Source organism: Lentibacillus sp. L22 (assembly GCF_040812445.1).
In the GTDB taxonomy this organism is placed as follows: domain Bacteria; phylum Bacillota; class Bacilli; order Bacillales; family Amphibacillaceae; genus Lentibacillus_C; species Lentibacillus_C daqui.
In genome coordinates, this window is sequence record NZ_JBFNXI010000002.1 from 1 (window position 1) to 57,671 (window position 57,671).

Here is a 57,671-nt window from a genome sequence, read left to right on the forward strand (position 1 = left end):
AAAGGAAGGCCGACTAAAAACGGGCTTGCGCTCAGGCGTCGGCATACCCCTTTTGCAGGGGCACGTCATTTTTACCGGACTTTTTGAACATCCTCTACAAGGGAGTATAGTAAAATGAGTATATTAGTTCCAGGTGGTGCCGGCTATATTGGTTCGCATGCAGTGTATCAGCTCATTGATCAAGGAAAACAGGTTGTCGTTGTTGACAGTTTGGAAACCGGACATAAGAAAGCGATCCATCCAAAGGCTACTTTTTATCAGGGAGATATCCGTGACATTAGTTTCTTACGTCAGGTATTTGACAACGAGTCGATTGATGCGGTGATCCATTTTGCGGCCAATTCACTAGTTGGAGAATCGATGGAGGATCCACTAAAATATTTTGATAATAATGTTTATGGTACACAGGTCTTATTACGGGTGATGGCTGAATACCATGTGAAGCATATTGTATTCTCTTCCACCGCAGCAACGTATGGCGAACCTGAAACAGTGCCAATTTCTGAAACAACGCCCACAAATCCTGAAAACGCCTATGGTGAAACTAAATTAACTATGGAAAAGATCATGAAATGGACCGAAAAAGCCCATGATATTCGCTATGTTTCATTGCGCTATTTTAATGTAGCCGGTGCCCGGAGCTCAGGTGAAATCGGCGAAGATCACCGTCCAGAGACACATCTGGTCCCCATTATTTTACAAGCCGCTCTCGGACAAAGGCAGTCCATCACTATTTTCGGAGATGACTATCATACTCCCGATGGAACTTGCATCCGTGACTATGTCCATGTCGAGGACCTGATTCAAGCTCACGTAAAGGCACTGGATTATTTACAAAATGGAGGTAAAAGTGACATTTTCAATCTTGGAAGCAGCCAGGGATTCTCCGTTAAGGAAATGATTCAAACCGCACGTACCGTTACTGACAAAGCTATTCCCGCCGAGATTGGCAAACGACGCCCTGGTGACCCAAGCACATTAATTGCAAGTTCTGACAAGGTTAAACGCACGCTCGGCTGGAATCCAACCAGGACATCGATTACCACGATTATGCAAGATGCATGGAACTGGCATAAGTCCCATCCACATGGCTATGGGGAGGAGTAACTTTTATGATTTATCAAGATTTGGAAGGACTTGTTCAAGCCGCAATCGATCGACAATTAATCGAACCTGCTGACCATATTTATTCTCGTAATCAGGTAATGCATTTACTAAAATTGGATGCATTTCCTGAACGGTTAGCAGAAATCACAACCGGTGAGATACCCGATTTATTGGGAAAATTGGTTGATTACGCCATTCACCAACAAATAATTCACGATATATTTGACGAAAAGGAAATGCTGGCAGCGGATATCATGAACTGTTTCGTTGCCCGTCCATCCGTTATCCGATCAATATTTCATAACAAGGTCCGGAATTCACCGGATGCAGCAACTGATTATTTTTACCAACTTAGCCAAAACAGTAATTACATTCAAATGAATCGGATTCGGAAAAATATCCACTTCAAGGCTGATACAAAATACGGCGAAATGGATATTACCATTAACCTGTCCAAACCGGAAAAAGATCCCGAACAAATCAAGCGTGAACGGGAATTAAAACAAACAGTTGCGTATCCAAAGTGTCCCTTATGTGTGGAAAATGAGGGATACGCCGGACGAACGGGACATCCAGCAAGGTCCAACCATCGGGTGATTCCGGTCGACCTGTTGGGGGAAAATTGGTATTTGCAGTATTCGCCATATGTCTATTACAACGAACATTGCATTGTTCTTGCTGAAAAACATCGCCCAATGAAAATTGATAAAAATGCGTTTCAACGGCTCATACAATTTACAACTAAGTTTCCGCACTATTTTCTTGGTTCTAACGCGGATTTACCAATCGTTGGTGGGTCAATTTTAAGCCATGACCATTATCAAGGTGGCCGGTATGAATTTGCGATGACCAAGGCTACAGAGGCATTTCGTTTCCAACTACAATCATTTGATCAAGTTACCGCCTCGGTGTTGAACTGGCCATTATCAGTCATTCGCCTGACAAGTGTCGATGCTGAACCGTTACTGGAAGCGGCTGATCATGTGTTGCAGACTTGGCGCACTTATACTGATTCGCGGGCAAATATTGAAGCTTATTCGGGTGACACACCGCATAATACCATCACACCAATTGCCCGCATGCGTGATGGAAAACATGAATTAGATTTAGTGTTACGGAATAACCGGATATCTGATGAACATCCATTGGGTATTTTTCACCCCCATGCCGACGTGCAACATATTAAAAAGGAAAACATCGGGCTGATTGAAGTGATGGGTCTGGCGGTTCTCCCTGCCCGGCTCAAGGATGAACTACGGGGCATTAGACAATATTTACTTGGCGGGGACATCATTCATGTTGCAGCATACCATCAGGATTGGGCCCAGAAATTGAAACACACTTATGGTACGATTAAGAGCTCTGTTCAAGCTGATACCATTTTACAAACCGAACTGGCCAAGAAATTTTCCCGAGTGCTGGAAGATGCCGGTGTCTTCAAAAACAAATCAGCATTCGAACGATTTATTAACACATTGAATAAAGAGGTGTAACGGGATGAATATTTCGCAACAGAACATATACAATAACTGGATGGAATACACCCTTGCCAATGATCATGGAATGTCGGTCAAAATCCTGAATTATGGCGGAATCATTACCGAAATGAAGGTTCCCGATAAGGATGATAAGCCGGAAAACGTGGTATTGGGCTACAAGGATGTTGCCAATTATAAAGATAACCCGAATTTTTTCGGAGCAATTATTGGCCGGGTAGCTGGCAGAATTGAACATGCGTCGTTTTCATTAGGCGGGCAGACTTATCAATTGGAAAAAAACGAGGCCCCTCATCATTTACATGGAGGATCCCATGGGTTTCATTCCGTTACCTGGGATGCCAAACCATTCCGGAATGATCAGGCTGTTGGGGTAAAACTTTCTTACACAAGTCCTGATAAAGATGGCGGGTATCCCGGTCGTGTGCTTGTTAACATGACCTATACGCTCTATGCCACGGAAAATAAACTTGAACTCGATTATCAGGGAACAACCGACCAAATAACACCATTGACGTTAACCAACCATTCCTATTTCAATTTATCCGGAGATTTACAGTCAACAGTGGATAACCATCATGTTACCTTTACTGCCCCACGCGTTCTGGAACTTGATGGCGCATTAATACCAACCGGGAAAACATTTACTGCAGCCGGAACCAATTTTGATTTTAGTGGTGGTCGAAAATTGTGCGATGGTTTTACGGATTCGATTGAGCAAAATCGGATTGCTGGTGGAGGGTATGATCATTATTTTATCTGGGATAATCAGCCCAAAAAAGTGGTTGTCCATGAACCAAATGCAGGGCGGTTCTTAACGATTGAAACCAGTCAGCCTGGTATGGTTATGTATACAGGCAATGGGTTGGGTGACGGGATTGCTTTAAAAGGTGGGTCATCACGGAAACATCTTGGGGTCTGTTTTGAAACCCAAGCATCCCCCGCGTCATTGCATCATCATGGTATTCCCGGAATAATGCTGAACCCCGGAGAAACCTACCACCAGCAAACGGCATATACATTTACGACGGAATGAGTTTAAACACTGATAAAGAAGTTTCGAACGCGTTTTTATGGGTGCTTGAAATGATTTGCCAATTACATACTTTTATGTTTCTGTATCGCTATGAAACTTAAATTTACGTTATTGACATTGATTTTTAGATTTTCCTTGTTAATGTGGCTTGTATTATCAAATTTTAATACATCTCTGAGGATTTTTGGCGAATTGTGTAACATACGCGACCATGATATATTATAGGCAGATTTAATTTTTGGAAGAAGGAGGTGTTAGGATGAGCGAGCAAATTCTTGAGCAATTGGCTTAAGAAATCAAAGATATTAAATCCAGTCTCGGTAATATGGCAACTAAGGAAGATCTGGCTTCTGTGGCTACCAAAGAGGATCTCAATAACATGGTTACTAAAGAGGATTTGGCTTCCATGGCTTCAAAATCCGATCTCAATCATATGGCTACCAAAGATGACCTGGCTTCCATGGCTTCAAAATCCGATCTCGATCATATGGCTACCAAAGATAACCTTGTTCCGATAAAAGATGATTTGGATGAGCTAAAAAGAACCGTTAATCGTAACTATGAGCAAATAGCCCTTAATTCAGAAACCCTTGATGCATTGGTCCAAAGCAATCATCGTCATGAAAAAATAATCGAAACACTTTCTTTGCGCTCCAACGAACATGAAAGTGATATCCGTATATTGAAACAACGTTAATCTCTTCAAATTCCTCTTAGATTTACATCCAGATCCAAAAAAGAGGTACAAATCCAACATGGGATTGTACCTCCTTTTTTCTAGCCTTTCTGACCGTTTTCAAATTCACTAATATGTTCATCAATTTTCTGTTTTTCTTCATGCCACCATAAGCCATCTTCTTCAGCATCCTGCAGTACTTCCTGAATCTCCTGTTTTTCCTCAACTGCCGGTGGGGAGCCGCGTAATGGTTTACCAGAGGTGTTTTGAAGGAAAAAGCTAACAACCACAATACCTACTAAAGAGGCAAATACAACGTAATAGGCCGGTGCCAAATTGCTCGCGGTAATATCAACAAGCCAGGCTATCAAGAGTGGTGCTGTACCACCAAACAGGGAGGTGGAAATATTGTACGTAATCGCCAGACCGCCATATCTTACATTCGTAAAAAACAATGAAGGTAATTGAGATGGCATGGTTCCTTGTAGAGCAGCAAGCAAAAAAGCCAAGACGAGTAATCCGGCAAATACCAGCCAATTATTACCGCTGTCAATTAACATAAAGGCAGGAATTGCAAGGATAATCACCCCGATTAAGCTCCCCTGAATAATCCGTTTATTCCCTATCCGGTCACCAAAGTGTCCCATCAGAATGACCAATGGAACCATAATAAACATAACGATCAATATCAACAACAACCCTTTTGTCTCACCATAACCGAGTACAGCTGTTAAATGGGAAGGCATATAGGTCAATACGGTATAGTCAATCACATTATAGAAAAACACGATAATTAGTCCGATCAACAATGGCCTGCGATGATGAATAAGAATATCTTTCATTGAAACATGATGTGCAGAATCTGCTTCTTCTGCCTTTTCCTTTTCTTGCTCCATCTTCTCAAAAGCTGGTGATTCTTCTAAATGGGTTCGCAAATATAACCCAATAAAACCAATTGGTGCAGCAATTAAGAATGGAATTCGCCATCCCCAGGCAAGCATTGTCTCTGACCCTAAGATAAAAGTTAATAGTGTCACAATACCTGAGCCGCCAATATAGCCGACAAGTGTGCCAACTTCCAATCCACTAGCCATGATGCCACGTTTTTTATCTGGAGCAGACTCAGCAATAAATGTCATGGCGCCGGAGTATTCGCCACCAGTTGAAAATCCCTGTACCAGCCGGGCGATCAAAAGCAAAATCGGTGCAGTAATACCAATCGATGCATAACTGGGTATAATACCAATGCCAAGTGTTGCAAGCGCCATCATGATCAGTGTGATAGCCAAAATCTTTTTTCTACCCAATCGATCCCCTAGCATTCCAAAAAACATGCCTCCAATCGGGCGAACAAGAAAGGCAACAGCAAACGTGGCAAAACTAAAAATCAACTGTGTTCCACTTGCAGCTTCTGAGAAAAACACCTTTCCAATGGTTGCTGCAAGATATGAGTAAATCCCAAAGTCAAACCATTCCATAGCATTGCCCATCGCGGTTGCTACCACCGCTTTTTTTGCGACATCTTTATCTACAACAGTAATGTCATCTCTATGCAGTTTGTGTTTCTTCTTTTTATTTTGTCGTTTGAATCGCCTCTTCTCCTCTTTTTCATGATCCATCAAACTCCTCCTCGGTTAAAAATGACTTTTGAATGATGATTACCCGAAAAGTCCAACTATTAAACAAAGGACAGTCTCCTGCCGTTTATATGTTAATTTGGCAGGGAACTGTCCCCATATGTTATAAAATTTTATTCAAAAATCCTTGTGTTCGTTCAGACTCGGGATTGGTAAATATCTTCTGCGGATCCCCTTCTTCCATAATGACCCCCTCGTCCATAAACAACACCCTGTCCCCTACCTCTCTGGCAAAGCCCATTTCATGTGTGACCACAACCATGGTCATTCCCTCAATAGCCAGTTGTTTCATGACTTCAAGCACCTCGCCAACCAATTCCGGATCGAGCGCGGATGTCGGTTCATCAAATAGCATGACTTTCGGCTCCATGGCAAGTGCCCGGGCAATCGCCACGCGCTGTTGCTGGCCGCCTGATAATTGGCTGGGATACATGTCTGCTTTATCACTTAGGCCAACTTTTCCCAATAAGTTAACAGCACGATCTCTTGTTTCTTGATTACTCAGTTTTAGAACTTTCCTGGGTGCCAGCATAATATTTTCCATAACTGAACGATGTGGGAATAAATTAAACTGTTGAAAAACCATACCTACCTCGGTACGCACTATATTAATATTTGTTTTGGGATCATTTAAATGATGACCATTGACGACAATATCACCACTGGTCATTTCCTCCAGCATATTCAAACAGCGTAAGAAGGTACTTTTGCCGGAACCACTTGGGCCAATGACACAAACAACTTCTTGTTCGGCAATTTGACAGTTAATTCCTTTTAATACTTCCAAATCCCCAAACTTTTTGTATAAATTTTTCACCTCAATCATTGAATATCCAACCTTCTTTCCACAAACCGTAAAATAAAGGATAGAATTAAAGTAATCACCAAATAAAACATGGCAACGGTTGTGTAAATTTCTACTGCATTAAAGTGATTGGCTGCAATCAATCGTCCCTGAAAAATCAGCTCTGGAACAAGAATAACGGATAAAAGTGAGGTATCTTTAATACTAATAATAAACTGATTGCCAAGTGGCGGAATCATCCGTTTAAATGCTTGAGTCCAGATCACATAACGCATCGTTTTTCCGTGATCCAAACCGAGTGAACGCCCTGCCTCCATCTGTCCTTTTTCAATCGACTGTACTGCACCGCGGACAATCTCAGCAATATAGGCACCCGAATTTAAGGCAATGACGATGACACCGGCTGTAACTGATTCGAATGTATGTCCAATAATTAATGGTAAGGCATAAAATATCCAGATAGCTTGTACAAGTACCGGCGTTCCACGGATGACCTCAATGTAGATACTCGCAATCCAATAAATTACTTTGTTCCTGGCAATGCGTCCGAGTCCGAAAATAGCTCCCAAAATAAAACCAATAAAAAGTCCCAGTACGGAAATGAGAAGCGTATAATATAAACCTTGTACAATTTGCGGGAGAAAATCAATAACACCTGCCCAATTAAATCGTCCTATCATCTTTTCACCTCTCTATGCCTTGGTACGTAAAGGGTATAACGAACAAGTTATACCCTTTCTATCAATTTGCTTTTATGACTCAGGTTTTTCACCAAACCACTTTTCATAAATTTCATCGTACGTCCCATTTTCTTTCAAAGTAGATAATGCCTCATTTACCGCTTTAACTAAATCATCCTGACCCTTGGCAAATGCAATTCCATAATTTTCTGCCTCATACAAATCACCGACCACTTTCAGGCTGCCATCACCTTTTGTATTAATGTAATACTGAACATTTGGTGCATCGTAGAGAATCGCATCCGCACTGCCGTTTTCTACTGCCAAATATGCTTGATCCAGCTGCTCATACTGGTTCGCCGTAGCCCCATCGATAGTTTCATCAATGTATGCCGAACTGGTTGACCCTAATCTTGTTGCAATTGTTTTTCCTTCCAAATCATCCATTTCCTTAATCTCATCATTATCAGCAGCAACCCCAATCCGTAAACCAGATTCATAGTATGGATCACTATAGTCAATTTTTTTGGCTCGTTCATCTGTAATACCAATCCCCGCCAATGCAATATCAAATTTTCCGGTTTGTAATCCAGGAATAATCCCATCAAAATTGGTCGTTTCCAAGTTGATTTTAAAACCGACTTCATCAGCAATCGCGTTAATCAGATCGATATCAAAGCCAACGTATTCACCATCCTCTTTAAATTCAAACGGTACAAACGAGGTGTCAGTGGCAACAGTATATTCATCCTTTAATTCACCTTCACCACTTGATTTAGATCCACAGGCAGCAAGTCCAATAACAATGAGAGATATCATTAAAATCATGCCTATCCATTTTTTTAAATCCTTTGGCATTACAAAAGTCCCCCTTAACTTGTATTAACTAATACGTATTCACTGTTTGTACGAAAGATTCGCTTTTAAAAAAATTACACTTTTTAATGTCATATCACTGTATAAACTGGACTGAAAGATACTGTCATGCATATAAATTCAACATGCATGGATTTATTTCAAATTACGTTTAAATAGAGGGGAATTTATCGCATTAAAAAACCGGGTCATTTCCCGGCGAATAAAATATATTGTTATTCTATTTTTGGATTTTAGTTAAACATACTTTATGGAATAAATCCTCAGCATCTCCTTTAAGTTCTTCTACAGTAACCAATGGTTCATAAACAATGATAAAACAAGTTGCAGGGCCTGCTGATTTATGTAAATCAACATTAGCTGAAAAATGATAGCTTTTCTCTGGAAACAGTTGGTTTAACTCGTGGATGATACCTTTTGATCCAACTGGCACTACCGCTAACACCGCTTTATGTTCACAATACCACCGAAACATATGTAATGGGGCGATTTTATTTTGTTCCGTGATAACTTCTTCGCCAACAAGTGGACTTCCGATAACTGCAACCCCAAGCTCCTGATCTTCTTCAGGAATCGCTTGCCCCGGCTGTCGCGGTTTCTTGCCTAAAACCGTTACACCTTGAGCTGATTGGTTAAGTGAAAAATTTGATTCCGTACTACCAGTAATCCGCAGTTTTTGTTCTGATTCCTTCATGCCACGCTGAATGCCTTTTACAAGTGACATCCATGCCGCATCACCATTGAAATTTTGCAGGATAACAGCGAAAGGAACTCCTCCGGAAGCGACACATTCCATAAAGGCAACTCGAAAGGCAAAGTAAGCAGCAAGATCATAGGAAACAGATACGACATCGTCTGGCTTTTCCCCGATAGCACCACTATTATCACAGGCAATCACGATGTCGATATGTTGATCAAATGGCTCGATTAATACATCTCTCTTCATAACGATCTCCTTTCTATTTCATTCGCCGAGCAATTCCATACCAGAGTAAATCAAATCTGGAACAATTGACAACCAGATCTTGAAAAAACCAGCCTGCCGCATCCCGGTATTCGCGCATTTCTCTCTCCAGTGGCACAATCCCTTTGGAAATATCTGAGCCAATCACGACAAGATGACGAATGAGTGATTGCTGTTCCCATTTCAGCCATTCCTCAATCATGTTGGTTCCTACTTCGCGGATGGCAGCAAAATCACTTGTTTTTAACAACTGCTGAACCCATAGCTCGACCCCGGAAAGAATAAGTATATCATCATTGACATCCATGACTTGAGGACATTTGTTGCCACGGTAAGCGGAAATCCAGCGAAATGATCGCTGTTTATCCAATTGGTAGTGCGTTTTCACCCACGCTGATTTTCCGTTATAGGAACCTCCTGTAATGACATGCATTTGTCACCCCTCCTAAAATCGTCTTTTGTCCAGATTAACCGATACCCCCCACCATAGGGAATCTTCCAGTTAAAAAATGACCGATTGCATATAGTAGATAATAATAGGCGAATAACCCCGCCATGTGTTACGATTACACTCTCTTTTGCATTCGTATCCATCATTTTGTCTTTGACTAATGCAAATCCTGCCACAACCCGTTTTTCAAAGACCGTAAATGTTTCTCCACCATCCGGATGACAATGAAACGGATCATCCAGCCATTGACGATAGGACGTAAGCTGCTTTAATTCCTCATAGGTTCTCCCCTCCCATAAGCCAAAATTCATTTCTCTGAAGGCTGTACGTTTTTGAATAGGAAGATTGGGAAATAGAATCGCCGCCGTTTCCAAACAACGCCGCAAATCACTCGAAAACAATTGATCAACTGTCTTCATGCATGGTTTGTTTCGTTTAAGGATTCCTTTTCCTTCTGTACTTAACGATACGTCCGTCCAGCCAATATACGCACCCCGCTGGTTTTCCTCGGTCATCCCATGGCGAAGTAATGAAATAGCCACACCATCATCCATAAATAGACTTCCACTCCTTCCACCGATGCACCGACAATATCACCGGTTATGCCACCAAACCACTTGACAGCTTTTTTCCGCAAGCCTAAAAATAAGATGAGCGTTCCTGCAAACATCAGCATCACAAGCAGTCCACCCTTGGACGAAAAAGCAAATAATACGATCAGAACCGGCACCAATATAATCCAATAATTCCATAGTGTTGTTGACGTACATGCTTGTTGAAACGTGTAACCAAGCCCGGATTGCTTTGCCACGGGAACGAGCCTTAGCATCATCCCCATTGCCATGCGGCTCAATACCGGAATAACTCCCACTAAAAGATAGGTTAACGGTGTATGTAATAAAATAATTTCATAGATAAACAAAAACCTGGCACCAAGCGGGACGATCACACTTAATACACCAAAGGCGCCAACTCGTGGATCCTTAAGTATTTCCAAACGCTTATGAACATCACGATAGGAAAAGTAGGCATCACAACTGTCCATCCAGCCATCCAGATGAATGCCACCAGTCAATACAATCGGCAGGAGCCAAAGACAAAAAGCAACAGCCAGTGGAGAAAATGGTGTGCCTTGCAGCAGCCCGTACAATACACCGGAATAAGCCAGCCCTAAAAACATACCAAACACTGGAAACATACGAACTGCACGATCCAGATTTTTTGGTGTCATTGGGATTTCTTTTGTAATTGGTAGTATACTAAAAAATTGGATAACAATAATAAGTCCAGATATGTATGCTTTCATCTTACATCTCGCCGCTTGATGATATCCAGGATCCGGTTTCCATCCAAATAGTTACCCAGTTTTGCTGCTAAATCCTCATAACGATCCCCTGTTTCAGGTACTCTGGTCACATCTGGCTGTATTTGTCCGGATAGTGCATCCTCAGCTGCAATCGCATGCTGCACACGGGGGATAACACCTAAAACCGGTAATCCGGTATACTTTTCGATCCATTGAATACCATCCATAAAAGTACCCGGTTCACCCGTAAATTTATTGATGATAATGCCTTGTACCCGTTCACGTTCTGGAGCAGTAAGGAGCGCCAATGTGCCAACAATACTGGCAAACACGCCTCCTCGTTCAATATCAGCAACAAGTATAACCGGGACATCAGCAAGCGTTGCGATCGACATGTTCACCAATTCCTTGTCACGCAAATTCATTTCAACCGGACTCCCTGCCCCTTCCATAATGATGACATCGTGCTTATCCAGCGCCATCAATGATTGTTTAATTGCTGCCATGCCCATTTCATAATAATCCCCTCTGTAGTTATGTCCACCTACCGTTCCCAGTGATTTTCCCAAAATGATTGTCTCCGCAGATTTTTCGGATGTCGGCTTTAGTACAATCGGATTCATCCATACAGTTGGTGCCTGTTTTGCTGCCTCGGCTTGAATCACTTGTGCACGGGAAATTTCCAAACCGTCTGCAAGCTTTTGTGTAAAGTTGGACATATTTTGTGATTTAAATGGAGCAACGGAATAGCCCAGGTTGGTAATGATACGACACAAGGCTGTAACAATGAGACTTTTCCCAACATTAGAAGCGGTCCCCTGAATCATGATGCCGTTCATTTGGTCCTCTCTCCCTTCATCATGATTGGTATACCTGATTCGATTACATATGCTTCATTGGCATTTTTCACCAGATATTGATGTAATTGCCCAAGTATTTTGCTATATACGTTGACCATGGCGTTATTGCTTAAAGGTTCATTTAATACCTCATTTGAGACAATGATCAGTGCCTGGGCTTTAAACTGGATCCGTAAAATATCAGTTAAAATATGTTTGCTTACAGCTTGCTGATAATCCGTACTTGCCCAATCATTTTCCGACAGATTGCTGGAGAATAATTCATTTGTCAACAAAATGGTGAGGCAATCCAACAATACAATATCCTGCTCACTTACACGATCCACAATAGAAGCAATATAAATAGGACACTCAATGGTTTTCCAGTTCTGTTTTTCCCGTTGCCGCTGATGGAGGGTAATCCGCTGTTGCATCTCCGTATCTTCAGGTTCCGAAGTAGCAAGATAACACAGATATCCGTCGGCGTCCTGCGCATAACGAACCGCATATTGCTCGGCAAATGTGCTTTTTCCGCTTCTGGCGCCACCCGTAATAAAAATCAGTCCGTGCTTTTCCATTTGATTAGCTCCTCCATCAACCGATCATTTTGCTCAGCCTGTTTAATCGAAAATCGTAACCAGCGGCCGTTTAACCCACGATAATTGGCCGTATGCCGGGGTACAAGACCACGTTCCAACAAAAAGCGAAACAAAGGTAATTGCTCATCCAATTGCGGATCACGCAACAAATAAAAATTGACGTCACTGTTGGACATTTGATAGCCATTCTTCCGTAATACTGAAAATAGGCGTCCACGTTCCTCGCCAATAAATTCCTGCGTCCGCTGTACATAATCGGTTGTCTGCAAACATTTTATTCCGGCCGCTATTGCAAGGGCATTAACATTCCAATGTACTTGATAACGACGAAAACGTTCAATCAAAGATGGTGCGGCCAGCATATAGCCCAATCGAAGTCCGGCAATCGCGTACATTTTTGTCAATGACCGGAGAATAATGACATTGGAAAAATCTCGAAGGAAACCGACAATTGTTTTGGGATCTAGGAGAAAATCATAAAACGCTTCATCAATTACCAGATAACAATCGTTTTTTTTGCATAACGTTGCTATTTTTAGAAGTTCTTCGATGGTATAACTGATACCCGTAGGATTATTGGGATGACAGAGAAACAATACATCATTTTCCTTGATCTGTTTATTCATTTCATCTAACGGCAATTTCCAATCATTTTCCCTCAAAGTAAAGTGGGAAATCTGACAGTTGTACGTTTGACACATACGTTCATATTCGGAAAATGATGGATCGATAATCAAAATTCGTTTCCTTTGAAAAAACTGCGCCAATAATGAAATAAGTTCCGCTCCACCGTTTCCCAATAAAATGGCTGATTCTGAAATTTGCGCTGTTTCGGCAATCTGCTTTTTCAATTGTCTTCCATCAGGATCCGGGTAATCAGTTATCTTATCAAACCAACCGTCCCAATGCTGTTTCAATGATTCAGGTGGACCAAACGGATTGAGGTTCACGCTAAAATCTACTACTGTATCAGGCATCGTTAAACACATATGTTCATACACGTAATATGGGTTCGATCCATGTAATGGCCAGGCCAATCGTAACGCCTCCAATCAATAAAATAAGAAGAAATAGGCTAGCCGTTCGCTGCATAATCGTAATTGTTTGTAAAATATGCGTCTGTTTTAATGGTTGACGAGCATTTCCCATTCGTTCGGCAATGGATAATTCCCCTTGATATGTATTTACCCCGCCAAGCTGAATGCCCAACAAGGAAGCGACCGCCGCCTCGCCCCACCCACTGTTCGGGCTTTTATGCTTATGGGCATCCCTTAATAACATAGTTAAAGCGGTTCGGCGTGTTTCATAGACAGGTTGTACCACCAGCAGCATTGTCAGGGCGGTTAAACGGGCGGGAATCCAATTAAGGATATCATCAAGCTTTGCCGATGCATACCCAAACTCCTGGTAGCGGTCATTTTGATAGCCCACCATTGAATCACACGTGTTGACAGCCCGATAAACCAGTGCGAACGGCGCACCGCCAAGCAAACCCCAGAATAAAGGCGCCGTAATTCCATCATTTGTATTTTCTGCTACCGTTTCAACCGCTCCGCGGATAATGTCTGTTTCTTGCAACTGATCCGTATCACGTCCCACGATACATGACAGCTTTTTTCTTGCCATCGGTATATCTTGTTGATTTAATGGCGAGTAAACTTCAAGTGCTGCCTTTCGTAAACTGTTGGCTGAAATTGTTGTCGCAATCAAACATCCTTCTGCTATCATTCCAAAAATCGGGTGTAGATAGTAACTAAGCAATACAAGGAACAAACTGCTAAACAATACAATACTCGCAACAATTCCAACCATGAACATACCGTTTATTTTACGACGGTTACCTCGATTCAAATGGTTATCCAGCCAAGTGATCAACTTGCCAAATCCCTTTACCGGATGTGGCCAGCCTTTTGGATCACCAATAAGCCAATCGATGATACTGGCAAGAACCATCGCCGATATATGATAAATCATGATTGGTTCCCCTTGGCATTAAGAAGTGCTTGCTTTGTACACATATAAACACCTTTGCCAATGAGGCTTCCCAGCGGTGTAATTGAACCGCCAAAAGACAATTCCGAACCAAGTTGGGTAGCTGCAATCAAGATACTATCGGTAGAGGTTCCTGTAGCCAGTGTCCCCGTCATCTCATCCAATACACCGTTATCATACAATGCCTTTACCTTTGCTTCTGTCGCAGTCATCATGGATTGGATAAATGCAGTGTCGGTTAGTGTTCCGTTTACAAACACCCACGTATTAATCGTACCAGGTGACAAGTTCTGACAAAAGCCGTGTTCCCCTCCATATGCCACATCAACTGCATTGCCGCTACCCGCAGTCACAACAATAAACACCGAACAATCAGGGGTTGACAAAAATTGATAAGCTACATCGGTTACGTTGACCGCCGTCATCATCCCCACCGTTTCATTCGGGTCGAAATCGTAAGACGTTAAATAATTCATCATTTCCTGCTGATAATCCAGTTCAGCATAATCTTTATCCACATGGCGATTCACAAATGTTCGATACCAGCCCATCCCTGAACCGGTTACACCAGATGACATCACTTTTAATGGAAGCGGCGCCTTAAGATAAATCATCTGATCGTTTACTTGCAACAGTTTTTCATTCACAACGGGTAGATTTTTTTCCGCAGGCAGTTTTTCCGGAACGATCATCATTTGTGGCTTAGGAATTCGTGGGTGTGGATGCTTTTCCACCTTTGTTTGATAAACTTCCTGAACCGTTTTAGTCTTTAATACCACATCGGGATGATCACAAATTTTCGTCTGCCCACGGTGCAGCAATAATAAACGATCACAATAGATACTGGCAAGATTTAAATCATGGAAGATGGAAATAACGGTTAATGTCTTGCTTGCAGTCCATTGTTTGAGTAAATCAAGTAATTCCTTTTGATAAGCTAAATCCAGATGATTGGTCGGCTCATCAAGTAACAGAATTTTTGGCTGCTGTGCAAGGGCCTGTGCCAAATAAGCACGCTGCCGTTCTCCGCCAGATAATTGATCCAGTAATGCATCCTGATACGTAATGACACCGGTCTTGTCCATCACATCCCGGACAACCTGTTCATCCGCTTCAGAAAATGATTGGAAGAGTCCTTTCTGATGGGCATACCGGCCAAGTGCAACCGTTTCTTTGACCGTGTAGTTGAATGTTTGCGACGTATGCTGTGGCAAGACAGCAACCCAACGAGCAAAATCCTTGGCCGAATAAGCAGTAACCGGCTTTTCATTCAGTGTAATTTCACCCTGATAAGCAGACAGAATGCCATTAATCATATTTAATAGTGTAGTTTTTCCACTCCCATTAGGCCCAATAATTCCAAAAAACTCTCCCTCTTCCACTTGAAAGGAAATATTGTGCAAGATGATCTTATTTGCATAACCGCCTGAGACATTTTGGACATTAATCATGTTATTGCTACTTCCTTTCTGTTTAACTAAAGGCAAGTTACCAGCCCTAGTTGATCTTTCCCGTTTTCCGGTAACTCTTCCCGCCTCATGTTGTTCTTCTTCGACCTTACTGCGGAGAATCCCGAAAAATTCAATTTCTCCTCCTGATCAGAATAACCGCAAATATAGGTGCTCCGATCAAAGCAGTAATAACACCAATCGGTAATTCAGACGGGGCAATTATCGTTCGGGACACCAGATCAGCTAAGATCAGGAAGCCCGCACCAGCTAAAATGGATAATGGAAGTAAATGCTTATGATCCGGTCCCCAAATAATACGAATAAAATGTGGAATGACAAGTCCGACAAATCCAATCGTCCCGGAAACCGCCACGGCTGCACCGGTTAGTATCGATCCTGCAATCAACACATTCATCTTTTTTCGTTCCACGTTAACACCTAAATGTTTCGCTTGTTGTTCACCGAATGACATGGCATTTAATTCGGTAGCATGCAGCATTAGAATACCAGCTCCCACAATAAAGAATGGCAGGATAATCCATACGTAATCCCATCCCCGCATGGACACACTTCCAAGTAACCAGCCGATGATCTGTCGTAACTCATCACCGGTTAATGCAATCATTAATGAGATAAGGGCACCAAGGAACGAACTAAAGATGACACCGGTCAAAATAATCGTTTCCACCCGCATACTACGGTCGACCCGTTTGGCAAAGAAGAGCACCAAAAAAATCGTCAAAAACGAGGCCACCACACTTAATACCGGCAATGTATACAGCCCTAAAAACGGTAATGATAAATGCAAAAAAATTGTCAACACTGCCCCAACACTAGCACCGGAGGAAACCCCCAGCGTATACGGGTCTGCCAATGGATTTCTTAATAATCCCTGAAAGGCTGCACCCGCAATCGCTAACGAGGCTCCGATAATTCCCGATAACATAACTCGTGGCAAGCGTACATTCATCACAATATTTTCATACATCGGATCCACCGAATCGGAGATAGATGTATGTGAGATAGCAGCAAAAATAGTCTTCAGAATAGTTGTAACAGGTACCTGAACTGTTCCAATTGAAATGCCCATTAACATGGAAACAACCAGTATCACAAACAGTATCCCGTACGCTGTAATCCGCTTAGTCATCGAATACATCTGGATAAATCACTTTTCCAAGTTCCTCAACACCATCAACCAATCGTGGACCTGGACGGTTAACCAGATCTTCGTCCACATCATAAATTTGTTCGTTTTTAACTGCTGATACATCCTCCCAGCCATCTCTTTGGGTTATTTCGGCAACGGGATCGTCCACATATGAACCGTATGTTGTAATAATCACATCCGGATTGCTTGCAATAGCCTGTTCCTCATTTATTTTTGGCCAGCCTTCCTGATCACCAGCAGCATTTTCCGCATGGATAATTGTTAATAGCTCGTCCATAAACGTATTTTTTCCAGCGGTATAAATATCAGGTGATGGGGAAATTTCCATGTAAACCTTTTTTTGGTCATCTTTATCAATGGCATTTGCCTTATCCTTAAGTGCAGTTAATTTTTCCTTCATATCATCAATAATCTGGTCAGCCTTATATAGTGTTCCTGTGGCTTGTCCAATCAAATGAATTGAATCGTAAACCTCATCAAAGTTATTTGCACTGGCAACAACCAATACCGGAATGCCCGCTTCTTCAATTTGTTTAAGTGCTTTCTCGTCATTGGTTTGATCTGCAAGCACCAATTGCGGATCAAGTGAAAGAATTTTTTCCACATTTAATTCCAGCCCACCGATTTTTTCCTTTTCGGATGCCTCTTTCGGAAAATCATCATGGTCAGATACACCAACAATTTGATCGCCAAGTCCCAGGTCAAAAGCAATTTCCGTATTACTTGGTAAAACCGAGACAATTCGTTCCGGTTTTTCATCAATGGTTAATTTATATCCATTCCCATCGGTCACTGTTACCGGAAAAGCCTGTTCCTCCGTCTGTTCTGTTTTAGTATTGTCTGCATTATCCTTTCCTTTTTCAGCGTTATCATCTGAATTTCCACAACCGGCTAAAATTCCTAAAAATAAGATAGCAGTGAATAAAACCAAATAAATCTTTTTCATGATCGTATTGTCCCCCCTAGTGTTTACAAAATAGCGCTACAAAGCAGTCTTCTCTCATAACCATGGATAAGCAATAAAAAAACACCTCCTATTAAAAAGGGGTGCTACTCATTAACAGTAGATGGATACTTATTTTTGACAAAGCAGTACCATCCAGCCAAGTTGCACACCTCCCTATCCGCGTAGGTTCATGGTGTTTCAGAATCAGGCAGTGTCCTGGCTCATGGTTACCGTTGCCCTTCCCTTCCCATACAAACCTATGTACAGTGGATTAAAAGGCAACAACCATTTACAGTGGCGGGACCGCGTCGGATTTACACCGAACTTCCATTTTAAGTCTATTATTCCGTGTTCAAAAAGAGGCACATCAGCCAGAATTCATTCGAACCTCTTGAACAGTTGCGCTAGACACCCGAGTCTGTTACACGAATATTTTATTTCCTCTTCCAGTATACAACATCCATGTCAAATCGAACAGGTAAATGATGAAAAATGACATACAATATAGATAAACAAAATACAAAATCATAATTAGCTACAGATTCTCACGGCAGATAGGAGAGTAAAAATAGGAGGAATCTATCGAGAGAAGAGCGGTCACGGGCGATGGGAAAGAAAAAGCGTGAGGAATCTACCGTGAACAGGGCGTCAATACCATCCAAAATAGAAAAATACAATCCGGATTGAATAAAGGACAGTCCCCTAAAATGGTAGAGGACTGTCCTTTTATTAACCTGCCCTTCGCTGCTGACCTATTTGTTTCGCCGAGGTGATGATTTGTCCTGCCTTTGAAACGATCAATCCCAAAATAACCGCACAGGCGATTGAGACAGCGATATAGGTGATGCCATTGGTAACCAGCGAATAAATAAATGGTGATTTCCCCGCCTCAATGGCATACTTCTTAAAGAAGATAACCCCAGCGACAAAATGCCAAAAATAACGTGTCGCCCCGCCAACAAATATGGCAATCGTCATCCATAACAAAGCATGTCCTTTGTGTCCCTTTTGTAGGTTCCCTTTGACTTGGTGATAAAACAGCCCTGCAAATCCAATACAAGCAAAAGCAATAAAATATTCAATAAATGCTTGGGTAGGGGTAAGTATCCATGCCTGACCAAGCGCAATTTGTAGAAGTCCCCAAAGAAAACCAGATAGGCTGGCCGCTACGAATCCCCAGCGAAAGGCAACGATAAATATTGGGATCATCGCAAAAGAAATGGAAATCGACGGTCCAAAACGCAATGATGGCAATAGATCCAGCACCATCGCAAATGCCGCAAGTATGGCCACTTCTATCAGTGTTTGCAAACTTAATTTTCGCATATAAAAATGCCTCCTTCAGAACGAACCAAAAGGGAGACATTGGTGAAATATACGGATTTTTATCGGGCAGCCATAAATCCAGCGAACCATCCGCATTTACTCACCACATCCCTACGCTAGTGCTAACTAACAGGTTCAAAGGGTCCGAACAATAACGTTCTCTCTCAGCTTTAAAGCTCCCCTTGTGGTTGCGTTATCATTTTATTTAATCTCATCATAGCACATGCCGGTCAATCATGCACTCTTTTTATTCATTAATTTCAATAATAGATTTTGGTGCTGACCTTTTATTTGTTGAGGATTCATGTACCCTCCACATGTCCCATTGCATTGCTTGCTGGTCTTTGTTATTGTTAATCCTATGTCAAAACTTTATCAGGGGGATTCATGAAGAAAGTTACAAGGGTTTTTTACATAACATTGGTAATAGTCGTCTTAGCCGTGATATTTGGTGTGGCATTTCCTTCACAATTTGAACGAATAACTGGCAACATAAAGGATTTTGTAGCTACTACATTCGGTTGGTATTACATGCTGTTGATGGCGGTCATGCTCATCGTTGCAATCATCATTGCCATTAGTCCATACGGCAAAATTCGCCTTGGCAAGGATCATGAACGACCCGATTTCTCAACACCAACATGGATTGCTATGTTGTTTTCAGCTGGTATGGGGATTGGTCTTGTTTTCTACGGGGCAGCGGAGCCATTATTTAACTATGCACTTGATGCTGCCACAGAGAAACCAGGTACTGATGCAGCATTTAAGGAAGGGCTTGCCTATAGCTATTTCCACTGGGGCGTACATATTTGGGCTATGTATGGTATTGTGGCACTGTCATTGGCTTTTTTTCAATTTCGTAAGGAAGAACCAGGATTGATTTCAGCAACATTAAAGCCGTTATTTGGAGAAAAAATGAACGGTCCGCTTGGTGTGCTGATCGATGTACTATCCGTATTTGCAACTGTATTCGGTGTAGCAACCTCGCTTGGTTTTGGGGCAGCGCAAATTAATGGAGGGCTTTCGCATTTATTTGGTATAAATGTTGGTTTTACCGCACAGTTTGTCATCATTGCTGTGGTAACGGTTCTCTTTATTGCTTCAGCGTGGTCAGGTTTGAGCAAAGGGATTAAATATTTATCCAATACCAATATGGTGCTTGCCGCTCTTTTACTTGTTATCGTCATCATCGTCGGCCCTACATTGCTCATACTGGATATGTTTACTGATACGTTTGGAAAGTATATGCAACATATTGTGGAAATGAGCTTTCGCACAGCTCCACTTACAGGGGACAATCGGGAATGGCATAATAACTGGACCATTTTCTTTTGGGCATGGTGGATTGCATGGGCGCCTTTTGTTGGAATGTTCATTGCCCGTGTCTCTCGTGGGCGCACCATTCGGCAATTTTTGTTAGGCGTCATGGTGATTCCAACATTATTTACTTCAATATGGTTTGCAGCATTTGGGACAACGGCAGGTGATGTACAAAATAGCGGAGTAGATTTGACCCAATACACGACAGAGCTTGTATTGTTTAATATGTTCGATCAATTACCATTATCATTCATCCTTTCCATTTTTGCTATTTTGCTAATTGGCTCGTTTTTTATTACTTCAGCAGACTCAGCAACGTTTGTTTTGGGGATGCAGTCAACACATGGTTCGTTAACCCCGCCGAATAATGTCAAGATTATCTGGGGAGTTTCCCAATCAGCTGTAGCATTGATTCTGCTCTATGTCGGTGGATTAACGGCAATTCAGAATACGATTATTATCGCGGCATTACCATTTTCCTTTGTAATGATTTTGATGTTATTTGCCTTGTTTAAGGCGTTGAATAAAGAAGTATCATGATTTTGCATACAAGCAATCGCCAGGACTGCCATTGCTAACGGGCAGTCCTGGTGATTTTAGTGGGATATTGTATTCATCTTATTTTTCATCGCCAGCAGTCTGTTGTGCATTAAATGTCCATTCCAGGTTTAAGGAGTCGCCTTGGAATTGGTTTTGATCTTTTCCGTCATCAATAAATTTAAACTTGACAACCAAATCATGTTCATCCCCTGCTTCCAATCCTTTCTTCCCTAGTAAAGGACTGAATACTTCATCATGTACTACTTCCGGATCCATATCTTTTAGTTCAGCTAATGTTGTTTCGTAAATAACCTCATTTAGTTGATCGGCATTATATAGGAATTCAACCTGAATATATTTACCGAAGTCATCCGTGTTATCCCCTTTATCATCAATCACACTGTAATCGGTCTCCAGTAAAACTTTATTCATATCCAGCGTTCCATTATTTTGTAATTCAAAGTCCCGGATCACGGAATCTCCTGGCTGTAATTCATCTACATCAATCACCGTTGTAGGTTGAACAGATAAGTCCAATTTCCCTGCAGCAAATGTATTATTGGTTGTCTCACTTGAACTAAAATATGCATATGTGCCTCCACCAATTAATGCGATCCCCAATGCTGCTGACATAACTCCCATACCCAATTGTTTTTTAATACCCATTGATTATTCCTCCTTTTATTTTTCCGCCCATAAGATTTTTACTTGGATTCTGTTTCTATTTCCTTTTTAGGCTGTTCAATCTGTCGAAGTGCTCGGTATATCGTAATTATCGAATAGATAACAAGGCAAACCCCCGGTAGCACCATCAGTAATGCCGCACCTTCCTTAGAATTGGTAAAGCTCATAACATATCCAAGATAAGGAATGGTAAAACCGCTGTACGTCCCGATAATATTTTCTTGTGCTACTGGTTCCAGGTCAGGTGCATCATTGGCATCACCTTTTGTAATATAGGTCTGATCTTTCTTCTGAACTTGCATAACGCGGTGGGTCACAATCATGCCATCATTTGTTTTAAATGTGATCACATCACCCTTATGAAATGGATGCTGACTATCCGTTTCCTTGACTGCAATAATCGAACCTGTCCGAATATCTGGTTCCATCGATCCGGACAAAACGGTTTTTACTTGGTAGCCAAACAGACTTGCTTCTCCGCCTGAAGCCTTCATTGAAATGACTGTTAGCAACATTATTAACAGCGCAGCAAATAATAGAAACGTTATCAGATGATTGATCACCTTAAAGATTCGTTTAACATTCATCATCCCACTCCTAATACACGAAATGGCTTATAGCGTGTTCCACTTTACCCATTTCGTGGAACACCATTTACCAATAGTTTCTATTGCCATTCTTTAATCAAATTATCTGCATGCTTCATTAACGTTTCAGCCGCATCATCAGTTAGTTGACTATTATTCTGATAAAATGCGAGCAATTGTTTAAACGTGTTCATATGATTGATTGCTTTATTCATTGCTCCACTATTCTCAAAATAACCGATCGTTGTTAACTGCATGTTTAGTAGTTTAGCAGTATCGTGACTTTTGATATCACCATTTTCCTCATATTGATCAACAAGATCTTTCATCACAGCAATAGTTGATTCGGTATCACCTGAATCATCCTTTTCTTTCTCGATCACGATGGTCTTTTTCGTCACATGCCCACCTAGATCAACGACCTTAAATTCAAATTCGTTCTTGCCGTCTTCCAAGTTTAACGCAATGTCTTTGATCGTCTTATCAAAACCATTCATGCCGTATGGTTCAGATAGATCATGCTTATACACTTCATTTCCATTCACATATAGCCGAATATCATCAAAATTATCAGTAACAGTTGCATCGACTTTTATTTTATCGGCATCTGTTTTTTGATCTGCTTTTACATCAAGCTTGGCTTTCTGAGTATCGACAAAATATCTCCGGCCAATTTCTGCTTCATTACCGGCATTGTCAACTGCCTTAATAGATTTGAAGAAATATCCGTCTTTATCATGTTTGACCGTTATCGAGAAATCATAGCGGTCTTTATCTTTGTTATACGTGAGTTTGGCCTTTTCGCCATCAACAGTCACTTCTTTAATGCCTGATTTATCAGTTACATATCCGGAAAATTCTACTTCACCGGTTGCTTCCACTCCAAGGAATTCTGGTGTTTTTAAATGTAAGTCCGGTATCGTTGTGTCAGTTGACTTAGCTACTTCTTTTGTGGTTTCATTTCCAGCATAATCAACTGCCTTAACAGTTAAAGATTGCTCCGAACCCAACTTTTTCGTTAGCTTATGCTTTGTTTCGCCGTTTACATACGGCTTGTCCAAAACAGATTCACCATCTACCAGCACATCCCAATAGGCAAGTCCACTTCCCCCTGCATTATCTTTTGCATCAACGGTTATCGTTTGGGTATCTTTATCAAAATCTGCCGTTAATTCAGGCGCAGTGGTGTCCAACACGACAGGAACTTCAAGGGATTGCCAATTTGCGTCATCATAATCAATGACCGATTCTACCTGCAAATAGTATTTTCCTTCAGGTGCCATTTTTCCATCGATTTTTCCGTCCCATTTTCTTGAGGAGAATAAGTCGTACATTGGCCCTTGCCCACCATCATAGTAGTTCTTGGCAACATCGGATTCCGTTCGAATGGTGCGGACTTTTTTCTTGTTTTCATCCAATACATTAAATTTAACTTCTTTAGCATTTCTTAAGAATGACAAGATCATGAGCGCGTCATCCTGAACCTTATCCCCATTCGGTGAAAATGCAATTTTGCCTGGATCCATCTCTCCGGTTTGTAAATTCTCTCCCAGAAAATCAAATGCTTCGTTTCCATCTTCATCTTTTCCGCTGGATGTGACAACACCGGTCATGCCGTAATACGTATCGTTATCCCACATTGGCTTGTCCATAATTGGTGCTTGATCCCAATCCCCTTTGAAACCGACATATGGAACGTTGATCTTCGGATTATTGTCAGATGGATCTGTTAGTGTCACAAATCCTTCCAGCCAGTAACCATTGGTAAAAACGCCCGATAATTCTTTGTCCACCGAACTGACATCGATGGAAACAGTCACCGTCTTTTCACCATTTGCCGGTACTTCCACCTGACTGGTGTCTTCTCCATTAACGGTTGCCACGTCATCCAGTTCCAATGCGCCAAATTCATTCGGTGCAACCAACGTATCGTCTCCATTGGCAACCGGCTGATCCGTTTGCGCATTGGCTTTCACATCATACGTAACCGCTTTATCGGTCATGTTTTCTGCCGTTAATTCGAACGTTACTTTGTTTTTCGTGATTTGTTTTAATGCCACTTTTGCTTCGCCGGTTTTTGCCTCGGTAACCATTATTGGTGTCGACATGGCGGCATGAAGCTGCATCAATCCAGCACCTTGGCGTCGTGGCGAGACAAAGGCTCCATCCAATTCAACCAATTTAGTCGTATTCATCATCAAGTTTTTAGCCATGGTAACCCGATCTTTATTATCCAACCCAAATTTATCGTCAATTCGCTGCAGGACAAGTGCTCCACCACCGCTCGCATGTGGTGCTGCCATCGATGTGCCACTCATCATTCCATATTGATTATCATTTAGCGTCGATAAGATTTGGCCACCCGGTGTCGTAATTTCCGGTTTAAAGTCCAAATCGGGGGTCAGTCCCCAAGATGAGAATGCGCTCATTTTTCCTGCATCCGGGTTGTCGATCTTTTCCTTCCCGCCACCAAATTCCAACGTCACCGACTTACCGTCCTTTAATGCAGCAGCAAGCTTGTCTCCATCATTTTTCAACATGAACAATTGCGGAATAGTAATGGCATTATCGGTTGCCATGTTAACGATGCCATCGGTGTTATTATAGATAATGACCCCTTCCGCTCCTGCTTCTTGAGCATTAAGCGCCTTATCCGTAAAGCCAATATCCCCACCACGTTGAACCAAGGCATATTTACCTTTGACATCCTTGTCGGCAAAATCCTCCGGTGTCCCAAGACCAGCCTCTATCAGTTCAAATGATGTTTTTTCGGGCGGGTCCGTATTACCAGCTGAAAGGTATGGTGCGCTGTCTGCTTTTCCGTCGATCGTATAATCGACTGCATCGACATCCATGTACGAATTTTCATAGGAAGCTACTTGTAATGAATCCTCAGCCACCCCTGGTGAACCACTTACCCCGTAATCCGGATTTGAGGCTAATGGGTAATAGAATCCTTCAGCGAACTTATTGGAATTACCTGCTGAAATAGAAACGAGCACACCGTTATTAGTTGCACGTTTTACTGCTTGTTGTTCCGGTGATTCCGAGTCGACATAACCCGCTGGAGAACCAAGGCTTAAGTTCAATGCATCAGCACCCAGTTTAATCGCATCATCCATAGCTTTTACGTAAACATCACCATACGTCGACTGCATTTCCGGATCATTTCCGAAAACCTTAAGCGCTAACAATTGGGATTCCGGGGCGATTCCTTTGATACCTCCGTCATCCTCATCGCCATTCGCGCCAACTGTTCCGGCAACGTGCATGCCATGCATGGAGGCGCCTGCAGCACTATCGAGAATTTCATCATTTTCATCCATATAGTTATAGCCGTATGGAACTTTTTCGGTATAGTACTTGCCTGGAAGTCCGTCATCTTTTACTGTTTGCTTGACCGATTTTTCCGTCAGAGCTGGATCCGTATCATCGGAAAGTATCATGTCGCGGTGGGATGGATCAATACCAGTATCAATAATGCCAACCGTCATCCCTTCCCCTTTATAACCATAATCACGCCAAGCTTTTTGTGCCTCAACTAATTCCTTACTGTACTTCATCTCTGGTTTTACTTCCGGCCGCTTATATTCCTTGACAATATGTACCGTGTCTACATTGGAAATCTTCTTAATTGCGTTGATATCCCCCTGTTTCACTTCAGCACTAAAGCCATTGACAACCGTTGTAAACTCCTGTAAAAAATCAGCGTCAATCTTTTTCGACTTCATTTTGTCTTTTATTGTATTTTGTTCTTGTTTTGCTGTTTCTTGCAATTGCTTTTTTTCAGTGGGTTGTAAACGCTTAAACATCGTACCTTTTTTCGTTGCCCTTTCAATCGGCGCATCCTGTTTCAATTCGACAATAACCCTGACCTTTTCAGCCGGGTCCGTCGTTTCCTTTAGCTTTTTCGCATCGGGATCGACCTTTTTTTCCGTATTCTGTTTTAATGTTTTTTCGCCTATTTCTGCAGCGTTTACATAGAAAAAGTTGCTGAATACTAACAATGCAGTTAATAAAACGACTGAAATTCTTTTGAACATCTGCCTCCCCCTTACTTTAAAATTTGCTTTACAAAAAGTTGTTAAATCCTCCCCTTTCTATTTCGTCATGCGACATAATTTTCTGTCATGTCTAATTTATCGGATTTTTAATGAATATACCAGTGACAATAGAATCAATTTCACAACAAAAACAGACTTTTTCTGGGTAAAAAGTCTGTTTTTGTAACAAATATTTATTTTCCTATTAAAGTTGTGTTAAAAAAATGAGATAAAACCCCACGTTTTGTAAATGTCGATTATAATACGTCCTCTTTTTCTTTTAATCTCTTGTTAATCCGATAAAAGTTGACAAGGAAAACAAAATAACAGAAAATAGGAATGAATTCAAGGTAATCGTTTGCAATTACAACAAGGGGGGATACAAGTGATGAATTACATGGCAGGCACTTGGCAGGAGCTTTGGAGGCAGCATAAGCGCACAAAGAAATTATTGAATATTTTTTCCTTGTATAAAAGTGTTACTAAAAAAGAGAAAGATGAAGATAGAAATACTAAAGTTGCTGCGGAGGAAGATACAACTCAGCCGCATTCCAGGAAGTCAGGTGAACAGCCGCCAAAGCCTTATTCGAGAGCACAAATGGTTGGGTTGATTTTAGGGCCGGCATTATTTATATTAACAATGCTATTTTTCCAGCCAGAAGGATTATCACCAGAAGGAAAGGCAGTGCTTGCTGCAACATTATGGACTGCAACATGGTGGATTACTGAAGCAATACCTATTCCGGCGACTTCACTGTTACCGCTGATATTAATCCCTGTAACAGGTGCAATGGATGGTGCTGATGTTGCTTCTGCATATGGAAATGATATTATCTTTTTATTTTTAGGTGGTTTTTTTATTGCAACAGCAATGGAAAAATGGGACTTGCATAAACGAATTGCCCTTTTTATTATTTCCGTAATTGGAACAAGCATCCAGCGCATTTTACTGGGGTTTATGGCAGCAACGGGTTTCATATCGATGTGGGTTTCCAATACTGCTGCTGTTATGATGATGGTTCCGATGGGACTGGCTATTATCGCTCAAGTAGCAAATGTATTAAAAGGGGATCCCGGGGAAAAAGAATTACCGAAATTTGAAAAATCGCTTATTTTTGGTATCGGTTATGCCGGAACAATTGGAGGTCTTGGAACATTAATTGGAACACCACCAAACATTATTCTGGCAGGTCAGCTTGATCAACTATTTGGTGTGAAGCTTTCATTTGGAACCTGGATGTTATTTGCCGTTCCGGTTGTTGTTTTTATGATTTTCTTTACATGGATTTACTTGAGCAAAATTGCTTTTAAAACAAGTATAAAGCATCTGCCTGGTGGTAAGGAATTAATTCAGAACGAAAGAGGTAAATTAGGTAAGATAAGCTATGAAGAGAAAATGGTTGGTGCTGTGTTTCTCTTTGCGGCATTTATGTGGATTTCCCGTGATTTCTTATGGACAGAAGGAGGAATTGTTGAAATACCAGGAATTTCCGATGGTATGATTGCTGTGCTTGCCGCCATACTGCTCTTTTCTATCCCGGCACGCGCGGAAAGTCGTATCTTGTCCTGGAAGGATTCCCGTGATATTCCTTGGGGCGTCCTGCTACTTTTTGGCAGCAGGCTTTACGCAGACTGGTCTATCTGATTGGCTGGGTAAACAACTAACGGTTTTGGATGGTTTACATTTACTTATAATTATTTCTGCCGCTACCTTACTGATTATGATGTTAACAGAGATTACTTCCAATACAGCAACAGCCACAATGATACTACCGGTAGTTGCAGCATTAGCAGTTGCTCTAAACATTCATCCATTTGCACTTATGATTCCGTGTGCAATGGCCTCTAACTGTGCATTTATGCTGCCTGTAGGAACACCACCGAATGCCATTATCTTCGGTACCGGTAAGCTGAAAATCATTGAAATGGTTAAATCGGGTTTCTGGGTTAACATCGTGGGAACCATCATTATTATTGCTGCTGTTTATTTCCTTGTCCCAATAGTCTGGGGAATTGATTTAACCTCCATACCAAGTGAATTTATGTCAGGGAATTAATTTGAAGGGGTAAGGTTTGGGGTAGAACCACTAAATCCTGCAACTATAAGGATAATTTATTAACGCTTGGTTGTAGAATAGTAGTCCTGCTTCTTACGTGAACTGAATAAAAAGTCGTCTTGATAGAATAGACGACTTTTTATGTCAGCTTTAAAACACTAAAATGTTTTCCATGGCTTATGATACTGCAGGAACGATTCAGTATTCAGTTGTACTCTTTAAAAGCTTGCTAACAAAATGAATCATTTTTATTCGGGTTTCTCATACCAAACAATGGACGGAGGAATAAGGCGACAAATGTTCCGAGTAATGCCATGATGGCCCAAATCCAACCGTGCAAACTGAAAGAAGCGATCCCGCTGAAATAAGCACCAATATTACAGCCAAATGCGAGGCGAGCACCATATCCCATCATTAAACCACCAATGAGTGAAGCTAGAGCCACACCGGGTTTGATTTTTTTTGGCTTAAATAATCCACCTGAGGACGAAGCAATAAATGCGCCAAGGATGATCCCGAAATTCATCACACTGGTCGAATCAGTGAAGACGGATGAGGTTAATGATGCACTACGATCACCACTCCAATACGTCCAACTGGATACATCAATACCAAAGGCACTAACAATTTTGGAACCCCATAAGGCAAATGCTGAAGTGATACCCCATGGACTTCCTCTAACAATAAGAACAAGTCCATTCAGCACTGCTAACACTACTGCTGCGGTAATTAACGGCCATGATCCGCGAAAAATCCGCTTCCAGCCGTGTTCAGTAGGTAACGTCTTTATCATAGGCGGCTTCTTTCGCTTGGCTATTTTTACGGTAACCCAATAAATGATGGCAAACAGGACGATCTGTACCGCCCAAGCACCGAAATAACCCAGATTAGTAGACTCAGCTAATGAAAATGGTTGAAAGCTGGGCATATCGTTCATCCAGAATCCCCAATGATAAGCACCCACCACAGATCCGGCAATAAATCCAATCAAGGTAATTACAGTTGGTGATTGACCGCTTCCCACATGGTAGAGTGTTCCAGAAGCACATCCACCACCCAATTGCATGCCAATTCCAAAGATAAATGATCCGACAATCAAACTAACCCCAACAGGAGAAACATTTCCGCTTGGACTTGATCCAGTCAATGTAAAGCCGGTTGCAAAAATAATTGCAAAGATGGTTGAGGCTACTGCAAGCATAATCATATGTGCCTGAATACCCTCAACATTTCCCACGGACATCAATCGACGAAATGCCGAAGTAAAACCAAAACGCGCATGAAATAATGTAAATCCGAGTGCTATTCCTAATATATATAAGACCCCTTGTGTCAGAGTAGTTTCAATCAATATATAGGCTCCGAGTAATATAATAACAAGCGAGCCAATAATAACGTGAGGCTTTTGCCAATGATTCAACGGAGGAGCGGGGTTTTTTGCAGTCTGTTTCATTGAGACCGGCTGTTGATTCAGCTTTTGTGCGGTTTCCATTCCAAAACTCCCTTTCCTTATCAATTTAGTATGATTAATATGTGTCATGATTATAACTGATTTATGTGTTTATGTAAAGATTCCAAAATGATATTTTACGAAATTGGGCTGTTGAATGATAAGACTTGGTTAGGACTTCCTTTGCTATAACCAAACAGGAATGATATCATTTTTCGTAACATTATCAGAGAAAGGATGCGTATCATGTCATTGGAAAGTGTAAAAGATCATTTTAAAAAATGGGATCGGGATAAGGATATTATGGAATTTGAATCATCAAGTGCGACAGTTGATCAGGCTGCAGAAACGATCGGGGTACGTCCAGCACAGATCGCCAAGACTTTATCCTTCAGAGGAAATGAAGACAGGGCAATATTAATCGTTACTGCTGGTGATGCCAAGATTGATAATAAAAAGTTTCGTCAAGTTTTTCAAATCAAGGCACGGATGCTTTCACCAGAAGATGTATTGGAACAAACAGGGCATGCGATTGGCGGTGTTTGTCCATTTGGATTAGTACAAGACCTTGATGTCTATTTGGATATCTCTTTGCAACGTTTTGACACCGTTTATCCGGCATGTGGCAGCTCTAATTCTGCAATTGAATTGACCTGTGAAGAATTAGCCGAATTCTCCTTCGCCAAGGAATGGGTCGATGTGTGTAAATGCTGGGAAGAGGAGTCAGTGAAAGAGGCTGCCAGTATGGGAAAATTAACCGATTAATACTGTTATCGAAGCATAGGTGAGGAGTAATTTTGGGCATATAAACACTCATAACTTCCATCATCCTGTCTTTTATCTAAAATAATTGTTACTGAAACACAACACAAAAACGAGCATTTATCCTAAATATCTCCAGGGTGAATATTATCTTTTTGGAAAACCTATACCATGAGAGGTGATATTCATGGCAAAAAAGGATTTGGAGCAGCTAAAAACACGAGTTATGAGGGCTAAAGGTTATAACGTAAACAGTGAGCATCCCGATGACGTCAAATATGAGATCGCCAAAGAAGAAGGAATCCCACTTAAGGAAGAAGGAAACGAGGAACTTACTTCTAAACAGGCAGGAAAGATCAGCGGTCCAATTGGTGGTAATATGGTAAAAGAAATGGTTAAAATGGCGCAGCAGCAAATGGAACGGAAAAACTGAACTAAAGCAAAAACATCCGCTGGTCTTAATTGGCCAGCGGAATAAACGATTACTGGTTCTCCTTCTTTACTTCTTCAGCATTCGTATCACTGTATGAACCTGTACCATATCCACCAGTTGTTTTAGAGGATGTTCAAAAAGTCCGGTAAAAATGACATGCCCCTGCAAAAGGGGTATGCCGACGTTGGGCGCAAAGCCCGTTTTTAGTCGGCCTTCCTTTGAAGAAGCTCGTTGGCTTGCTTTTCCGCTCCTCATGTACCTTTTATGTACACTCCGGTGCTCAAAGCTACGCCGCCTAGAACTTCTCGGTCCTTTTTATCCTCCTTTTTGAACACACACTTTTAGCAATGAATTCCTTAACTTCATTATAGGACATACCAGAATCCGCATTTTTCCTCTTTACGTCATCAATATCTGTCCCAGTTACCGTATATTTTTTACCATTATCGTCTACCATAAAAACACCCTTTCGTACACCATTATCCTTTCCAAAAGTTCAAAAGTTATTTATAACAAATCGCGTCCTACAAATTCGCATAATAAATGGATGTTTAGTTTTCAAACTAATTTTTGTGGAACAAAGCAACGAAATCACTTATTTTTCAAACAATTTTCTAATATCCATTACGAGGATGACAATGACAAATATTGTAGCAAGAATGAACAAAATTGTAGTTCCCCATTCATTGAATAATTGTATATTTTTATAGAGTACCAGAAAATATACAAATAACGATCCTGCTATCCTAATTAATAAGTTTACACGCTCTGATTTAAACATTGGTAGACACCTCATTATTACCATTTTCTATCTGCTACCTGCACAGAGAGCTACTATACCACGTTGATAAAAGACATTGGGGAGTCAATTATTCCATACTAGCTTTTTTAAGCATCATGTGAATCATCTCTTCCAAAATTACCGGTACCTCTTCAAAAGCATTTTTCATATGCAAACGCTCTGTCCGTTTATGTGCATCCTTTCCAAACGGTCCAATATTTAATACCGGTGCATCCAATTGTTTCATTTCAGTAAATGGAATCGTATAACTGTCATTCCATACAGGTGTATTTTTTTCAAACGCGGTCCATCCCTTTGTTGAATCGTTGTATGAAACGTAACTCAAATCACAAAGACCGTTGAAATAATGGATTCGTTCCATCGAAAGGTTAAACTTTTCTTTGGCGCGTTGTCTGACAAAATCCACACATTTTTCAACTAGTTCATCCCCACTGGAATTCACTGCTGGATAATATGGCGGGGCAAGTAAAATGACAATAGCTGGCGCCAATTCCTGACATTGAATCATCAATTTATCGGTAATCCGTAATGATTTTTCTCGCTCATCCCATTCATCATGAAATTGAACATCTGCTTTGACCGTATCCACAAATTCTGTTCCAAACTTTTTGGTTGCATATGCCAATAGTTTTTCATAACGAATTACCCTCACCTCTCCAATCGGATCTACCTGATTGGATCGGCAAATCGCTGCGTAGTCTTGATTTATTTTCGCAGCAGCATTATTCGCTACTTGTTCAAAACGATCAAAAACTTCGGACGCGCTTTGTTCCATTACAAAAACATTATATAAGGCGCATGATCGGTATGGGGTTTGTGTCGAGTATTCCATCCGCAAATCCCGCTGCTGAAGTGTCACCGGAAGCGGCGTTGTTTCTTCAAAGGAAGTTTCTTGAAATGCGCGATTCCACTCCATTTCCCGTGTCAAATAGGAAGCAATATACGGTGACGTTATCCCGCTTAACGGCTCTCCTGCATGCGTTTCTTTGCCATAGAAAAGCGCTGCTGGTAACACTTTTCCAATTGTTCCCGAATACAGATAATGCTGTTGATCATTTGGATCCTGCGTGAAAACCGGCTCACTATTTAAAAACAAGATATATTCGAGATCATGCCTCTTTTTCAACTCCAACAATTTAGGAACGGCGCACCGCATTCCAGACGAATTGACTTCTTCATCAGGTACGGTCAGAAGCAAAAGGTTAATTGGCCATTTTTCCAAACTTGCTTTCTCCAGCAAATGTATATGCGTAACCAATCCCATTTTCATATCCATCGTTCCCCGGCCAAATAAATAATCACCAGACTTTAAATCTGTTAGTACATCTTCAGGAAGTTCTGTTTCCCGCTCAACTAAAAAATCGGTCAGTTCTTCCGGTTGGGTTGCCAGCGCTTCAAAGTCCCCATATTCTTCGGTGCTTACTGTATCAAAATGACTAACCAAACAAATCGTATCCTTTGCATCAGGATGTTTGTAAAGCGCTGTCGAAAACGTTCGGCGCAAATCAGCATCATGAAGCGCAAGATAGTCTGGATGTTTTTGAAAATAGTCAAGCCCTTGCAGTTTGGTTTGCAGTTTCAGGGGAAAATGGCGTTCACCTTCTGACAGGGTAATGCTTTTCCAGCTGACAAGTTCAGTTAGCAAATCGCGTAATGACTCAGGTGTTGCCCATTTGGTTATTGTCATGATGTATCACCTCGAACAATTTTTTTATTTTATGTTTGCCGATGTTGTCTTCGAGTCTGCCTTGGTGTTTTCATTCTTGGCCAATTTAAATCGATAGAACAATAAGCAGGCAGCTAAGAACCCAACACCATATAAAACGCCAGCTCGTTGCGTTGGATCAAACAACAGAAATATAAGAACCACTAAACAAGCGCCTAAGCAAAATAATGGAATAAACGGATAGAAAGCAACCTTGTACCGCAGATCCTCAACCTTTCCACCGGCCTTGAGATATTTTTTACGAAACATCAATTGAGATAGCGCAATTCCCATCCATGATATCGTCACAGAAATACCGGCAATCGACATGAGTAGAACAAATACTGTATCGGCTGCCATGAAACTGGTTAATAATGAAAGAAACGAGAATGTTATCGTAAAAAACAATGCATTCAATGGAACTTTTCGTTTGGTTAACTTACCGAATATTTTTGGTGCCATCCCTTCATGTGACATGGACCAAAGCAAGCGTGTTGAAGCATACAAACACGAATTGCCAACCGATAGAATCGCTGTTAGAATAACAAAATTCATGATATGTGCCGCAAATGGAATTTTAGCAAGCTCCAGTAATGTAACGAACGGACTTTCCAGTAATCCCAACTCTGATGACGGAAAAATAGCTGACAATATTAAAATCGAACCTATATAAAAAACTACGATTCGAAAAATAATATTAAAAATGGCCTTAGGGATATTTTTTTCCGGATTTTCCGTTTCACCTGCTGCGATCCCGACCAATTCCGATCCCTGATAGGAAAAGATTACATTCATCATCGTGACAAATACAATTGAAATCCCTGCTGGAAATAGTGTAGATGGCGCCAGATTTTCAAAAAAAGGCGTTCCACGATCTGACAAAGGAATCAAACCAAAAATGGCTGCTATTCCAACAATGATTACAAAAATAACAGCGACCACTTTTATCCCGGCAAACCAATATTCAGCCTCAGCGAACCCTCGTGTCGTTAACGCATTTAATGTAAATAACAAAGCAATGAAAACCGCGCACCAAATCCATACGGGAATACCAGGAAACCAAAATTGCATCATAATCCCGGCCGCAGTGAATTCAACACCTGCCGTGGCTGCTGAACCAACGAAATACATCCAGCCAAGGGCAAACCCTGTGGAAGGTCCAATATATCTGGTAGCATATGCTTGAAAAGAACCGGTAACAGGCATATATACAGCGAGTTCACCAAGACATACCATGACCAAGTATAAAATTAACCCGCCAAATAAATATGCCAGAATTGCCCCACCCGCCCCTGCTTGATTAATCGTGTAACCAGCATTCAAAAATAAACCTGTACCGATTACCCCGCCAAGCGAAAGCATGAATAAATGCCGGCTTTTCATAGAACGTTTTAACTTATCGTTTGTTTGCTCTTCCCTCATAGCATCGTGCCCCTTTGTATAGTTGGTTTCAGTAACATCCACGGCAGCAAAATTTTCTTAATTACTACGAACAACTGGACATGTCAAACAGGTCGGTCCACCGGTTCCTTTATACGATATCTCCTGCCCTTTATATGCATAAACGGTGGCACCGACATCTTCCAGCTTTTGTTTGGTAGCATCATTTCCATCTACAATCAGACAAACTCTTGGCGCAAGCGCTAACACATTACACCCTAAAGTCTCGTATTCTTGTGCTGGAACCTCAATTAACTCGATCCCACGTGCAAGTAACCGTTGTCTAAAAAACACAGGCATCAATGGCGAATACACAACCGCCAAATCATGATCAACCATACTGATAATCGACATCAGATGCAAACACGCTTCTTCCCCTTGGTCATGCGGAAGAGGAACAACGATAAATTCATTGACCATATCAGCAGTCATTTCTCTTAATTGACGAATCGCCTCATCGTTTGTACGATACCCATGCCCCACCGCTAATGTGCGTTTATCCAGCCAAACAATATCCCCGCCATCAGCAACGGCATCACCAGTGAGTTCCCCGATGATTGGTATTTGTTGCTGCTGTAAAAATTCTTTATAGGCCTCCGCTTCTGGCTGTCTTCGTTCTTTTCCAGATTTTAAAATGATCGCACCATCCCTGGTGAATTTTACGGGATCATGAGCATAGATTGAATCAATGCCCGTTTGATTGTGTACAGGTAAATAATCGATTCGATCAACATGTTTTTCCAAAATAGCCCGGACTTCCTCGTATTCATTTAGTGCTTCCTGATAGTTGGGTTCTTCTATATAATTATATGTTTTCCATTGTTCATTCAAATGATCTTGACTTATGAAAGAATCCCTGGGATGTTTCATAACAACATGTTTTAACTGGTTTACCATCGAATTACAATAGGTTGTGGTTTTCAACTTATCCATGTAAGTACTCCTTTCGTTACTGTGTATATACTATTGGAGATCTGTAGTTGAACGATTTACCCTATTATCTTCTATGCTGGCAATCTATTAAAAACGTAAAGACAGACAGCTCAAACCACCATCATGTTTTTGAAATTCTGTCATCTCCACTTCAATTGTTTGGTACCCACGATCATTCATTTGCTTTTTTGTCTCGGGGTACCCTTTTGGAATAATGACATAATCATTCACCCGGATACAATTCGCTGAGTACTCATTCTCATCGGAGACAATAATCTTGTCATATTGGGTGAAATCCGGATGATCAATGAATTCCCCGGCTGCAACAATTAGATTATTTCCAAGATAAGCGACACCCGTTTTCAAATGGAAGAATTCTTTTAATGGCACAATAGTTGCTTTGTAACCCGTGGATTCCAAAATCTTCTTCAATTGCGTTGCGCCTGTTTCATTGGTACGAGCGGAGATACCAATATAAAAATGATCATCAATCTGTAGCACATCCCCGCCATCCAGCGTGCCTGGTGCTTTTATATAGCGAATGTCGGTGTAAAATTCCTTTAATACTGGTTCCATTTCTTGAATCTCCGCATTTCTCGATGGAGCGCCGGGATTGGTAATAACCGCGAAATCCGGTGTTAATACCGCTGTATCTTCCACAAAAGTTGAATCCGGAAAATCCTCGCTTGCTGGCAATTCCTTAACGGTAACTTTACATTGCTTTAATGCTTCGATATATGCTTCGTGTTGAACTAGCAATTTATCATAATTTGGTTCACCCAAATCACTTGTGGTTAATCCATTCACATAACTTTTTCCGGGTTTTTTAACAATTACATTTTTGAACATCTTTTATTCCCCCATTCACATTAAGGTAAAGTCAGAAACTGATTGAACGATTTATTTGAGGCTTCTTTTTCCGTTGATCGGAAATTTATTTTATTCATCGGAAAATTATAGTATGATTATACGAGGCAAAAAATAAATAGTCAATATATTTTCAAAAGTCACCCTTCCATAAATGTATACTTTCTAACAATATTTTTGTAATATTAACTAAAATATTTTGTAAAGGCAGGTACTATCATGCAAGCAATTGACCGGGCAATGAAGATTGTAAATGTTTTTATGTCGCACGACCCAACAAAACGTCTTTCTATCACTGAACTAGCAAAAGCATGTGAATTACCTATTAGTTCCATGCATCGGATACTAAAATCCATGATTGAACATGGAATGATCCAACAAAACCCTGACCAAAAATTATACGAACTTGGTCCAATTTGGCTGGAATACGGTTTAAAAGTGTACGATACCATGGATTATATCAGTGTGATCCGTCCCGAGTTGGAACATCTGATGCAAATACTGCAAGCCAGTGTTTATTTGACGAAACCACTTGGGAATGAATCGATTATCATGGAACGGATTGACTGTTCACAACAAGTCATTCGCGTACATGATCAGCTTGGTTTGAGAATTCCATTGAACATCGGAGCAGCAAACCTGACGATGCTTGCCCACATGCCGGAGGATGAAAAAATAGAACGAATCCATCAGCTTGTGCCAAAGGAAAATCAAACATCTATTTTGGAGCAACTGAAAAAAATAAAATCAGATGGGTATGCTGTATGCCATAATGAACGGATGAAGGGCATTACCAGTGTAGCAGCTCCGATACTGAACCGTTTTAAAGAGGTGGAAGCGGCAGTAAGTGTTAGGTTGGTCAGCTTTCAATTGGAAGAAGAACGTCTCAATTATGTGGTGGAAAATATTGTTCATACGGGAAATACAATTTCGCGGAAGCTTGGTTATCGAAAGTTAAAATGAACCATTCATGTACACAGGAGAGCCATAAATCTATTTTACCATTCTTTTCCTCCTCAATTTGTAACATTCAAATCACCTTTTTCGTTGGTATTGTTATTAAATAATGTCAACATCGGCCCTGACAAAATGACATTAAAAATGGATTGAAAAGGGATACTTGTCTGGGGTTACAATAAAGTTAGAAGAAGAATTAATATATACTTTTAAAAATAGAAGGAGGAGGAAATATGGCTAAAAAAGGCTTTAAGGCGAAGATTCAGCGCTTTGGCAGCTATTTGAGCGGTATGATCATGCCTAATATTGGTGCATTTATTGCCTGGGGTTTAATTACCGCTTTGTTTATTGGTGATGGCTGGATACCAAATGAATCGCTGGCAGCATTGGTCGACCCGATGAAATTTTATTTATTGCCATTATTAATTGGATATACTGGTGGACGAATGATTCATGATGTCCGTGGTGGTGTTATTGGTGCGATTGCCACGATGGGTGTCATTGTAGGTGCTGATATCCCAATGTTTCTTGGTGCCATGATTATGGGTCCGCTTGCCGGATATCTACTGAAGAAAATTGATGGATTGCTCCAGGATAAAATCAGGCAAGGCTTTGAGATGCTTTATAACAACTTCTCTGTCGGCATATTGGGTGCTATTTTAGCTTGTCTTTCGGTAAAAATCATCGGTCCGGTTGTCGGGGCATTAAATCACATATTGGCGGCTGGAGTAGAGGGAATCATCAATGCCGGGTTACTTCCACTGGCAAATATTATTATCGAACCGGCAAAGATTTTGTTCCTGAATAACGCTATTAACCACGGAATTTTAAGTCCAATCGGGATGGAGCAAGTAGGCGATGTCGGCAAATCGATTCTCTTCCTATTGGAGGCAAACCCTGGTCCTGGATTAGGGATCTTGTTAGCATTTGCCGTTTTTGGAAAAGGAATGTCAAAAAGCTCTGCACCTGGCGCGGCAATTATTCACTTTCTCGGTGGGATCCATGAAATTTACTTCCCATACGTTTTATCAAAACCAACTATGATTGTAGCGGCAATTGCTGGCGGTATTAGTGGCGTGTTCACCTTGTCACTCTTTCATGTAGGCCTTGTTGCACCTGCATCACCAGGAAGCATTATTTCCATTTTGGCACTGACACCACATGGGAATTACCTTGGTGTAATCGCTGGTGTTCTGATCGCAACCATTGTTTCATTCCTGGTTGCTACGCTAATTTTGAAAACAAGTAAATCGGAAGGAAAAGACTTGTCAGAAGCAACGGAACAAATGGAAGATATGAAAGGGAAAAAGAGCTCGGTTGCAAGTGCCATCAATCAAACGGAATCAGAAGCAGAAAGCACAGCAGTTGACGCAACGAAACAAGCAACGAATGTTAACACAATCATTTTTGCCTGTGATGCTGGTATGGGATCCAGCGCAATGGGTGCCTCTCTTTTGAAGAACAAATTCAAAAAAGCGGGCATTGAAGATATATTTGTTACCAATAAGGCAATCAATGAAATCCCGGGTGAGGCAGATATTGTGATCACACATAAAGATTTGACAGAAAGGGCAAAAGAAAAAATACCAACTGCCGAGCATATTTCAGTGGAAAATTTCTTAAATAGCCCGAAATACGATGAACTCGTAGATCGCTTAAAAAACAGCAATGAGGCAAAGGAGCCTTCCGAAGATACAGAATCAACCAACCAGCAAGATACGAATAAAAAATCAGTTGATGATGTTAACAAAGTTATTTTTGCCTGTGATGCTGGTATGGGATCGAGTGCCATGGGTGCTTCCCTATTGAAAAATAAGTTTAAAAAAGCGGGCATTGATGTGTTTGTTACGAACAAGGCAATTAATGAGATCCCGGATGATGCAGATATCGTGATCACTCATAAAGATCTGACAGAGCGGGCGAAGGAAAAACTGCCAACCGCCGAGCATATTTCTGTAGATAATTTCTTAAATAGCCCAAAATATGACGAGTTGGTTGAACGACTGAAATAAATATGGGATCAGTTCGTATTGTCTCTTAGTCAAAACGCTGATCCCGAGTTTTGCCGATGATACAATGACCCACCCACCGTGTCTTAAAAGGGGATGAACCCATGTATATTACCGGTCGTGCACGTAAGGTAATCGAACTTTTATTAAATAAGGAAGAAGGAATGACAGTCAAAGAAATCGCGGATCAGTTGGATGTGGCTCCACGTACGATTCACCGGGACCTGAAAAGTATCGAAAAAGTGTTATTTGGCCATCGATTGGAGCTTGTTAAAAAAGCTGGCATTGGACTTCGAATCATTGGAGACGAGGATGATAAGGAACAATTGGTGCAAACACTATCGCAAATGACCGCGACAGATTTTACACCTGAAGAACGCCGGACGATTATTCTGGCATCCTTGCTTGGTGCAAAGGAGCCAATCAAGTTAATCACGCTTGCTATTGATTTACATGTAACAGTCGCCACGATTAGCAATGATCTCGACCAGTTGGAGCAAATGCTAAAAGACTTCCATCTTGGTATCATCCGAAAACGTGGATATGGTGTGGAACTCAAGGGTAGTGAGGCAAACAAACGGGTATCCATCAGTAATCTAATTTCCAAGCATGTTGATCCATTTACATTCGTCAACCTAGTCAAGGAAAACATGCAAAAACAGGCAAAACCGGAGCTGAATACTATTTCCCATCGATTGTTGGGACTGGTGAATCCGGGAACTTTAAGCCTGATTGAACAGCGGGTCGAGAAGGCAAGAAAAGAATTGCCACATGAATTGGCAGACAGTGCCTACATTGGGTTGGTTGTTCATCTTGCTTTAGCCATGGAACGCTTGAAAAAAGGGGATAAAATCCAGTTTGACAAGGAATTCTTAAAACAAATGGAAGGAACAAAAGAATATCGGATTGCCAAAGATATGATTGAGGATTTGGCGATATCCCTTTCCATGGACATTCCCGACGATGAAATTGGATATATTACCATGCATTTAATGGGAGCAAAATTACGGGAAGATCAGCATTTTTTGCTGGAAGATACAAATATCGATATCGTGTACAACATCGAAAAATTAATCCAGTATGTTGGCAACAAGCTGGATGTGGATTTAACGGGAAATATTGCTTTGCGAAATGATTTGGCCGCTCATCTAAAACCAACTATCTATCGGTTAAAGCAAGGAATGAATATTACGAATCCCCTGTTGGACGAGATTAAACGGGATTATCTCGATTTATTTCAATTGATTCAGGAAGCGACCAATGAGGTTTTTCCGAAGATGGTCTTTCCAGATGATGAAATTGGATATCTGGTACTGCATTTTGCTGCTGCGCTAATGCATGAGGCAAAAGAGTTAAGTGCATTAGTGATTTGTTCGAGCGGGATTGGCACGGCAAAAATACTGGCTTCAAACCTGGCCCAGCAATTCCGGGAAATTAAACACGTAACAAATGTTTCTATGTTTGATTTACCAAGTATTGACCCGGATCAATACGATTTGATTGTTTCAACTATACCGTTGGAAGGATTTAAGCACGACTATATTCTAACATCGCCGATCTTGAGAAAATCAGAAGTGCATCGAATCCGAAGACGCATACGTGAGAAAAATCTTGTATCCAATGTAAGCAAGAAACCCACCAAATCGGAGGAAATGAAACATACTGATTTTCTTCTACGGTTGGAATCCATGAAGCTATACGCATCCGCTATCTTAGAGCTGCTCGCTTCATTTTATGTAAAGCAAATGACGGAAAAACAATCAATGAATGCTGTGTTAGAATGGATTTGTACTAATTTGGCGACTAAACAACTCATTCATGACAAGGATACGTTAATTTCGACATTGCTGGAACGGGAAAAGAAAGGTGGACTAGGGATTCCATCCACATCCATGGTTCTGCTTCATACCCGTTCGAACCAGGTTTTACGCCCAAGTTTTACAATCCATAGCCTGGACCAGCCAATTTCAGTTCAAGGTATGGATGGCAAGCAAATGGAGGCCAATACCTTGCTGCTAATGCTTGCCCGTGATGATTCACCAAAAGAAACACTGGATGTTTTCAGTTATTTAAGCAGTTTGCTCATACAAGGACCGGCAAATGCTCGTTTGTTTCAGTCGGGAAATGAAGCACGAATTAGAGCCTTCTTGGAAAAGCAAATGGAGTTATTTTTAAAGGAGAAAAATTTGCTTTAAACGTAGATTCCTTCCAGAACTGTATTATACATGCAAAAGGGATTTTCACTTTTAATACGTAAACAGAATATTGATAAGGAGCGTATGAACGATGGCAAAAGAAGTATTAAGTAAAGACAATATTGAATTAAATGTAAAACTGGCAGACAAAGAAGAAGCAATCCGTCACACAGGTGAAATACTTGTGAAAAACGGGTATGTTGAACCAACGTATATTGACAAGATGTTTGAACGCGAAGAAGTAACTTCCACATACATGGGAAATTATGTTGCCATTCCACATGGCACTGAGGATGCTAAAAGTGAAGTGAAAGAAACGGGGTTAACAATCGTAACGGTACCGGATGGTGTTGATTTTGGCAAAGGGAATATCGTAAAAGTATTAATCGGCATTGCCGGCAAAGGAGACGAACATTTGGAAATCCTGTCAAAAATTGCGATTGTTTGTTCCGAGGAAGAAAACATTCAAAAAATCCTGGACGCTCAATCCAAAGAAGAAATTTTAGATCTGTTTAATGAGGTGAACTAAATGTTAGCTGTACATTTCGGAGCCGGAAACATTGGGCGTGGCTTTATTGGCGCTCTTTTACACCAAGCAAATTACCATACTGCGTTTATTGATGTAAACAGTGAAATCATTGACGCGATTAATGAAAAACAACATTATCAAGTTACCCTCGCATCAGAGAACAAAGAAACGTTGACAGTAAAAGATGTTTCCGGAATCAACAGTGTAAAAGATCCAGAAAAAGTTGTGGCAGCAATTGAGAAAGCGGATATTGTAACAACCGCTGTAGGCCCATCGATTTTGCCAATTATCGCGGAATTAATCGCCAAAGGGTTGCAAAAGCGGTTGGAAACGAATCAAACCCCGTTAAATGTGATTGCATGCGAGAACATGGTTGGTGGCAGTTCCTTGCTTAAGGAAAAAGTGATGGCGTATGTACCAGAGGCGGAACATACAAAATTTGATTCCCTGTTTGGTTTTCCTAATGCTGCCGTAGATCGGATTGTACCAAACCAAGTAAACGAGGATTTATTAGCGGTATCGGTTGAGCCTTATTATGAGTGGGTGGTTGAGGAAACAGCAATCAAAGGTGAAAAACCGGAAATCGAGGGCATTACGTATGTTTCAGACTTAAAACCTTACATTGAACGGAAACTATTCACCGTAAATACCGGTCATGCGACAGCAGCGTATATCGGTCATCAGATGGGTTATGCAACGATCAATGAAGCAATGAAAGATCCGCAAGTAACAGAAATCATTGAGGGTGCACTGTCCGAATCGGGAGAAGCACTTGTTGCAGCCTATCACTTTGATAAAGATGAACATCAAGCATACATTGACAAAATCATTGGGCGATTCATGAACCCTTATATTTCAGATGAAGTAACCCGAGTAGCCCGAGGTCCTATCCGTAAATTGGGGCCAAACGATCGCTTGGTTCGCCCTGCTACCATGTACATGGAGGTCACGGATAAGCAGCCAAATTTCTTGGCAAAAACCATTGCCGCCGTCCTGAAATATAAAAATGACCAAGACGAAGAAGCTGTCAGGTTACAACAATTGATCAGTGAGAAAGGCTACGAACAAACATTGGAATCTGTTTGTGGATTGGAAGCTAACCATCCATTGATTTCTGCGATTTTGCAAGAGGTTTAAATTTTATGGTTGGGCAAGTATAGTTGCTGACCAGCAAGCGAATGAAAAACTCACGTGAAGCACGTGAGTTTTTTGTATTTCTATTGTTATATGCGGGGTCGGCAATAATGTTACAAGTAAAAATTCCCTTATATGTGAAAGATCACCGAAAAAAATACTACCAATTTGATAGGATTTTATGTCCACGAAGTCAACTTTTATGGGCTCACTCATCAATTCTGATCCAGCTCGATCAACTTTCATGGGCTCTCGATCAGCTTTTGCGAGTCCTCGATCAACTTTGCGCCCTGCTCGATCAACTTTTGTGAGTTCCCGATCAACTTTGTGCCCTGTTCGATCAACTTTTGTGAGTTCCCGATCAACTTTGTGCCCTGTTCGATCAACTTTTGTGAGTTCCCGATCAACTTTGCGCCCGAACCTTCACAAAATAAAGTAACGCGTTCTTTTCAATGATCCCGCACTTGAACCTCACTTCTTTTTCCGATACAAAACCATCCATTCTCCTGCTTTTTCAGCTATAGCCACCCCACTAAAGTCCTCTTCAAGCAATTTCTGCTGTCCGGCAATATCGCCCATTTCTATTTCGACTTCTTCATTAATATCCGAATTCTGACCCGCGACGGAAAGTTGTTTCATTAAAATATACCGCAGTTTACCGCCGTATTTTTCTTTGAGACCAACAATTTCCATTCCCAATGCAAGTTTATCCTTAATACTTGGGATATTATGTGGTGCAACTGTTGTACAGATATACTGAAATTTTTCCGTATCTACCCGTTCAAAACATAATTCACCCATCATTGTTTGCAGATGATTACCACGAAATGCCGGATCAACACATGATACCTCAGAATACATCACTTTAGGCAAATCCTCTTGTTTCAGTCCAATATCGATGCCAAGATGTTCCTCATCCAATTCCGGGATCAGCATGGCGCGGAAAGCGATTAACTTTTCCTCTACAAACACTCCAATCATAAAACCATTGCCGTTTAAAATGAACGTAAATTCTTCATCAGTCAAAAGTTGTAGAAATTTATTTTTAGCTTTATCTTGCAACCATTTAACCTGTGGCAGGTCCTCCATTGTTAAATATCGAATCGTATAGGCATACCCACCGCTTAGTGTACCATTTGCTATTTCTTTGTCTCTATATTCAGCTACCATTTCATCCATCACCCAATCTTCCTTCCATCGACACATATCTAAATTACAGCTTGTTCGTCATTTGAATTTTCATGCAAAACAAGCATTTTTTCCTTTTCTTCTTTGGAAATTTTAACAATCGAAAAACCAGTATAGGCAAGCACTAAGGCAACAAGTGGTACAGTATAATTCAGAATGGCGTATGGTGCATAAGCAAATGCGTGCACTCCCAAAGTTCCGTAAATAAAAACACCACACGTATTCCAAGGCACAAATACCGACGTTAATGTTCCACCATCTTCTAATGAACGTGACAAGTTTTTCGAATGTAATCCTTTTGCAGTATATGTTTTGGAGAACATTCGCGCTGGAACAATGATAGAAATATATTGTTCCGAGCACGTTGCATTGGTCAGAAAACAAGCACCGATCGTTGAAGCAATTAAAGAACCTGTTGATTTTACCAGTTTCATCAATTGATCCATAATCGATTTTAGCATACCGGAAAATTCAAGTATACCGCCAAATGTCATCGCGACAATGGTCATGGCTACCGTGTCCATCATAGAGAGAAGTCCCCCGCGATTAAATAATTCATTAACCAGCTCGTTTGACGATTCCAATACATATCCGCTTTGTAATGCGCCCAAAGCACTTGCGATCGATTCCCCTTGCACTACAATTTGTGATAAAAAGCCGAACACAATCCCGACAGCAAGGGCAGGAACAGCAGGCACCTTCATAGCTACTAATACAATAACCAACAGCGGAACAATCAACAGGTAAGGCGAAATCACAAAATTGTTCTGCAAATCAACAAGCGTTTGCTGAATGTCGGCGGAATTAATTTTATTCGCACCAAAGTTTTTTCCAAGAAAGCCGAAAGCGATCAGGGCAATAATCAAAGCGGGGATTGTCGTATAAAACATGTGCTTAATATGATCAAATAAGTTTGTATGCGTTAATCCAGATGCCAAGTTCGTCGTATCAGATAGTGGCGACATTTTATCACCAAAATAGGCTCCCGAGATAACTGCACCGGCAACCATTGCTGCAGGGATTCCCATACTGAGACCAATCCCCATCCCTGCCACTCCAATGGTCCCCATCGTCGCCCAAGAGCTACCAATGGCAAGTGAAACAATACCACAGATAACCACGATCGTAACTAGAAAGATAGATGGCGAGATAATTTCCAATCCATAATAAACCATTGTCGCAACAATACCGCCACCAATCCAGGCGCCAATGGTGATCCCTACTAGCATAATGATAATAACAGCCGGTAACGCTAGCTTGATTCCTTTGTACATCATTTCTTCTAGTTGTTTCCACTTATAACCAAACTTCCAAGCAACCAAGGCAGCAACAGCAGTACCGATGGCTAACGGTATATGTGGATCCTGTTCAAAGATGACAACACTTAAAATCATTGCGACAACCATAACTGTAAGCGGTATCAAAGACCACCAAAAATTTATTTGTTTTTGCACAACTTCATCCCCCACAACATGAATAATTATTGCAAATTTATTAAAGTTAATATTATGACAAGGTGTATGAATTGTCAATTATTAGTTTATCGCATTTTTGGTGATTTTTAGAAAAAACAGGTGAAATTTTCCCACCTGTTTAGTCCAAACAATTAAATTCCATACTTCCTCATCCGATATTGCAAACTCTGTCTACTGATGCCAAGTTTTTTTGCAGCTTGGGAAACGTTATCGTTATTTTCGGCCAAAGCCCGTTGGACGTATGCCTTTTCTACCTCATCCATTTTTTTACTTAATGGTTTTATCTCCTCACTGTTAGCCAAATCGCCTGTACCAATGACAATTGGTTTTGCTTGCTTTTCGTCACGAGGGTATCTTTTCCGAAAACTTACAGGCAGATTATGCACATTAATGACATCTTCGTCCATAATCAAATTCATCGTTCCTTCAATCGTATGTTCTAATTCCCGGACATTACCGGGCCAGTCATGTTGATAAAGCATAGTTTTGGCAGCGTTACTGACCTTTTTTATATTCATTTGAAACAACGCATTATACTTATTGATAAAATGGTCAATTAACAGCCAAATGTCGTCTTTTCGTTCGCGAAGCGGCGGAATCAATAGAGTGACGACACTCAATCGATAATACAAATCCCGACGTAAACGGTTCTGATTGACAGCATCAATCGGATCCTCATTCATTGTGGCAATAATCCGTACGTCAATTTTTTTATCATGCATATCACCGACACGCCGAATTGTTTTCTCCTGGATCACCCGTAATAACTTTGCCTGTAGTGCCGGGGCCAGTGAATTAATCTCATCCAAAAGCAGTGTTCCGCCATCCGCTTGTTCAAATAAGCCTGGCCTGTCGACTGCACCGGTAAAGGCACCCTTTTTGGTACCAAACAACAATCCTTCCATTAGACTATCAGGGATCGCAGCACAGTTTTGTGAAATAAACGGTCCGCTTGAACGATGACTGCCATTGTGGATGCTTTGGGCAAATAGTTCCTTTCCTGTTCCAGTGTCGCCAATAATTAACACCGATGACGATGTTCTCGTTGCCCGCTTTGCTTCTTCAATGATTGCCTGCATTGGTTCACTTTCTCCGATAATCTGGTCAAACGTAAATTTGCTATTTTGTTTACGGAGCACGTTTTCTTTGATCATTCTTTCCAGTTGTGTCACGTCTTTAGCGATTTCGACTGCTGCAATTATTTCACCATGTTGCTCGATCGGAAACGTATCATTAATGGTCGTGATTTCTTTTCCCTTATTATTGAAATATGTTTGTTTTACCTGCCTTGTAACTTTACCAGTCTTTAACGCATTTACGAGTGTACTCCGTTGTTTGTCGTGAAACTGAAAGACATCCAGCAGGTTTTTGTTTAATACATCATCACTTGCCATGGATTCAATTTCCATCATTTTTTTATTATAGACAATGGTTTTACCTTGTTGATTAATCACGTGAATACCAACATCTACTTCATTGATTAACCGCTCATACAATTTGTTCATGTCAATTGATTGCTTATCCCGCATGATTCGTCATCCCCAAACGTATTATCCTAATCTATAGTTTAATAAAATACAAGCAAAAGTGCAAAATGAAATGGCACCCGTATACAGTAACTGCAAAATATTATTGCACCCCCATTATTGCAGTGGGTGGAATAAAAGTCGGTAAGCAAACCAATGAACGTTGATATGATACTATTGATATGATACTAATTGGAAGGTAAAATGATATAAAAAACACTTCCGGAAAACTTGGCATGAGATTTGCATATATAATAGTGATTCCTTTTCGCTACAAATCGGAAACAAGATTTTCAAGGAGGAGAAATGATGACGCAAACAACTGCCAAATCAGCAGATATCATCAAACAAACTGAGCAATATGGTGCACACAACTACCATCCACTTCCCATCGTTATTTCGGAAGCTGAAGGTGTTTGGGTAAAAGACCCTGAGGGCAACAAGTATATGGATATGTTAAGTTGTTACTCCGCTGTAAACCAAGGTCATCGTCATCCGAAAATTATTCAAGCATTAAAAGACCAAGCAGATAAAGTGACGTTAACCTCCCGAGCATTCCATAATGAATTGCTTGGACCATGGACAAAACGGGTTGCGGAATTGACTGGAAAAGACAAGGTTTTACCAATGAATACAGGCGTGGAAGCAGTTGAAACAGCAATCAAAGCAGCTCGTCGCTGGGCATATGAGGTCAAGGGTGTAGAGGATAATAAAGCCGAAGTTATCGCGGCGAACGGGAATTTTCATGGTCGGACATTACATGCCATTTCTTTATCCAATGACCCAGATGCAACCAAAAACTATGGTCCATTTATCCCTGGAATAAACAAGGTAGCATATGGCAATGCTGATGCAATTCGGGAAGCAATTACGCCAAATACCGCTGCAGTTATTGTTGAACCAATTCAAGGAGAAGCCGGCATCATCATTCCGCCTGAAGGATTTTTAAAAGAAGTTCGTGACATCTGTACAGAAAACAATGTTCTATTCATTGCTGACGAGGTGCAAACCGGCTTTGCACGTACGGGGAAAATGTTTGCCTGTGATTGGGAAAATGTCGTTCCGGATATCTATGTGATGGGTAAAGCACTAGGTGGCGGTGTGATGCCAGTGTCTGCCATTGCAGCGAACAAAAATATTATGGATGTCTTCACACCCGGGTCTCATGGTTCAACATTCGGAGGAAATCCATTGGCTTGTGCCGTGTCGTTGGCAGCAATCGATGTGATTGAGGAAGAAAAACTTGCTGAAAAATCACTTGAACTGGGAGAATACTTTGCCAATGCATTAAAGGAAATTAATAATCCAGAACTACAAGAAGTTCGTGCTCGTGGTTTATTTATCGGAGTAGAATTTAACAAGCCGGTTCGTTCTTTCTGTGAAGCTTTAAAAGAAGTCGGTGTATTATGTAAGGAAACGCATGAAAATACCATCCGTTTTGCACCGCCACTTGTTATTAACCAGGAAGAGCTTGACTGGGCGATAGATAAAATCAAGCAAGTCTTATCCCGCTAAGAAAAGCAAAATCCTCCGCTTAATCGGTGGACGCTTAAGTAACAGATAATAGCAGCTACAAACCGGTCTGGTGGGTGTTCTATTAGACGAAGAAGAAGTATGGCAAAAAATAAAAAGTTAAAGGTCACAAATTGGAGGAAGGATAACTTGTATTAGTCCTTTGCTTCCTTTGTCAAGCTGTCCGGAAATGCTCCGGACAGCTTTTTATTTTTAATCCGGGAGTTTTCAAACATCCATGAAATGTAGAAGAATTAAATTATTTGTTAAAATATCAAGATATCGACAAAATTTTTGGGGATTTATTACATATTATGATAAGATTAATCAATAAATGTGGGAGACTACACCTTACACGGAAGAGAATTAGTAGTATTTTTTCTGGGGCAGCACAAAAATCTTCTGGGGCAGCACAAAAATCTATGGTTGAAATTAATGAATAAAAATGGTGATGATAAACTCGCTAGCGGAGGAAAACACGGAGACTCCTGTGGGAATGCGCAGTGTGAAGACCCCGCAGAAAAAGCGATCTTCTTTTTCGAGGAGGCTGAGGACAAGCCCACGGAAAGCGTAGTGTTTTTCCGTAGCGATCGCATAAATCAAAATTACATCCAATCTGTCAACCATAGATTTTGGTTAAGAGCCTTTTTTCTACTAGCAAAAATTGTTATTCATATTGCAAAGGGGATATTTTATGACTGGACATGATATACAACTACTTATTATCACAGTATGTGGCATACTGCTTCTTATAGCCCTAATTACCTCAAAACTGCAGATGCATCCACTCTTGGCACTATTGATTATATCTGTGGGAGTTGGACTGACATCAGGCCTGGGGATTGATAAAGTTGCTGAATCAATTGAGGAGGGGGCGGGCTCTACACTTGGCGAAACGGGGCTCACCATTGCGCTAGGTGCTATGCTTGGTAAACTATTGGCAGACTCTGGAGCAAGTGACCGAATTGCCTCTGTTATTCTAAATGGTTCGAATCCCCGAAGTCTTCCGTGGCTTATGACCTTGACTGCATTTATTATCGGTATTCCCATGTTTTTTGAGGTTGGACTAATTATGTTATTGCCGCTCATCTTTACTGTTGCCAGCAAACTGGAACAACAAGGCAGTGTGAAAGGATCAGCTTATGTTTCCATTGGAGTTCCAGTTATTGCTGCTCTGGCTACCATGCATGGGATGGTGCCGCCTCATCCAGGCCCGCTTATTGCTATCGGGGCTTTCAACGCTAACTTGGGTATGACAATGATTTATGGTTTTATTTGTGCCATTCCTGCCGTCATTCTTGCAGGGCCGGTATATGGTAAATTCATCACCCCAAGCATGACAGTAAAACCGAACAAAGACTTGCTTGATCAATACACGACGAACCAAGAAACCAATCAAACAAAAGCACCAATACCGATAACAACTGCTTTCGGCGCTATTGTAATTCCGGTTATCATGATGCTGTTACATGCAATTGCAGGGATTTTTCTTTCAGAGGATAATGCGTTTTATCGGGTCGCTGAATTCCTTGGCAGCCCTGTCATTGCCATGTTAATCGGTGTGCTGGCATTATGCTTGGATACGCTCGTGGTACAGATACAAAACAAATTCGCAATTCACTCGGATCAAGCCTTAAGCCAATTGCTGGAATTTTGTTGATTATCGCTGGCGGGGGTGCATTTGGACAGGTATTGGAGGATTCAGGTGTTGGCGAAGCGATCGTACATTTGGCTTCCGGTTTCTCCCTTTCAGCTATTGCATTGGGGTGGGTCGTTGCGGCGTTATTATCTGTGTCCACTGGATCCGCTACAGTGGGAATCGTTGGATCAACAAGCCTCTTAGCCCCACTAGTAGCTGCTGACCCAAGTATTAACACAGCACTATTGACAGTAGCAGTCGGATCCGGATCATTATTCTTTAACTATGCGAATCATGGTGGCTTTTGGCTGGTAAAAGAATCATTCGGTATGACGATGGGGGAAACGTTTAAAACAATCACTATCATACAATCCATCGTTGGCTTGGTTGGATTGGCTATGACACTTTTATTAAACATCATTGTGGGGTAACTGAATTTCAACCAACCTACTTTTAATCTTGGCCGAGGCTGCTGATTAGTATATAAAAATGAAGGCGCCAGGAATAGCGCCTTCATTTTTTAAGCCCACCACATATCAGCAGCAGATTCACGAATGTTCACCGCTTTTAAATTTTTCACAGCTTGACTGAATCCTTCATCAATCGACATGATTGGATCTTCGTGTTCGATACTAACCACATAATCATAGCCATACGTGCGGAGCGCACTAATGATATCAGACCACACCTTGGAGCTATGTCCATACCCAACCGAACGAAATGTCCAGGCCCGGCTTTGTACGGAAGCATATGGCTGCATATCTGTTAACCCATACATGTTAACATTATCTTGATCGATATACGTATCTTTAGCATGAAAATGATGAATCGCGTTCGCTTTCCCTAAAATTTTGACTGCTGCAACCGGATCAATACCCTGCCACCATAAATGGCTTGGATCAAGATTTGCACCGACTGCATCATTGGTGGCTTCCCTAAGCTTTAGCATCGTATACGGGGTATGTACCAGGAAACCGGCATGTAATTCGATCCCAATTTTAACCCCGTGATCCTCAGCAAATTTTCCAGCTTTTTTCCAATAAGGAATCAGCTTTTCTTCCCATTGCCAGTTTAAAACCTCGGAATATTCCGTTGGCCAAGGAGTTACCGGCCAATTTGGATATTTGGCATCCTCATCAGACCCTGGTGTACCGGAAAATGTATTAACAACTGGTACATTCATCAGTGAGGCCAGTTTAACCGTTTTTTCAAATGTTTCATGTGCTTTTTTTGCCTGTTCTTTATTTGGAGAAATCGGGTTATCATGACAACTGAATGCACTGATCGTTAATCCACGTTCATGGACTTTCTCCAGATATGTTTTCCGCTTATCTTCACTTTCCAGTAATTCGTCAAGCGGGCAAAAATCATTTCCTGGATTCCCACCGGTACCAATTTCCACCGCATCCAGTCCGGAATCTTTTACATGATCCAGCATTTCTTCAAATGTTTTCCCCGCAAATAGGACAGTAAATACGCCCAACCTCATGAAAATCACTCCTCTTAAAGATGATAAATTTTTTACAATCGGACACTGTGACCGCTTGCACTGCTCGCATAGATAGCCTCAATGATTCTACTAACTTCCATTGCTTGCTCTGGTTTGACGACTAATGATTCATAGCCCAGACAACTGTTCACAAAATTAGCCGCTTGCCGTTGTCCTGCCTCCCACTCGTCATGTGCCGCCTTTGCCTGTTCTGTCATAAACGTTCCATAACGGGGCTGGTATATTTCAAATGGATAAACATTCAATCCACCATCAGCACCAGAAATACTCAAATGTAGGGTATCCTCTTTAATATTGGCGGCCCAGGAACATTCGAACTGAAGGGATGACCCGTCATCAAAGGTAATATAGCTGGATACGTGATCATCGACATCGAATGTTTCGTGATCGAATGTCCCCCAATCATTGAGCTGATTTGGTGTTTTACTTAGCCGATTATAGGTTTTCCCCATGACTTCAACTGGTTGCGAATCACCAAGTAGCCACATGGACAGATCCAGTAGATGACAGCCATAATCTATTAAACTGCCGCCACCCTGTAATTCCTTATTCGTAAACACGCCCCATCCGGGTACTTTTCGTCGTCGTAATGCTTGAACTCTTGTCACAAGCGGATCACCGATAACTCCGGCATTGATTGCTGCCTGGGCTGTTCGTGCTGCCTGGGTATGGCGATAATGATAGGCAATCGATAATAGTTTCCCGGATTTCCTGGAAGCAGCTATCATGGCCTCGCATTCATCTACCGTCATTGCCATTGGCTTTTCACATAAAACATGTACCCATGCTTCAAGTGCCGCAACTGAAATTTCTGCGTGGAACTTATTCGGCGTGCAGATCGTTACTGCATCAACCATCTGAAACATGTCGTGATAATCTTCAACGACTTCGGGAATTTGGAATTTCTTCGCGGCTTCTTGTGCATTTACGGGATTAACATCCTGAACAGCAACAACATCAACGGTATCACTAAGACTTTGATATGCCGGGATATGCCGATTTTGCGCAATCCCGCCTGCTCCAATGATCCCCATTTTCAATTTCGTCATTTTTCCATCTCCAAACTACTGAACAATCTTTTCTGCTTAACGCTTTTTTGAAATTTCTTCTAATGGTTTGGCATTACCGTACTCATGTTTAGGCGTATTGCGATTAGCTGCCCATTTCACTGCATTTTGAATGACTTGCTGAATTTCTGGTTTGTGATATGTCGGGTAAGTTTCATGGCCCGGTCTGAAGTAAAATATTTTTCCATTGCCACGTTTAAATGTAGCCCCACTGCGAAATACCTCGCCACCTTCAAACCAACTGATAAACACCAACTCATCTGGTGCCGGAATATCAAAGTGTTCTCCATACATTTCCTCTTGTTCCAATTCCAAATAAGAACTTAGCCCTTCTGTAATAGGATGAGTCGGATCCACCACCCATAAGCGTTCCCTATCACCCGCTTCACGCCACTTCAAGTCACACGTTGTACCCATCAATTTCTTAAAAACCTTGGAAAAATGCCCAGAATGCAGGACAATTAGTCCCATTCCATCTAATACCCGCTGCTTTACCCGCTCCGCAATTTCTTCGCGTACTTCATCATGTGCTTTGTGTCCCCACCAGATAAGTACATCGGTTTCAGATAAGACTGCTTCTGTTAATCCATGCTCCGGTTCGTCCAGTGTTGCGGTTTTCACATGATGCCCTGCCTCTTCTAAAAAGTTCGCTATAACTTGATGGATGCCATCCGGATAAACATTTCTTACTGTTTCATTTTCTTTTTCATGTCGATATTCATTCCATACCGTTATGTTCATGGTTATTACTCCTCCACGTTCGTATTTCCGGTGTTCTATCTCATTTTGTCTGACATGGTCCTTTAATCGAAGTAAACCGCTTCACCTGTTTTGGCAGATTGGTAGATAGCCTCTAAGATTTGCGTAACCACTAGTGCTTCTTTTGGCTTAACTATAGGTTCCGTATCATTGATAATACTCTCAATCCACAAACGTGCCTCTAATTCTGCATCGCTCTCCGTATCACCTTCATAAAAAGCTACTCCACTGTTATCCAGTTCCACGTTGGTTGTATACAGCTTGCCAAATTCTTCTCCATTAATTCTTAGTCCGTCTTTCATATCAGCCCCACCTTCTGTACCAGAGAGCGAACATTTCGCTTCATCTACATCAAGCGAATTAAGCGCCCAACTTGCTTCTAGTACAATCGTAGCACCATTTTTCATCGTTATAAAACCAAAGGCTGAATCTTCCACTTTGAATTTTTCCGGATCCCATGGTCCCCATGCGTTGGCTGCATTCGCTCTTTTTCCTAATTTGTGAAAGGTTGATCCCATAACGGATTTCGGTTCATAATTGTTCATCATCCATAATGACAGGTCTAATGCATGTGTTCCAATATCAATTAACGGTCCGCCCCCTTGTTTTTCTTCATCCAAAAATACTCCCCATGTTGGTACGGCACGACGACGGATTGCATGCGCTTTTGCATAATATACTTCACCCAAATCACCACGCTTGCAGACATTGTGTAAATATTGACTGTCCTGACGAAAACGATTTTGATAACCGATCGTTAGTTTTTTGCCAGTTCTCTCCGCTGCCTCAAGCATTGCTTGCCCCTCTGCACTTGTTTTTGCCATCGGTTTTTCACACATGACATGCTTTCCTGCCTCCAACGCAGCAATAGAAATCTCCGCATGGGAATTATTCGGGGTACAAACATGAACCACATCAATACTTGCATCCGCCAATAACGCTTTATAATCAGTATATACGGCCGCATCCTTCACGCCATAGTCCTTTGCTGCGCGTTCGGCTTTTTCCACTTCTATATCGCAGAATGCAACGAGATTAACTTGCTGTAATCGTTTTAAACTTGGTAAATGTTTGCCGTTTGCAATCCCCCCACAACCAATGATTGCTACATTTACATTTGAACTCATATCTTCATCATCCTTCGTTAATTTTTATATAGGTTTAAATCTTAAGCTGCAACTTGCAGCATACCCACCTGTTTTCTTTATGCCAGTCTTTCCGTAAGTATTCCAAGTAACTATTCTTTAACTGAACCGGACGTTAAACCGGATACAATTCTTCGTTGGAAAACTAACACAAGAATTACAATTGGAATGGTCACAATAACGGTGGCGGCGGAAATATCGCCCCATGGGATCGAAAACTCGCTTGTATACATAGATATACCAACTGGTACGGTCCGCCAAGCATCGTTACTGTTAATCGTCAGGGCAAACAAATATTCATTCCAGGCAGCTACAAAAGCAAGAATAGCTGTTGTAAATACCCCGGGTGCCGCTAATGGAAAAATAACCTTTCTAAACGTTTGAAATGGACTGGCACCATCCAACTTTGCTGATTCCTCCAACTCATACGGGATTTTTTGAAAAAATGTAGATAGCACCCAAATGGATAATGGTAAACTAATGGTAATATATGGAATAACTAATCCCATATAACTGTTTCGTAAACCAAGTCCTGTCACAAGGTTAAACATAGGTGACAAAATTGCTACTTGTGGAAACATTGAAGCTGCAAGAACAATTCCCAGTATGAGACCTTTTCCTTTAATAGGCAACCTTGTTAGTGCATATGCCGTAAATGACGCAAACACAACGGATAGCAACGTTGTAATGATAGAAACAACAAAACTATTCATCATATAGCGCATTAACGGCCGATGCGTTAAAGCCGCCACATATGAATCCAGTGATGGGTGTTTCGTAAACCAATTAAATGAAGAGAAGATTTCTCCGACCGGTTTTAAAGATGTTAAGAACACCCAAATAAACGGAAACATCACCAAGAATACAAAGATAACTAAAAAAACATAAAAGCCAATCCCTGCTCGTTTATTCATTTTCGGCATCCTCCTTATTTTGTTCGTCCTGCAAAAAGATCTGAGCCAATTAATTTTACGTAAATAAAACTAATTATCGCCACACATAAAAAGACAATAACTGATAGCGTGGAACCTTCTCCAAAGTTTTGTTGCGCAAACAATGTTTTATATGCGTATACAGATATTGATTCGGTCGAGTTTGCCGGCCCACCACCAGTTAAAACATAAATAAGGTCAAATACGCGAAAAGCATCCAAGGTTCTGAATAACAAAGCTACTAGAATAGAAGATTTCAGTAATGGCAACGTTATTTTGAAAAACTGCTGAAACTTATTAGCGCCATCCACATTTGATGCCTCATACAGGGATCCCGGTATTGTCTGTAATCCAGCCAGAATTAGCAAGGCCATATATGGAGTCGTTTTCCAGACATCAGCTAAAATAACAGAAAATAAACCGCCGCTTCCCGATGATAAAAGCCATGAAGAACTTGGAATAATGTGTAACACTTCCAAATAATGAGCAACAATCCCTGACTGCCCATCATATAAAAATCCCCACATCATGGCTGCAACTGCAGTAGGCACTGCCCATGGGATCAATACAGAGGCCCTGATAAATCCTCTGCCTTTAAAAGTACGATTAATCAAAAGAGCAATTAACATACCAAAAACTAGTTCAAAGAATACAGAAATGATGGTAATGAATGTTGTATTTCCCAATGACTGCCACATCCGCTTATCTTTAAAGTACTTTTGATAATTGTCAAAGCCAATAAAATTCGGCTTTAGTATGGATTCACTGGAAGAACCAAGTAAATCCGCTGTTTGCTGAAAACTAGTTTTTATTGTCTCCTTATCGCTTGAATTGGCTATTTCCGCCAAATCATGTTGATAATCAATCAAAGCTTTTCGGTACGTTGACGCAAAATCCTTATCCAACTTCTGATATTTTAGTTTAGATTCTCTAACAGGCTTGTACTGTTTTAAAAGTTGATCGACTTGGTCAACCTTATCCTTGATCTGTTTATCACTAATTAATTCCTTATGATATTTCTCTATACCGTTTTGAATTGACTCAAGGGTTTGTTTATTCCGCTTTCCTTCTGGAGTATCCGCTAAATCATCCAGTTGAACTTGCAGAAGATAA

Annotated in this window: 47 protein-coding genes, 2 pseudogenes and 2 riboswitches (1 of these 51 running past the window's edge); of the genes and pseudogenes, 16 read left to right on the forward strand and 33 right to left on the reverse strand. The window is 41.1% G+C overall.

Features of this window, described 5'->3' with window-relative positions:
* Positions 1-114 precede the first annotated feature (114 nt).
* The 4 genes from galE (at position 115) to ABRT01_RS01015 (ending at position 4,336) form a co-directional block, all read left to right on the forward strand.
* Positions 115-1,107 (forward strand): UDP-glucose 4-epimerase GalE, encoded by a 993-nt coding sequence (gene galE / locus ABRT01_RS01000; RefSeq protein WP_269411669.1) that lies wholly within the window; start codon positions 115-117, stop codon positions 1,105-1,107.
* A 5-nt stretch (positions 1,108-1,112) separates the two neighbouring features.
* Positions 1,113-2,600: a UDP-glucose--hexose-1-phosphate uridylyltransferase gene (galT, locus tag ABRT01_RS01005; protein WP_269411668.1), complete on the forward strand. Its 1,488-nt coding sequence runs from the start codon at positions 1,113-1,115 to the stop codon at positions 2,598-2,600.
* 4 nt (positions 2,601-2,604) lie between these two features.
* Positions 2,605-3,639, forward strand: coding sequence for an aldose epimerase family protein (locus ABRT01_RS01010; protein WP_269411667.1), 1,035 nt, complete (start codon positions 2,605-2,607; stop codon positions 3,637-3,639).
* A 352-nt stretch (positions 3,640-3,991) separates the two neighbouring features.
* Positions 3,992-4,336 carry a hypothetical protein gene (locus tag ABRT01_RS01015; RefSeq protein WP_367746096.1) on the forward strand — a complete coding sequence of 115 codons (345 nt, stop codon included), beginning with the start codon at positions 3,992-3,994 and terminating at the stop codon, positions 4,334-4,336.
* 80 nt (positions 4,337-4,416) lie between these two features.
* Here ABRT01_RS01015 and ABRT01_RS01020 read toward each other — a convergent pair whose 3' ends face one another.
* The 16 genes from ABRT01_RS01020 to thiT all read right to left on the reverse strand — a co-directional run bounded on the left by ABRT01_RS01020 (position 4,417) and on the right by thiT (position 19,358).
* Entirely contained in the window at positions 4,417-5,934 is a 1,518-nt protein-coding gene (locus ABRT01_RS01020) for an MFS transporter (protein WP_269411665.1), read from the reverse strand.
* 121 nt (positions 5,935-6,055) lie between these two features.
* A complete protein-coding gene (locus tag ABRT01_RS01025) occupies positions 6,056-6,778 on the reverse strand; it encodes an amino acid ABC transporter ATP-binding protein (RefSeq protein ID WP_367746098.1) in 723 nt (240 codons plus the stop codon).
* Positions 6,775-7,437: an amino acid ABC transporter permease gene (locus ABRT01_RS01030; RefSeq protein ID WP_367746099.1), complete on the reverse strand. Its 663-nt coding sequence runs from the start codon at positions 7,435-7,437 to the stop codon at positions 6,775-6,777. Before ABRT01_RS01030 ends, ABRT01_RS01025 begins: the two co-directional genes overlap by 4 nt.
* A 72-nt stretch (positions 7,438-7,509) precedes the next feature.
* A complete protein-coding gene (locus tag ABRT01_RS01035; RefSeq protein ID WP_269411662.1) occupies positions 7,510-8,295 on the reverse strand; it encodes a transporter substrate-binding domain-containing protein in 786 nt (261 codons plus the stop codon).
* Between the two features lie 238 nt (positions 8,296-8,533).
* Positions 8,534-9,259: an ATP-binding protein gene (locus ABRT01_RS01040; protein WP_269411661.1), complete on the reverse strand. Its 726-nt coding sequence runs from the start codon at positions 9,257-9,259 to the stop codon at positions 8,534-8,536.
* A gap of 13 nt (positions 9,260-9,272) precedes the next feature.
* Positions 9,273-9,710 carry a bifunctional adenosylcobinamide kinase/adenosylcobinamide-phosphate guanylyltransferase gene (locus ABRT01_RS01045; protein WP_269411660.1) on the reverse strand — a complete coding sequence of 146 codons (438 nt, stop codon included), beginning with the start codon at positions 9,708-9,710 and terminating at the stop codon, positions 9,273-9,275.
* The gene (locus tag ABRT01_RS01050) at positions 9,662-10,282 is read right to left on the reverse strand and encodes a histidine phosphatase family protein (protein ID WP_269411659.1); all 621 of its coding nucleotides are present in this window, start codon (positions 10,280-10,282) and stop codon (positions 9,662-9,664) included. The genes ABRT01_RS01045 and ABRT01_RS01050 overlap by 49 nt, the downstream gene beginning before the upstream one ends.
* Positions 10,240-11,034, reverse strand: coding sequence for an adenosylcobinamide-GDP ribazoletransferase (locus ABRT01_RS01055; RefSeq protein ID WP_269411658.1), 795 nt, complete (start codon positions 11,032-11,034; stop codon positions 10,240-10,242). Before ABRT01_RS01055 ends, ABRT01_RS01050 begins: the two co-directional genes overlap by 43 nt.
* On the reverse strand, positions 11,031-11,873 hold the full coding sequence (locus ABRT01_RS01060) for a cobyric acid synthase (RefSeq protein WP_269411657.1): 843 nt from the start codon (positions 11,871-11,873) through the stop codon (positions 11,031-11,033). Before ABRT01_RS01060 ends, ABRT01_RS01055 begins: the two co-directional genes overlap by 4 nt.
* Positions 11,870-12,451, reverse strand: a complete 582-nt coding sequence (locus ABRT01_RS01065) for a bifunctional adenosylcobinamide kinase/adenosylcobinamide-phosphate guanylyltransferase (protein WP_367746100.1) — start codon at positions 12,449-12,451, stop codon at positions 11,870-11,872. Before ABRT01_RS01065 ends, ABRT01_RS01060 begins: the two co-directional genes overlap by 4 nt.
* Positions 12,433-13,509, reverse strand: a complete 1,077-nt coding sequence (gene cobD, locus ABRT01_RS01070) for a threonine-phosphate decarboxylase CobD (RefSeq protein ID WP_269411655.1) — start codon at positions 13,507-13,509, stop codon at positions 12,433-12,435. The genes ABRT01_RS01065 and cobD overlap by 19 nt, the downstream gene beginning before the upstream one ends.
* Complete coding sequence (gene cbiB / locus ABRT01_RS01075) at positions 13,466-14,446, reverse strand: adenosylcobinamide-phosphate synthase CbiB (RefSeq protein ID WP_367746101.1); 981 nt, start codon at positions 14,444-14,446, stop codon at positions 13,466-13,468. Before cbiB ends, cobD begins: the two co-directional genes overlap by 44 nt.
* Positions 14,443-15,915, reverse strand: a complete 1,473-nt coding sequence (locus tag ABRT01_RS01080; RefSeq protein ID WP_367746102.1) for an adenosylcobinamide amidohydrolase — start codon at positions 15,913-15,915, stop codon at positions 14,443-14,445. The genes cbiB and ABRT01_RS01080 overlap by 4 nt, the downstream gene beginning before the upstream one ends.
* Before the next feature lie 130 nt (positions 15,916-16,045).
* Positions 16,046-17,074, reverse strand: a complete 1,029-nt coding sequence (locus ABRT01_RS01085) for a FecCD family ABC transporter permease (RefSeq protein WP_367746104.1) — start codon at positions 17,072-17,074, stop codon at positions 16,046-16,048.
* Positions 17,058-18,032, reverse strand: coding sequence for an ABC transporter substrate-binding protein (locus ABRT01_RS01090; RefSeq protein WP_269411652.1), 975 nt, complete (start codon positions 18,030-18,032; stop codon positions 17,058-17,060). Before ABRT01_RS01090 ends, ABRT01_RS01085 begins: the two co-directional genes overlap by 17 nt.
* A 190-nt stretch (positions 18,033-18,222) precedes the next feature.
* A riboswitch (cobalamin riboswitch) is annotated at positions 18,223-18,417 on the reverse strand.
* A 344-nt stretch (positions 18,418-18,761) separates the two neighbouring features.
* The gene (thiT, locus tag ABRT01_RS01095) at positions 18,762-19,358 is read right to left on the reverse strand and encodes an energy-coupled thiamine transporter ThiT (RefSeq protein ID WP_269411651.1); all 597 of its coding nucleotides are present in this window, start codon (positions 19,356-19,358) and stop codon (positions 18,762-18,764) included.
* 91 nt (positions 19,359-19,449) lie between these two features.
* Positions 19,450-19,551: riboswitch (TPP riboswitch) on the reverse strand.
* Between the two features lie 194 nt (positions 19,552-19,745).
* Here thiT and ABRT01_RS01100 point away from each other — a divergent pair.
* Entirely contained in the window at positions 19,746-21,218 is a 1,473-nt protein-coding gene (locus tag ABRT01_RS01100; RefSeq protein WP_269411650.1) for a BCCT family transporter, read from the forward strand.
* 78 nt (positions 21,219-21,296) lie between these two features.
* Here the strand turns inward: ABRT01_RS01100 and ABRT01_RS01105 are convergent, their stop codons facing one another.
* The 3 genes from ABRT01_RS01105 to ABRT01_RS01115 form a co-directional block, all read right to left on the reverse strand.
* A complete protein-coding gene (locus tag ABRT01_RS01105) occupies positions 21,297-21,884 on the reverse strand; it encodes a CalY family protein (RefSeq protein WP_269411649.1) in 588 nt (195 codons plus the stop codon).
* Positions 21,885-21,922: 38 nt separating this feature from the next.
* The gene (gene sipW / locus ABRT01_RS01110; protein WP_269412482.1) at positions 21,923-22,489 is read right to left on the reverse strand and encodes a signal peptidase I SipW; all 567 of its coding nucleotides are present in this window, start codon (positions 22,487-22,489) and stop codon (positions 21,923-21,925) included.
* Positions 22,490-22,569: 80 nt separating this feature from the next.
* The gene (locus ABRT01_RS01115; RefSeq protein WP_367746105.1) at positions 22,570-26,532 is read right to left on the reverse strand and encodes a S8 family serine peptidase; all 3,963 of its coding nucleotides are present in this window, start codon (positions 26,530-26,532) and stop codon (positions 22,570-22,572) included.
* A gap of 640 nt (positions 26,533-27,172) precedes the next feature.
* Between ABRT01_RS01115 and ABRT01_RS01120 the strand changes: the two are divergent.
* A pseudogene (locus ABRT01_RS01120) lies at positions 27,173-28,589 on the forward strand (SLC13 family permease).
* 229 nt (positions 28,590-28,818) lie between these two features.
* Here ABRT01_RS01120 and ABRT01_RS01125 read toward each other — a convergent pair.
* Positions 28,819-30,081 carry a YeeE/YedE family protein gene (locus ABRT01_RS01125; protein WP_439649435.1) on the reverse strand — a complete coding sequence of 421 codons (1,263 nt, stop codon included), beginning with the start codon at positions 30,079-30,081 and terminating at the stop codon, positions 28,819-28,821.
* A 204-nt stretch (positions 30,082-30,285) separates the two neighbouring features.
* On the opposite strand from ABRT01_RS01125, the gene ABRT01_RS01130 reads away from it, so the two are divergent.
* Entirely contained in the window at positions 30,286-30,804 is a 519-nt protein-coding gene (locus tag ABRT01_RS01130; protein ID WP_269411647.1) for a YbaK/EbsC family protein, read from the forward strand.
* 184 nt (positions 30,805-30,988) lie between these two features.
* Entirely contained in the window at positions 30,989-31,234 is a 246-nt protein-coding gene (locus ABRT01_RS01135) for an alpha/beta-type small acid-soluble spore protein (protein ID WP_367746107.1), read from the forward strand.
* Positions 31,235-32,103: 869 nt separating this feature from the next.
* Here ABRT01_RS01135 and ABRT01_RS01140 read toward each other — a convergent pair.
* The 4 genes from ABRT01_RS01140 to ABRT01_RS01155 form a co-directional block, all read right to left on the reverse strand.
* On the reverse strand, positions 32,104-33,723 hold the full coding sequence (locus tag ABRT01_RS01140; RefSeq protein WP_367746109.1) for a M20/M25/M40 family metallo-hydrolase: 1,620 nt from the start codon (positions 33,721-33,723) through the stop codon (positions 32,104-32,106).
* Positions 33,724-33,747: 24 nt separating this feature from the next.
* Entirely contained in the window at positions 33,748-35,163 is a 1,416-nt protein-coding gene (locus tag ABRT01_RS01145; RefSeq protein ID WP_269411643.1) for an amino acid permease, read from the reverse strand.
* 57 nt (positions 35,164-35,220) lie between these two features.
* Complete coding sequence (locus ABRT01_RS01150) at positions 35,221-36,114, reverse strand: dimethylarginine dimethylaminohydrolase family protein (protein ID WP_367746112.1); 894 nt, start codon at positions 36,112-36,114, stop codon at positions 35,221-35,223.
* Between the two features lie 87 nt (positions 36,115-36,201).
* Positions 36,202-36,963 (reverse strand): dimethylarginine dimethylaminohydrolase family protein, encoded by a 762-nt coding sequence (locus ABRT01_RS01155; protein ID WP_367746113.1) that lies wholly within the window; start codon positions 36,961-36,963, stop codon positions 36,202-36,204.
* Positions 36,964-37,200: 237 nt separating this feature from the next.
* On the opposite strand from ABRT01_RS01155, the gene ABRT01_RS01160 reads away from it, so the two are divergent.
* From ABRT01_RS01160 to ABRT01_RS01180, 5 genes are all read left to right on the forward strand, one after another.
* Positions 37,201-37,944 carry an IclR family transcriptional regulator gene (locus ABRT01_RS01160; protein WP_367746114.1) on the forward strand — a complete coding sequence of 248 codons (744 nt, stop codon included), beginning with the start codon at positions 37,201-37,203 and terminating at the stop codon, positions 37,942-37,944.
* Between the two features lie 227 nt (positions 37,945-38,171).
* The gene (locus tag ABRT01_RS01165; protein ID WP_367746115.1) at positions 38,172-39,950 is read left to right on the forward strand and encodes a PTS mannitol transporter subunit IIBC; all 1,779 of its coding nucleotides are present in this window, start codon (positions 38,172-38,174) and stop codon (positions 39,948-39,950) included.
* A 101-nt stretch (positions 39,951-40,051) separates the two neighbouring features.
* The gene (locus tag ABRT01_RS01170; RefSeq protein WP_367746117.1) at positions 40,052-42,142 is read left to right on the forward strand and encodes a BglG family transcription antiterminator; all 2,091 of its coding nucleotides are present in this window, start codon (positions 40,052-40,054) and stop codon (positions 42,140-42,142) included.
* 91 nt (positions 42,143-42,233) lie between these two features.
* Entirely contained in the window at positions 42,234-42,671 is a 438-nt protein-coding gene (locus ABRT01_RS01175; protein ID WP_269411637.1) for a PTS mannitol transporter subunit IIA, read from the forward strand.
* Positions 42,672-43,808 (forward strand): mannitol-1-phosphate 5-dehydrogenase, encoded by a 1,137-nt coding sequence (locus tag ABRT01_RS01180; RefSeq protein WP_367746118.1) that lies wholly within the window; start codon positions 42,672-42,674, stop codon positions 43,806-43,808.
* Between the two features lie 468 nt (positions 43,809-44,276).
* Here ABRT01_RS01180 and ABRT01_RS01185 read toward each other — a convergent pair whose 3' ends face one another.
* From ABRT01_RS01185 to ABRT01_RS01195, 3 genes are all read right to left on the reverse strand, one after another.
* Positions 44,277-44,984 (reverse strand): N-acetyltransferase, encoded by a 708-nt coding sequence (locus ABRT01_RS01185; RefSeq protein ID WP_367746121.1) that lies wholly within the window; start codon positions 44,982-44,984, stop codon positions 44,277-44,279.
* A 29-nt stretch (positions 44,985-45,013) separates the two neighbouring features.
* On the reverse strand, positions 45,014-46,447 hold the full coding sequence (nhaC, locus tag ABRT01_RS01190) for a Na+/H+ antiporter NhaC (protein WP_269411634.1): 1,434 nt from the start codon (positions 46,445-46,447) through the stop codon (positions 45,014-45,016).
* Positions 46,448-46,599: 152 nt separating this feature from the next.
* On the reverse strand, positions 46,600-47,997 hold the full coding sequence (locus ABRT01_RS01195) for a sigma-54 interaction domain-containing protein (protein ID WP_269411633.1): 1,398 nt from the start codon (positions 47,995-47,997) through the stop codon (positions 46,600-46,602).
* Positions 47,998-48,303: 306 nt separating this feature from the next.
* Between ABRT01_RS01195 and ABRT01_RS01200 the strand changes: the two genes are divergently transcribed.
* The 3 genes and pseudogenes from ABRT01_RS01200 (at position 48,304) to ABRT01_RS01210 (ending at position 51,576) form a co-directional block, all read left to right on the forward strand.
* Positions 48,304-49,509, forward strand: a complete 1,206-nt coding sequence (locus ABRT01_RS01200; RefSeq protein WP_367746123.1) for an ornithine--oxo-acid transaminase — start codon at positions 48,304-48,306, stop codon at positions 49,507-49,509.
* 432 nt (positions 49,510-49,941) lie between these two features.
* On the forward strand, positions 49,942-50,214 hold the full coding sequence (locus ABRT01_RS01205) for a hypothetical protein (protein WP_367746125.1): 273 nt from the start codon (positions 49,942-49,944) through the stop codon (positions 50,212-50,214).
* Positions 50,215-50,284: 70 nt separating this feature from the next.
* Positions 50,285-51,576: pseudogene (locus ABRT01_RS01210) on the forward strand (GntT/GntP/DsdX family permease).
* 89 nt (positions 51,577-51,665) lie between these two features.
* Here the strand turns inward: ABRT01_RS01210 and ABRT01_RS01215 are convergent.
* The 6 genes from ABRT01_RS01215 to ABRT01_RS01240 form a co-directional block, all read right to left on the reverse strand.
* Positions 51,666-52,634, reverse strand: a complete 969-nt coding sequence (locus ABRT01_RS01215) for a sugar phosphate isomerase/epimerase family protein (RefSeq protein ID WP_269411630.1) — start codon at positions 52,632-52,634, stop codon at positions 51,666-51,668.
* 32 nt (positions 52,635-52,666) lie between these two features.
* Positions 52,667-53,704: a Gfo/Idh/MocA family protein gene (locus tag ABRT01_RS01220; protein WP_367746126.1), complete on the reverse strand. Its 1,038-nt coding sequence runs from the start codon at positions 53,702-53,704 to the stop codon at positions 52,667-52,669.
* A gap of 36 nt (positions 53,705-53,740) precedes the next feature.
* Positions 53,741-54,463, reverse strand: coding sequence for a ThuA domain-containing protein (locus tag ABRT01_RS01225; protein ID WP_367746127.1), 723 nt, complete (start codon positions 54,461-54,463; stop codon positions 53,741-53,743).
* 62 nt (positions 54,464-54,525) lie between these two features.
* A complete protein-coding gene (locus ABRT01_RS01230; RefSeq protein WP_269411627.1) occupies positions 54,526-55,608 on the reverse strand; it encodes a Gfo/Idh/MocA family protein in 1,083 nt (360 codons plus the stop codon).
* Positions 55,609-55,718: 110 nt separating this feature from the next.
* Positions 55,719-56,540, reverse strand: coding sequence for a carbohydrate ABC transporter permease (locus ABRT01_RS01235; protein ID WP_269411626.1), 822 nt, complete (start codon positions 56,538-56,540; stop codon positions 55,719-55,721).
* A gap of 14 nt (positions 56,541-56,554) precedes the next feature.
* A protein-coding gene (locus tag ABRT01_RS01240) for a carbohydrate ABC transporter permease (protein WP_483101409.1) crosses the window boundary here: on the reverse strand, positions 56,555-57,671 show its 3' portion. Its footprint extends 209 nt past the window's final position; the window shows 1,117 of its 1,326 coding nt (coding positions 210-1,326); the start codon falls outside the window, past its right edge — the gene reads right to left on this strand; it ends in the stop codon at positions 56,555-56,557.

What these genes read in the sequence shown, in the direction of transcription:
- galE (WP_269411669.1), top strand. Translation starts at nt 115, where the DNA reads ATGAGTATATTAGTTCCAGGTGGTGCCGGCTATATTGGTTCGCATGCA.
- galT (WP_269411668.1), top strand. Translation starts at nt 1,113, where the DNA reads ATGATTTATCAAGATTTGGAAGGACTTGTTCAAGCCGCAATCGATCGA.
- ABRT01_RS01010 (WP_269411667.1), top strand. Translation starts at nt 2,605, where the DNA reads ATGAATATTTCGCAACAGAACATATACAATAACTGGATGGAATACACC.
- ABRT01_RS01020 (WP_269411665.1), bottom strand. Translation starts at nt 5,934, where the DNA reads ATGGATCATGAAAAAGAGGAGAAGAGGCGATTCAAACGACAAAATAAA.
- ABRT01_RS01025 (WP_367746098.1), bottom strand. Translation starts at nt 6,778, where the DNA reads ATGATTGAGGTGAAAAATTTATACAAAAAGTTTGGGGATTTGGAAGTA.
- ABRT01_RS01030 (WP_367746099.1), bottom strand. Translation starts at nt 7,437, where the DNA reads ATGATAGGACGATTTAATTGGGCAGGTGTTATTGATTTTCTCCCGCAA.
- ABRT01_RS01035 (WP_269411662.1), bottom strand. Translation starts at nt 8,295, where the DNA reads ATGCCAAAGGATTTAAAAAAATGGATAGGCATGATTTTAATGATATCT.
- ABRT01_RS01040 (WP_269411661.1), bottom strand. Translation starts at nt 9,259, where the DNA reads ATGAAGAGAGATGTATTAATCGAGCCATTTGATCAACATATCGACATC.
- ABRT01_RS01045 (WP_269411660.1), bottom strand. Translation starts at nt 9,710, where the DNA reads ATGCATGTCATTACAGGAGGTTCCTATAACGGAAAATCAGCGTGGGTG.
- ABRT01_RS01050 (WP_269411659.1), bottom strand. Translation starts at nt 10,282, where the DNA reads ATGGATGATGGTGTGGCTATTTCATTACTTCGCCATGGGATGACCGAG.
- ABRT01_RS01055 (WP_269411658.1), bottom strand. Translation starts at nt 11,034, where the DNA reads ATGAAAGCATACATATCTGGACTTATTATTGTTATCCAATTTTTTAGT.
- ABRT01_RS01060 (WP_269411657.1), bottom strand. Translation starts at nt 11,873, where the DNA reads ATGAACGGCATCATGATTCAGGGGACCGCTTCTAATGTTGGGAAAAGT.
- ABRT01_RS01065 (WP_367746100.1), bottom strand. Translation starts at nt 12,451, where the DNA reads ATGGAAAAGCACGGACTGATTTTTATTACGGGTGGCGCCAGAAGCGGA.
- cbiB (WP_367746101.1), bottom strand. Translation starts at nt 14,446, where the DNA reads ATGATTTATCATATATCGGCGATGGTTCTTGCCAGTATCATCGATTGG.
- ABRT01_RS01080 (WP_367746102.1), bottom strand. Translation starts at nt 15,915, where the DNA reads ATGATTAATGTCCAAAATGTCTCAGGCGGTTATGCAAATAAGATCATC.
- ABRT01_RS01085 (WP_367746104.1), bottom strand. Translation starts at nt 17,074, where the DNA reads ATGTATTCGATGACTAAGCGGATTACAGCGTACGGGATACTGTTTGTG.
- ABRT01_RS01090 (WP_269411652.1), bottom strand. Translation starts at nt 18,032, where the DNA reads ATGAAAAAGATTTATTTGGTTTTATTCACTGCTATCTTATTTTTAGGA.
- thiT (WP_269411651.1), bottom strand. Translation starts at nt 19,358, where the DNA reads ATGCGAAAATTAAGTTTGCAAACACTGATAGAAGTGGCCATACTTGCG.
- ABRT01_RS01100 (WP_269411650.1), top strand. Translation starts at nt 19,746, where the DNA reads ATGAAGAAAGTTACAAGGGTTTTTTACATAACATTGGTAATAGTCGTC.
- ABRT01_RS01105 (WP_269411649.1), bottom strand. Translation starts at nt 21,884, where the DNA reads ATGGGTATTAAAAAACAATTGGGTATGGGAGTTATGTCAGCAGCATTG.
- sipW (WP_269412482.1), bottom strand. Translation starts at nt 22,489, where the DNA reads ATGAATGTTAAACGAATCTTTAAGGTGATCAATCATCTGATAACGTTT.
- ABRT01_RS01115 (WP_367746105.1), bottom strand. Translation starts at nt 26,532, where the DNA reads ATGTTCAAAAGAATTTCAGTCGTTTTATTAACTGCATTGTTAGTATTC.
- ABRT01_RS01125 (WP_439649435.1), bottom strand. Translation starts at nt 30,081, where the DNA reads ATGGAAACCGCACAAAAGCTGAATCAACAGCCGGTCTCAATGAAACAG.
- ABRT01_RS01130 (WP_269411647.1), top strand. Translation starts at nt 30,286, where the DNA reads ATGTCATTGGAAAGTGTAAAAGATCATTTTAAAAAATGGGATCGGGAT.
- ABRT01_RS01135 (WP_367746107.1), top strand. Translation starts at nt 30,989, where the DNA reads ATGGCAAAAAAGGATTTGGAGCAGCTAAAAACACGAGTTATGAGGGCT.
- ABRT01_RS01140 (WP_367746109.1), bottom strand. Translation starts at nt 33,723, where the DNA reads ATGACAATAACCAAATGGGCAACACCTGAGTCATTACGCGATTTGCTA.
- ABRT01_RS01145 (WP_269411643.1), bottom strand. Translation starts at nt 35,163, where the DNA reads ATGAGGGAAGAGCAAACAAACGATAAGTTAAAACGTTCTATGAAAAGC.
- ABRT01_RS01150 (WP_367746112.1), bottom strand. Translation starts at nt 36,114, where the DNA reads ATGGATAAGTTGAAAACCACAACCTATTGTAATTCGATGGTAAACCAG.
- ABRT01_RS01155 (WP_367746113.1), bottom strand. Translation starts at nt 36,963, where the DNA reads ATGTTCAAAAATGTAATTGTTAAAAAACCCGGAAAAAGTTATGTGAAT.
- ABRT01_RS01160 (WP_367746114.1), top strand. Translation starts at nt 37,201, where the DNA reads ATGCAAGCAATTGACCGGGCAATGAAGATTGTAAATGTTTTTATGTCG.
- ABRT01_RS01165 (WP_367746115.1), top strand. Translation starts at nt 38,172, where the DNA reads ATGGCTAAAAAAGGCTTTAAGGCGAAGATTCAGCGCTTTGGCAGCTAT.
- ABRT01_RS01170 (WP_367746117.1), top strand. Translation starts at nt 40,052, where the DNA reads ATGTATATTACCGGTCGTGCACGTAAGGTAATCGAACTTTTATTAAAT.
- ABRT01_RS01175 (WP_269411637.1), top strand. Translation starts at nt 42,234, where the DNA reads ATGGCAAAAGAAGTATTAAGTAAAGACAATATTGAATTAAATGTAAAA.
- ABRT01_RS01180 (WP_367746118.1), top strand. Translation starts at nt 42,672, where the DNA reads ATGTTAGCTGTACATTTCGGAGCCGGAAACATTGGGCGTGGCTTTATT.
- ABRT01_RS01185 (WP_367746121.1), bottom strand. Translation starts at nt 44,984, where the DNA reads ATGGATGAAATGGTAGCTGAATATAGAGACAAAGAAATAGCAAATGGT.
- ABRT01_RS01195 (WP_269411633.1), bottom strand. Translation starts at nt 47,997, where the DNA reads ATGCGGGATAAGCAATCAATTGACATGAACAAATTGTATGAGCGGTTA.
- ABRT01_RS01200 (WP_367746123.1), top strand. Translation starts at nt 48,304, where the DNA reads ATGACGCAAACAACTGCCAAATCAGCAGATATCATCAAACAAACTGAG.
- ABRT01_RS01205 (WP_367746125.1), top strand. Translation starts at nt 49,942, where the DNA reads ATGAATAAAAATGGTGATGATAAACTCGCTAGCGGAGGAAAACACGGA.
- ABRT01_RS01215 (WP_269411630.1), bottom strand. Translation starts at nt 52,634, where the DNA reads ATGAGGTTGGGCGTATTTACTGTCCTATTTGCGGGGAAAACATTTGAA.
- ABRT01_RS01220 (WP_367746126.1), bottom strand. Translation starts at nt 53,704, where the DNA reads ATGACGAAATTGAAAATGGGGATCATTGGAGCAGGCGGGATTGCGCAA.
- ABRT01_RS01225 (WP_367746127.1), bottom strand. Translation starts at nt 54,463, where the DNA reads ATGAACATAACGGTATGGAATGAATATCGACATGAAAAAGAAAATGAA.
- ABRT01_RS01230 (WP_269411627.1), bottom strand. Translation starts at nt 55,608, where the DNA reads ATGAGTTCAAATGTAAATGTAGCAATCATTGGTTGTGGGGGGATTGCA.
- ABRT01_RS01235 (WP_269411626.1), bottom strand. Translation starts at nt 56,540, where the DNA reads ATGAATAAACGAGCAGGGATTGGCTTTTATGTTTTTTTAGTTATCTTT.